Annotated in this window: 51 protein-coding genes (2 of these 51 only partly in view); 38 read left to right on the forward strand and 13 right to left on the reverse strand. The window is 65.3% G+C overall.

Going from position 1 to position 57671, the window contains the following annotated elements:
* From IHE49_RS15725 to IHE49_RS15745, 5 genes are all read left to right on the forward strand, one after another.
* Window positions 1-79: the 3' end of a flagellar motor protein gene (locus tag IHE49_RS15725; RefSeq protein WP_192159630.1), read on the forward strand. Its footprint begins 662 nt before the window's first position; the window shows 79 of its 741 coding nt (coding positions 663-741); its start codon lies beyond the left edge, outside the window; it ends in the stop codon at window positions 77-79.
* On the forward strand, window positions 76-1158 hold the full coding sequence (gene motD / locus IHE49_RS15730; protein WP_192159632.1) for a flagellar motor protein MotD: 1083 nt from the start codon (window positions 76-78) through the stop codon (window positions 1156-1158). The genes IHE49_RS15725 and motD overlap by 4 nt, the downstream gene beginning before the upstream one ends.
* A gap of 28 nt (window positions 1159-1186) precedes the next feature.
* Window positions 1187-1666: a chemotaxis protein CheW gene (locus IHE49_RS15735; RefSeq protein ID WP_192159634.1), complete on the forward strand. Its 480-nt coding sequence runs from the start codon at window positions 1187-1189 to the stop codon at window positions 1664-1666.
* On the forward strand, window positions 1656-2006 hold the full coding sequence (locus IHE49_RS15740) for a DUF2802 domain-containing protein (protein ID WP_192159637.1): 351 nt from the start codon (window positions 1656-1658) through the stop codon (window positions 2004-2006). Before IHE49_RS15735 ends, IHE49_RS15740 begins: the two co-directional genes overlap by 11 nt.
* 307 nt (window positions 2007-2313) lie before the next feature.
* Window positions 2314-3855 (forward strand): methyl-accepting chemotaxis protein, encoded by a 1542-nt coding sequence (locus IHE49_RS15745; RefSeq protein ID WP_225578491.1) that lies wholly within the window; start codon window positions 2314-2316, stop codon window positions 3853-3855.
* Window positions 3856-3961: 106 nt separating this feature from the next.
* Here the strand turns inward: IHE49_RS15745 and IHE49_RS15750 are convergent, their stop codons facing one another.
* Genes IHE49_RS15750 through IHE49_RS15760 form a run of 3 tightly spaced genes read right to left on the reverse strand, consistent with a single transcriptional unit; the run spans window position 3962 to window position 6312 of the window.
* Window positions 3962-4777 carry a hypothetical protein gene (locus IHE49_RS15750; protein ID WP_192159641.1) on the reverse strand — a complete coding sequence of 272 codons (816 nt, stop codon included), beginning with the start codon at window positions 4775-4777 and terminating at the stop codon, window positions 3962-3964.
* 36 nt (window positions 4778-4813) lie between these two features.
* The gene (locus tag IHE49_RS15755) at window positions 4814-5086 is read right to left on the reverse strand and encodes a flagellar biosynthesis protein (protein WP_192159643.1); all 273 of its coding nucleotides are present in this window, start codon (window positions 5084-5086) and stop codon (window positions 4814-4816) included.
* On the reverse strand, window positions 5083-6312 hold the full coding sequence (locus IHE49_RS15760) for a flagellar hook-length control protein FliK (protein ID WP_192159645.1): 1230 nt from the start codon (window positions 6310-6312) through the stop codon (window positions 5083-5085). Before IHE49_RS15760 ends, IHE49_RS15755 begins: the two co-directional genes overlap by 4 nt.
* A 360-nt stretch (window positions 6313-6672) precedes the next feature.
* Here IHE49_RS15760 and IHE49_RS15765 point away from each other — a divergent pair, with 360 nt between their 5' ends.
* From IHE49_RS15765 to glpK, 14 genes are all read left to right on the forward strand, one after another.
* Window positions 6673-7002, forward strand: coding sequence for an STAS domain-containing protein (locus IHE49_RS15765; RefSeq protein WP_192159647.1), 330 nt, complete (start codon window positions 6673-6675; stop codon window positions 7000-7002).
* 12 nt (window positions 7003-7014) lie between these two features.
* Window positions 7015-7377 (forward strand): response regulator, encoded by a 363-nt coding sequence (locus IHE49_RS15770; protein WP_192159649.1) that lies wholly within the window; start codon window positions 7015-7017, stop codon window positions 7375-7377.
* A gap of 10 nt (window positions 7378-7387) precedes the next feature.
* Complete coding sequence (locus IHE49_RS15775) at window positions 7388-9397, forward strand: chemotaxis protein CheA (RefSeq protein WP_192159651.1); 2010 nt, start codon at window positions 7388-7390, stop codon at window positions 9395-9397.
* Between the two features lie 34 nt (window positions 9398-9431).
* Window positions 9432-11168: a methyl-accepting chemotaxis protein gene (locus IHE49_RS15780; RefSeq protein WP_225578492.1), complete on the forward strand. Its 1737-nt coding sequence runs from the start codon at window positions 9432-9434 to the stop codon at window positions 11166-11168.
* 67 nt (window positions 11169-11235) lie between these two features.
* Complete coding sequence (locus IHE49_RS15785) at window positions 11236-12963, forward strand: methyl-accepting chemotaxis protein (RefSeq protein WP_225578493.1); 1728 nt, start codon at window positions 11236-11238, stop codon at window positions 12961-12963.
* 100 nt (window positions 12964-13063) lie between these two features.
* Window positions 13064-13570 carry a chemotaxis protein CheW gene (locus tag IHE49_RS15790; protein WP_192159653.1) on the forward strand — a complete coding sequence of 169 codons (507 nt, stop codon included), beginning with the start codon at window positions 13064-13066 and terminating at the stop codon, window positions 13568-13570.
* Window positions 13571-13583: 13 nt separating this feature from the next.
* A complete protein-coding gene (locus IHE49_RS15795) occupies window positions 13584-15329 on the forward strand; it encodes a methyl-accepting chemotaxis protein (RefSeq protein ID WP_192159655.1) in 1746 nt (581 codons plus the stop codon).
* A 2-nt stretch (window positions 15330-15331) separates the two neighbouring features.
* Window positions 15332-16216: a CheR family methyltransferase gene (locus tag IHE49_RS15800; protein ID WP_192159658.1), complete on the forward strand. Its 885-nt coding sequence runs from the start codon at window positions 15332-15334 to the stop codon at window positions 16214-16216.
* Window positions 16216-16878: a chemoreceptor glutamine deamidase CheD gene (gene cheD / locus IHE49_RS15805; RefSeq protein WP_192159660.1), complete on the forward strand. Its 663-nt coding sequence runs from the start codon at window positions 16216-16218 to the stop codon at window positions 16876-16878. The genes IHE49_RS15800 and cheD overlap by 1 nt, the downstream gene beginning before the upstream one ends.
* Before the next feature lie 44 nt (window positions 16879-16922).
* Window positions 16923-18014: a chemotaxis response regulator protein-glutamate methylesterase gene (locus IHE49_RS15810; protein WP_192159662.1), complete on the forward strand. Its 1092-nt coding sequence runs from the start codon at window positions 16923-16925 to the stop codon at window positions 18012-18014.
* Between the two features lie 15 nt (window positions 18015-18029).
* The gene (locus IHE49_RS15815; protein WP_192159664.1) at window positions 18030-19226 is read left to right on the forward strand and encodes a methyl-accepting chemotaxis protein; all 1197 of its coding nucleotides are present in this window, start codon (window positions 18030-18032) and stop codon (window positions 19224-19226) included.
* Window positions 19227-19236: 10 nt separating this feature from the next.
* Window positions 19237-19536, forward strand: a complete 300-nt coding sequence (locus IHE49_RS15820) for an STAS domain-containing protein (RefSeq protein ID WP_192159666.1) — start codon at window positions 19237-19239, stop codon at window positions 19534-19536.
* Between the two features lie 118 nt (window positions 19537-19654).
* The gene (locus IHE49_RS15825; RefSeq protein WP_192159668.1) at window positions 19655-20005 is read left to right on the forward strand and encodes a hypothetical protein; all 351 of its coding nucleotides are present in this window, start codon (window positions 19655-19657) and stop codon (window positions 20003-20005) included.
* A 590-nt stretch (window positions 20006-20595) separates the two neighbouring features.
* A complete protein-coding gene (gene glpK, locus IHE49_RS15830; protein WP_192159675.1) occupies window positions 20596-22107 on the forward strand; it encodes a glycerol kinase GlpK in 1512 nt (503 codons plus the stop codon).
* A 37-nt stretch (window positions 22108-22144) separates the two neighbouring features.
* Here glpK and IHE49_RS15835 read toward each other — a convergent pair whose 3' ends face one another.
* A complete protein-coding gene (locus tag IHE49_RS15835; RefSeq protein WP_192159677.1) occupies window positions 22145-23080 on the reverse strand; it encodes a carbohydrate kinase family protein in 936 nt (311 codons plus the stop codon).
* A gap of 261 nt (window positions 23081-23341) precedes the next feature.
* Between IHE49_RS15835 and IHE49_RS15840 the strand changes: the two genes are divergently transcribed.
* From IHE49_RS15840 to IHE49_RS15900, 13 genes are all read left to right on the forward strand, one after another.
* A complete protein-coding gene (locus tag IHE49_RS15840; RefSeq protein WP_192103429.1) occupies window positions 23342-24388 on the forward strand; it encodes a rod shape-determining protein in 1047 nt (348 codons plus the stop codon).
* 12 nt (window positions 24389-24400) lie between these two features.
* Window positions 24401-25438, forward strand: a complete 1038-nt coding sequence (mreC, locus tag IHE49_RS15845) for a rod shape-determining protein MreC (RefSeq protein ID WP_192159679.1) — start codon at window positions 24401-24403, stop codon at window positions 25436-25438.
* Window positions 25435-25920, forward strand: a complete 486-nt coding sequence (gene mreD, locus IHE49_RS15850; RefSeq protein WP_192159681.1) for a rod shape-determining protein MreD — start codon at window positions 25435-25437, stop codon at window positions 25918-25920. Before mreC ends, mreD begins: the two co-directional genes overlap by 4 nt.
* A gap of 7 nt (window positions 25921-25927) precedes the next feature.
* Entirely contained in the window at window positions 25928-27961 is a 2034-nt protein-coding gene (gene mrdA / locus IHE49_RS15855; protein WP_192159683.1) for a penicillin-binding protein 2, read from the forward strand.
* Window positions 27958-29085: a rod shape-determining protein RodA gene (gene rodA, locus IHE49_RS15860; protein ID WP_192159685.1), complete on the forward strand. Its 1128-nt coding sequence runs from the start codon at window positions 27958-27960 to the stop codon at window positions 29083-29085. The genes mrdA and rodA overlap by 4 nt, the downstream gene beginning before the upstream one ends.
* 118 nt (window positions 29086-29203) lie before the next feature.
* The gene (gene mltB / locus IHE49_RS15865; protein ID WP_192159687.1) at window positions 29204-30223 is read left to right on the forward strand and encodes a lytic murein transglycosylase B; all 1020 of its coding nucleotides are present in this window, start codon (window positions 29204-29206) and stop codon (window positions 30221-30223) included.
* Window positions 30220-31140: a septal ring lytic transglycosylase RlpA family protein gene (locus IHE49_RS15870; RefSeq protein ID WP_192159689.1), complete on the forward strand. Its 921-nt coding sequence runs from the start codon at window positions 30220-30222 to the stop codon at window positions 31138-31140. Before mltB ends, IHE49_RS15870 begins: the two co-directional genes overlap by 4 nt.
* A gap of 61 nt (window positions 31141-31201) precedes the next feature.
* Window positions 31202-32485, forward strand: coding sequence for a D-alanyl-D-alanine carboxypeptidase family protein (locus IHE49_RS15875; RefSeq protein ID WP_192159691.1), 1284 nt, complete (start codon window positions 31202-31204; stop codon window positions 32483-32485).
* The gene (locus tag IHE49_RS15880; protein ID WP_192159693.1) at window positions 32485-32775 is read left to right on the forward strand and encodes a DUF493 family protein; all 291 of its coding nucleotides are present in this window, start codon (window positions 32485-32487) and stop codon (window positions 32773-32775) included. The genes IHE49_RS15875 and IHE49_RS15880 overlap by 1 nt, the downstream gene beginning before the upstream one ends.
* 86 nt (window positions 32776-32861) lie before the next feature.
* The gene (gene lipB / locus IHE49_RS15885) at window positions 32862-33530 is read left to right on the forward strand and encodes a lipoyl(octanoyl) transferase LipB (RefSeq protein WP_192159695.1); all 669 of its coding nucleotides are present in this window, start codon (window positions 32862-32864) and stop codon (window positions 33528-33530) included.
* Entirely contained in the window at window positions 33527-34534 is a 1008-nt protein-coding gene (gene lipA, locus IHE49_RS15890) for a lipoyl synthase (protein WP_192159697.1), read from the forward strand. The genes lipB and lipA overlap by 4 nt, the downstream gene beginning before the upstream one ends.
* 321 nt (window positions 34535-34855) lie before the next feature.
* A complete protein-coding gene (locus tag IHE49_RS15895; RefSeq protein WP_192159698.1) occupies window positions 34856-37135 on the forward strand; it encodes a carboxy terminal-processing peptidase in 2280 nt (759 codons plus the stop codon).
* A gap of 121 nt (window positions 37136-37256) precedes the next feature.
* Window positions 37257-37865 carry a DUF4126 domain-containing protein gene (locus tag IHE49_RS15900; RefSeq protein ID WP_192159699.1) on the forward strand — a complete coding sequence of 203 codons (609 nt, stop codon included), beginning with the start codon at window positions 37257-37259 and terminating at the stop codon, window positions 37863-37865.
* A gap of 118 nt (window positions 37866-37983) precedes the next feature.
* Here IHE49_RS15900 and IHE49_RS15905 read toward each other — a convergent pair whose 3' ends face one another.
* From IHE49_RS15905 to IHE49_RS15925, 5 genes are all read right to left on the reverse strand, one after another.
* Window positions 37984-39714 (reverse strand): M1 family metallopeptidase, encoded by a 1731-nt coding sequence (locus IHE49_RS15905; protein WP_192159700.1) that lies wholly within the window; start codon window positions 39712-39714, stop codon window positions 37984-37986.
* A gap of 188 nt (window positions 39715-39902) precedes the next feature.
* Window positions 39903-41288: a leucyl aminopeptidase family protein gene (locus tag IHE49_RS15910; RefSeq protein WP_192159702.1), complete on the reverse strand. Its 1386-nt coding sequence runs from the start codon at window positions 41286-41288 to the stop codon at window positions 39903-39905.
* Between the two features lie 61 nt (window positions 41289-41349).
* The gene (locus IHE49_RS15915) at window positions 41350-42048 is read right to left on the reverse strand and encodes an HAD family hydrolase (RefSeq protein WP_192159704.1); all 699 of its coding nucleotides are present in this window, start codon (window positions 42046-42048) and stop codon (window positions 41350-41352) included.
* A 4-nt stretch (window positions 42049-42052) separates the two neighbouring features.
* Window positions 42053-43312 (reverse strand): substrate-binding domain-containing protein, encoded by a 1260-nt coding sequence (locus IHE49_RS15920; protein WP_192159706.1) that lies wholly within the window; start codon window positions 43310-43312, stop codon window positions 42053-42055.
* 215 nt (window positions 43313-43527) lie between these two features.
* Window positions 43528-44910: a DegQ family serine endoprotease gene (locus tag IHE49_RS15925; protein WP_192159708.1), complete on the reverse strand. Its 1383-nt coding sequence runs from the start codon at window positions 44908-44910 to the stop codon at window positions 43528-43530.
* A gap of 336 nt (window positions 44911-45246) precedes the next feature.
* Here IHE49_RS15925 and IHE49_RS15930 point away from each other — a divergent pair, with 336 nt between their 5' ends.
* The 6 genes from IHE49_RS15930 (at window position 45247) to IHE49_RS15955 (ending at window position 53658) form a co-directional block, all read left to right on the forward strand.
* Window positions 45247-47409: an adenosylcobalamin-dependent ribonucleoside-diphosphate reductase gene (locus IHE49_RS15930; protein WP_192159712.1), complete on the forward strand. Its 2163-nt coding sequence runs from the start codon at window positions 45247-45249 to the stop codon at window positions 47407-47409.
* Between the two features lie 41 nt (window positions 47410-47450).
* Complete coding sequence (locus IHE49_RS15935) at window positions 47451-48041, forward strand: hypothetical protein (RefSeq protein ID WP_192159714.1); 591 nt, start codon at window positions 47451-47453, stop codon at window positions 48039-48041.
* Between the two features lie 162 nt (window positions 48042-48203).
* Window positions 48204-48950 (forward strand): NrdJb, encoded by a 747-nt coding sequence (locus IHE49_RS15940; RefSeq protein WP_192159716.1) that lies wholly within the window; start codon window positions 48204-48206, stop codon window positions 48948-48950.
* Window positions 48951-49105: 155 nt separating this feature from the next.
* Window positions 49106-50047: a hypothetical protein gene (locus tag IHE49_RS15945; protein WP_192159718.1), complete on the forward strand. Its 942-nt coding sequence runs from the start codon at window positions 49106-49108 to the stop codon at window positions 50045-50047.
* 348 nt (window positions 50048-50395) lie between these two features.
* Window positions 50396-51271, forward strand: a complete 876-nt coding sequence (locus IHE49_RS15950; RefSeq protein ID WP_225578494.1) for a LytTR family DNA-binding domain-containing protein — start codon at window positions 50396-50398, stop codon at window positions 51269-51271.
* A 149-nt stretch (window positions 51272-51420) separates the two neighbouring features.
* Window positions 51421-53658, forward strand: a complete 2238-nt coding sequence (locus tag IHE49_RS15955) for a CocE/NonD family hydrolase (RefSeq protein ID WP_192159720.1) — start codon at window positions 51421-51423, stop codon at window positions 53656-53658.
* A gap of 160 nt (window positions 53659-53818) precedes the next feature.
* Here IHE49_RS15955 and IHE49_RS15960 read toward each other — a convergent pair whose 3' ends face one another.
* The 4 genes from IHE49_RS15960 to IHE49_RS15975 form a co-directional block, all read right to left on the reverse strand.
* Window positions 53819-54070, reverse strand: coding sequence for a hypothetical protein (locus IHE49_RS15960; RefSeq protein WP_192159722.1), 252 nt, complete (start codon window positions 54068-54070; stop codon window positions 53819-53821).
* 111 nt (window positions 54071-54181) lie between these two features.
* Window positions 54182-55468, reverse strand: coding sequence for a VCBS repeat-containing protein (locus IHE49_RS15965; RefSeq protein WP_192159724.1), 1287 nt, complete (start codon window positions 55466-55468; stop codon window positions 54182-54184).
* Between the two features lie 621 nt (window positions 55469-56089).
* The gene (locus IHE49_RS15970; RefSeq protein WP_192159726.1) at window positions 56090-56980 is read right to left on the reverse strand and encodes a hypothetical protein; all 891 of its coding nucleotides are present in this window, start codon (window positions 56978-56980) and stop codon (window positions 56090-56092) included.
* Between the two features lie 453 nt (window positions 56981-57433).
* Window positions 57434-57671, reverse strand: partial view of a DoxX family membrane protein gene (locus tag IHE49_RS15975; protein WP_192159729.1) — the final stretch only. Its footprint extends 548 nt past the window's final position; only the last 238 of its 786 coding nucleotides appear in the window; the start codon falls outside the window, past its right edge — the gene reads right to left on this strand; its stop codon occupies window positions 57434-57436.

Here is a 57671-nt window from a genome sequence, read left to right on the forward strand (position 1 = left end):
GATCGAGGGTCTGGTGTCGATCGCCGAAGGCGACAACCCGCGCCTGATCGAGGCGCGCCTGCAGGGTTACGTGTCGTGAGCCGGAGGCACAAGCACGAAGAACACGTCAATCACGAGGCGTGGGCGATTCCGTACGCCGACCTGATGACCCTGCTGCTGGCGTTCTTCGTGGTGATGTACGCCGTCTCGGTAGTCAACCAGGGCAAGTTCCGCGTGCTGTCCGAGGCGATGATCGAGGCATTCAACGGTTCCAGCCACGTCATCGCGCCGATGCCGCCCACCAGGGTGCCGCCGCACAACGTCGACCCGTCCATCGCCACGCCGGAAGGCCAGGCGGGCGCGATGGTGCCGATCGCCGTGCCGATTCCGCCGCACCCGGTAGCGGAGCAGGGTGGCAACGGACGCAACATCGGCAAAGGGGCCGAAGCAGCGACCCTAGGGCGCATCGAGTCCGAGGTGCGCAAGGCGCTGCAGCCGCTGATCGACAGCAAGCAGGTGGTGGTGCGCAACAATGGGCGTTGGCTGGAAATAGAGATCCGTACCGACATCCTGTTTCCCAGTGGCGTGGCGCAGTTGTCCATGCCGGCGCAGGGCGTGCTGCGCAACCTGGCTACGGTGCTGGCCGGCTTCACCAATTCGCTGCGCGTCGAGGGCTTCACCGACAACATGCCGATCAGCACCACGCTGTTCCCATCGAACTGGGAGCTTTCGGCGGCGCGCGCCGGCAGCGTCGCGCGGCTGTTCGTGGACTCAGGCATCACTCCGGACCGGCTGGGCATCGTCGGTTGGGGTGAGACGCACTCGGTGGGCGACAACAGCACCGCGGACGGCCGCAACGCAAACCGCCGCGTGCTGGTGGTGGTCATGGGCGAGGATTCGACCCCGCAACGCGAACGCAGCGACCTGGGCGGGCTCGACCGGCAGCCCGGCATCGCCGAAGCGCCATCGTCAGGCAGCTTGCCCACCGTGAAGGTCGTCGAACCGATGCAAGCGGCGCCGTCCGCGCCAACGGGAGAAGCCTCGCGGCAGGGTGCGGCCAAAGGCGATGCGCAACCCGCCAAGGATGCGCCCACGCCATCGGGAGTGCCTGCGCCTCATGCCGGCTCCCCTGCGGGCAATGTGCCCGCGCCAGCTCCGTCGACTGGAGCCGTGTCATGATCCGTTGCATGGCACACGGAGATATCGCATGAATGCCTTGGCCACAGGCCCGGCGTCGGAGGACAGCCACTGGCTGTCCTTCCGCATCGGCACACAGATCTACGCGGCGCGGTTGACCGAAGTCAGCGAGGTGATCCGCGACGACGAACTGACGCCGGTGCCGGGTTCCGCCACCGACCTGCTTGGCGTGCGCCATCTGCGCGGGCATATCGTGCCGGTAATGGACGGGCGTCGCCGGCTCGGCCTGCCGGAGCAGCCCGAGGCCGACCCGCAGGCGGTGCGCATCGTGATGATGTCGTATGCCGGCCAGTTGCTCGGCCTCAAGGTCGATGCGGTGGGCGAGTTGCTGAACAGCGAAGGGTTGGACATTGCACCGCCGCCTCCTGGGCGGGCCAGCCGCGACGACGACCCGGTTTGTGGCGTGATGTCGTGGCAGGACGGCTTCGTGGCACTGCTCGATGCGCGCCGCCTGTACCGGCTGGACAAAGGCGACGGCGATGTTGCTTGAATCCGGCGTGCTCGCCCTGTTACTGCTGGCGGTGGGTCAGATGGCCCTGCTGGTGAAGTTGTGGCGGCAGTCGCACCGCCTGCAGCAGCGTGTCGATGCGCTGTGGCGGAACGCAGCCGACGCCGGCACCGATGTGCCGACCTCGATGTTGGTGACGGCGTTGGACCGGGTAGAGCGCAAGCTCGGCCAGGTGGAACGTCCCGTGTTGCCTGAGCGCTCCTGGGAATTGGCCAAGCAACTCGCGCGCGAAGGCGCCGACGTGGAGCAACTGGTCGCATGCTGCGGGCTGTCGCGTGACGAAGCGCAACTGATCCTCGCCATGCGCACTTCGATGGTGTGAGGCAGGCAACATCCGCGTGGTTTTTCCGTGGGTTCGCGGTGGGCGTCCATAGGATGAGTGCAGGATCGCCGTGCATGCGAGGCGTGCCGGCGCAGCGACTGCGTGGGTGTCCCGTCTTCGCGATAAATTGCGCAATAGCGCAAATTGTTGCTTGAAAAATCAATAGCTTGATGCCTCAAGCCGCCCATTTCCCCGCCGATACCGCCTCTACCGTGATGGGGGCGCGCGATGTCGCGATTGCCTGACGGGTGCTGCTTCAGGAGCGTGCCGCAGCCTGCACAATCACTCAGGGAATCCCATGGGCAGCATGCTGCAAACGGTTCGGTTCAAGATCATCCTGGCATTGGGTCTCTGCGTCGTGCTGATGGCGGTCATCGGCACGTTCGGCGCCGTGGGCCTGCATGAAGTCGACGGCCTTGCCACGGACATGTATCAAAGCAACACCGTGATCATCATCGATCTCGGCGAAGTGCGTTCCGCGCAGAGCGACATGCGCCTGCAGTACCGCTTGGCGCAGGCGAAGCCGGACGACGCCACCATCGCCTCCGCTACCGCTGCCATCGGAAAAGACGAGGCGCGTATCCAGAAGGCCTGGAATCACTACTACCCGGCCTGGGTGACCCGCAGCGACGAGCGGGTCATTGCCGATAAGATCAATGCCGCGCTGCCGGTGTTCACGGGGGCCGCGGATCAGACCATGGCGGCCTTCAAGGCCGGCAAGCATGACGATGCGGTTCGGCTCATCGACCAGAGCCTCGATGGCGCCGAGGCGCTGAGCGCGGCCCTCGACGAGGATGTGGCGAACAATCGGGCACAGGCCGCGGACGCGATGATGCAGGTCGGTTCGACGTACCACACGATCCTCACCGTTGCGATCATCCTCGTCGTCGTCGGCCTGCTCATCGCCATCGTCGCCAGCATATGGCTGCTGCGCGCGGTGTTGCGCCCGCTGGAGCGCGCCATCGGCGTGGCCGGCGAGATCGCCGGCGGCCGGCTGGACAACCGCCTGAAAGTCGATGTCGGCGGCGAATTCGGCCAGTTGCTGACGGCGCTGAAAACGATGGACGAGCAATTGTCCTCGACTGTGCGCCGTATCCAGGCCTCATCCAGTGCGGTGGCGCAGGCCTCGGACGAAATCGCCACCGGCAACCTGGATCTCTCCTCGCGCACCGAGGAGCAGGCTGCGTCGCTGGAAGAAACCGCGGCCAGCATGACCGAGCTGACCGAGACGGTGAAGCACAATGCGCACAACGCCAAGCAGGCCAACAACCTGGCGAACGGCGCCAGCCGTTTGGCGGACAGCGGCAACGACGCGGTGCAGGCCATGGTCACCACCATCGGCGAAATCAGCGGCAACTCGTCCAAGATTTCCGAGATCACCGCCGTGATCGAAGGCATCGCGTTCCAGACCAACATCCTCGCGCTCAACGCGGCGGTGGAGGCGGCGCGCGCAGGCGAGCAGGGCCGCGGCTTCGCAGTGGTGGCGAGCGAGGTGCGCAGCCTCGCGCAACGTTCGGCGGTTTCGGCGAAGGAGATCAAGGAGCTGATCGGTGCGTCGGTGTCGATGGTCGAAGGCGGCGCGAAGCAGGCAGCGGAAGCCGGCGAGGCCATGGGGCAGGTCAGGCAGGCGATCCGCCGCGTGTCCGACATCGTCGCCGAAATCGCTGCGGCGTCCGAGGAGCAGAGTCGCGGCATCGAGCAAGTCGACCAGGCCGTGACGCAGATGGACCGCATGACGCAGCAGAACGCGGCATTGGTGGAAGAAGCCGCCGCGGCTGCGCAGTCGCTCAATGAGCAGGCGCGCGAATTGAGCAGCGCGGTGTCCACGTTCCAACTGTCGGAAGCTTGATGCCGGACGAGCGGTGGCGGAAGCGCACCGCTTGGATACCCATCGATGCTCTCCAGTCCGCCTTTGCCAATTTGCAGCGTGCATGTGGCTTAGTTTTTGATGGAACTCAACGCCTCTGTCCCTTAATCGTCGACCGACTCTTTTTTTCGGGAACGATGACCATCCAATCAGTACGTCCCTTTTGAGAGGGAAGTATAGACTCCACTCGAAAACGACCGACGTGAGGGAGGTCTATAATTTTACCTAAATGAACCGTCGCCTGAAACCAGTCGGAAGACCAGTACATGTCATGATTTTGCGCGAGCATACTAAAATTAGATAATTCAGTACGACGTCTCCATGAAATTATTCCATAATACTTTCCTGATGAATCAATTCCAAAAGAATCAAATTTTACATGTAACTCGCTTGAATTATTCATGTCGGGCGAATAATCATAAAATGTCACGTCATATCCCTTTTCAAGGACGATGGTTTCATTTTTAGATGTCGATATGTCGGATCCTTCGCTTGTTATTCCGACAAAATCATCGCAATGTTGATTGCAGCCACCTAACAGTTCGGCCCCTAGGCCTAGGGGTAATTCTTTTTTCATTTCTCCTGAAGAAGATGAATGATTGTAATTTATGCTGTCCACCAGATATTTTTTACCCATAAGCGCTATCTCGCTTCCAGCGAGTAAATTGTGGAAAGAATAAACCCACCTTAGATTGCTATCATTCGCAGCATAGTATTCGTAAATTTCAACAACAACGCGCCCTCTATTTTGATCTGAATTCAAGTCGTCCAAGCGTGTGCCAATGTACGTTGTCGGCCCAACTTTCAGCGGGGGAACGTTAATTAATCTAATGTCGTAATCTGAGGCTATAACCAAGCTGTTCAAATTAAAAAAAAGAAAAAACGACAAGATGGTTTTGTTCATAACAACAAACCCTCGCCAAGAATTTTGAACAGGCTCTCAGCCCTGCGGCTCTTCCGCCGCGTCGTAGACCGCGGCCAGCACGGAGGCCGCCGCGGCGTAAAGCAGCACCGGTACGTCGTCGCGCAGGCGCAGGCCGGCCAGCAGGGCGGCGATCTGCGGGTCAGGGTGCAGCGGCAGGCCGAGGGCCTGTGCCCGTGCGCGCATGGCTTCCAGCGATTCGGGCGGTATCGCGCGGGATTCGCTGCTGCTGCCGCCCGACAGGCGCAGGGTGACCTTGCGTGGGGGCGCGGTGAAGGTTGGCGTGTTCATGCGGTGGCCTGCAGCAGCACGGCGCTGTAGCGGTTCGGCGGCTCGGGCAAGCCAAGCTGGCAGCTCAATTGGTCGAGCAGCAGGCCGCAGGCGGCCAGCCGATGGCGCAGGGCGGTGAACTGGCGTTCCAATCGCTGCACGGTATCGGACTGGGCGGCCCACAGACGCACCGAAAGGCGCGGTTCGCGCAATTGCAGTTCGCCTTGCACCGCGCCCAGCGCGGGCAGGTCGAGTGCGAAGCCGAGGTTCCAGCCGCGGCTGCCGTCGTTGGCGTCGGCGGTGTATTCCAACCGCAACTGCAGCACGTCGCGGCCATGCTCGCCCTGCAACGGGATCTCGATCATCCATGCCGGCAGCGGCCCGTTGCCGGACTCCAGTTGCGCCACCTCGATCCGCGCCAGTGCGCCGCGCACGTCGCCTTGCAGGCGATCCAGCAGGGGTTGCACGTTGTCGTCCAGCAGCGCCGGCGGCAGCTCCGCGCGCGGCTGTGCCTGCAGGCCCCGCTGCAGCAGCGGAGGCGGGGTATCGCTGCGGCTGTCCGGTGCCGCCGCGGCTGTACGCGGGGTGCTGGCATATGCCCCCTCGTATTCAACCTGGGTGTCGCCTGGGTTGTTCGGAGTCTCCGGGGCAGTATCGACCCGGTCGAGCAGTACGCTGGCCAGGCGCAGCAGCGCCGCCTTCCAGTCGTCCTGCATGGGTGCCGCGGTATAGCTTTGCGGATTGGCGAGCAGGGATTCGAGGAACACGCCGCTGCGTTCGATAGCCATACGCAGGCCTTCGCCGCTGGCGATTTCCGCCGGGCTGTGCATGGCCTGTTCCAGCATGGCTAGCGCGCCGCGCAGGTCGGGTGGCAGCAGGCGCAGCACGGGTCGCTCCGCCAATGCATCGAGCGTGGCCAGCAAGGGCGCGTAACCATTCTGCTGCGGCAGGCTTTCGCGCAGGGCGCGCTGCAGGACGGGATCGAAGGACTGCTGCCCGACCACCTCCATTTGCGGCAGGGGGCCAAGGCTCAATACGCGCACCTGGAACTGCGCCGGCAGTTGGCCGCCCGCCACGTCCGTTTCCACCGCGATGTTGCCGATCTGCACCACCTGCAAGCCCTGCGGGCTCAGGCCCAGCGGTCGCGCCAGCAGCACACTGCCAATGCGCCAACTCTGCGCCGCGCTGCCTGCGGCAGCGCCGGCCCAGGTCAGGGCGGCAACACTGGTGATCGGCTGGATGTTCAAAGTGGTTCCTGCAAGTGGATTGCGGACACGGCTAGGGTTGTCCCGTTGGAAATCGGCCAATTGCGCAGAAACTTGAGGCGATTCTACAAGCCGGAGCTGTCCCCAACCGCCAAGCGCCCCGCGGATTGCCTTCCGATCGCAAACAGTCGGCGTCCGCTCGTCTGGTCAGTGCCGTTCAGAGACGGATCCGGGAGATCGGGCGGATCCAGGCGCGCCTGCGCCATCGCCGCATATGGTCCGTATGCCCGTGCGCTCCGGATGCGTGGTGCCTGGGAAACGGGCTCCTGTCCCTAAAGCATGCCCCGTGGCGGTCGATAAGCCCATTTGTCAGCGCCATCGGGCGCGAACGGAGCGCAAGGCATGGCCGGCAAACGGGCAGCAAAGCGGGATGGCGAGCAGCACGACGAAGTGGCGACGGTGGTACTGCCGGCGGACTGCCGCATAGGTGCCCAGGCCGTGCTGCAAGCCGAATTGTCGGAGGCGCTGCGCGGTGGCGCGATCGAGTTCGACGGCAGCCAGGTGGAGCGCGTGGACACGGCCGCGCTGCAATTGCTGGTGCTGTTTCGACGCGCGCTTGACGCGCGCGGCGGCACGCTGTCCTGGCGCTCCGTCAGCACGGCTTTGAACGATGCAGCCAGCCTGTTGGGGCTGGCGCGGATTCTGGAACTGCCGGCCGTCGGGCCGGCCTAACGAGGTGGGAGCATGGCAAAGATCCTGGCGGTAGACGATTCGGCTTCGATGCGCGGCATGGTGGCCTTCACCCTGCGTGGCGCGGGCCACGAGGTGACCGAGGCCGAGAATGGCCAGCTGGCGCTGGACGCGGCCGGCGCGGGTGCGTTCGACCTGGTGCTGGCCGACGTCAACATGCCCGTGATGGACGGCATCAGCATGGTGCGCGCGTTGCGCGCCAAGCCCGAGTACCAGGGCGTCCCCATCCTGATGCTCACCACCGAATCGAACACCGAGAAGAAGATGGAAGGCAAGGCCGCCGGCGCCACCGGCTGGCTGGTCAAGCCGTTCGATCCCGAACAATTGCTGGCGACCGTCAAGCGCGTGCTGGGCTGAGGAAGAACACATGGGCGCGGTCGACCTGTCACAGTTCCACAAGACCTTCTTCGAAGAAAGCCTGGAAGGCCTCGACGCGATGGAGGCGGCATTGCTGGCACTGGACTCGGGTTCGACCGACCACGAGTTGGTGCACACCATCTTCCGTGCGGCGCACTCCATCAAGGGCGGCGCGGCAACGTTCGGCTTCGCCGACGTGGCCGCGTTCACCCACGTGGCCGAATCGCTGCTGGAAGAGGTGCGCAGCGAGCGTCGCGCAGTGGACACCGGCCTGACCGATCTCCTGCTGCGCTCGGTCGATTGCCTGCGTGCCATGCTCGACCGCACCGCCAAGCACCAGCCCGCGGCCGATGCGACCAGCGAGGCATTGCGCGCTGAATTGACGGAGCTGGTGGAAGGCAAGATCGCGGCCGCGCCTGCGGCCGCAAAGGCCACTGCCGCGCCGGTAGCCGGCTGGGACATCCGTTTCGTCGCGATGCCCCACCTGCTGCAGACCGGCAACGAGCCGTTGCGCCTGTTCCGGGAGTTGCAACAGCTCGGAACGCTTGAAGTGGTGCGCGCCTTCGTCAGCGACGCTGCTCCTGCGGATTTCGCGGCGCTAGACCCAAGCCAGTGCTACATGGGCTGGGAATTGCGCCTGCACGGCGCGGTGGCGCGCGGCGATCTCGATGCGGTGTTCGAATGGCTGGACGGCGATTGCGAGCTCGCCATCGAACCGCTGGCCGCGTCGCCGGCAGAACAGGCCGCACCAGCCGCAGCCCCCGTCTCTTCCGCCCCTTCCGCCGTGGTTCCCGCGGCTGCGCCCGCCCGCGAAGCGGCCGCGGCCGGCGGTGGCGGTGGCGAGGGAGGATCGATCCGCGTGGGTATCGACAAGGTCGATGCCTTGATCGACATGATGGGCGAGCTGGTCATCACGCAGTCCATGCTCAACAACATTGGCGAGAACTTCGACCTGTCGCAGCTGGAGCGGTTGCGCGAAGGCCTGGCCCAGCTCGAACGCAACACGCGCGAATTGCAGGAAAGCGTGATGCGCATCCGCATGCTGCCGATCGGCTCCGTGTTCAACCGCTTCCCGCGGCTGGTGCGCGACCTCGAACGCAAGCTGGGCAAGCAGGTGAGGCTGGAACTGCAAGGCGAGCAAACCGAGCTGGACAAGACGGTACTGGAGAAGATCGGCGATCCGTTGGTGCACCTGGTGCGCAATGCCATCGACCACGGTCTGGAGATGCCCGCGCAGCGGCGTGCCGCGGGCAAGCCCGAGGCCGGCACGCTCACGCTGGATGCGCATCACGAAGGCGGCAACATCGTGGTACGCATCAGCGACGACGGTGCCGGACTCAACCACGAGCGCATCCTTGCCAAGGGCATCGAGCGCGGCCTGGTCAAGCCAGGCCACCAGCTCAGCGACGACGAAGTGGCCGAACTGATCTTCCAGCCCGGCTTCTCCACCGCAGCGCAGGCCACCGACCTTTCCGGTCGCGGCGTAGGCATGGATGTCGTGCGCCGCAACGTGCGCGACCTCGGCGGCAGCGTGAGCGTGAAGAGCGTGGCAGGCAAGGGCAGCACCTTCACCATCGCCTTGCCGTTGACGCTGGCCATCATCGATGGCCTGGTCACCGAGGTGGGCGAGGAACGCTACATCGTGCCGCTGATCTCCATCGTCGAATCGCTGCGCCTGCCGGCCGATGCCGTGCGCAAGATTGCCGGCGGCGGCGAAGTATTCCAGTTCCGCGGGGAGTACCTGCCGGTCATCCGGCTGCACCGCGCCTTCGGTTGCGCCAATGCCATCGCGGAGGTCGAGCGCGGCATCGTGGTGGTGGTGGAGGACGAGGGTCAGCGTGTTGGTTTGCTGGTCGATGAACTGGTCGGTCAACAGCAGGCGGTCATCAAGTCGCTGGAAAAGCATTACGAGCGGGTGCAAGGCGTATCGGGCGCCACCATCGTCAGTGACGGTTCGGTGGCGCTGATTGTCGACGTGGGGGGGGTGGCGCGCCTCGGGCGACGCAGCAAGGCAGCCTGATCGCCGATTGGTGCGCGAAACAGGGGGAAGGCAGATGTCGTCCGCGAACTGGTCGTTCCATCGCCTGAGCGTCAACGCGCGGACGGTGCTGGTGGTCGTGGTGGTGGTGGCCGGCCTGTTCGGCCTCACCTTGATGAACGCCCTGCAAAGCCGCACCAAGCAGATGGATGGATTGCAGAACCTGTTGCGCGGCCATATCGAGTCCGCGGTGTCGGTGGCGCAAGGTTTCCATGACCGCGCGCAGAAAGGCGAGTTCAGCGAGGCGGAAGCCGAGAAGCAGGCATTGGCGCAGCTCCGCGCAATGCGCTGGAACAACGGGGCCGGATACATCTTCGTGTTCGGCGACGACTACACCTTGCTGATGCACCCGGTGTTGCTGAAAAGCGAAGGCAGCAACGTGCGCGACACGGCCGACCAGAACGGCGTGTTGCTCTATCAGGCCATCCACGACGTCGATGCGAAGGATGGCGGTGGCATCACCTATTACGACTGGCCGAAGCCGCCCAGCATGAAAGTCGTGGGCAAGATGGCGTATTCGCAACCGTTCAAGCCGTGGAACGTGCACATCGGCACGGGCGCCTATTTCGACGACATCGACGCGCAGTTCCATCGCGAACTGACCCTGGATTTGCTGTGGGCCAGCGCGGTGGGCGCGCTGGTGATCGCGCTGGTGTGGCTGTCGATGAGCAGCATCCGGCGAAGCATCGGAGGCGAGCCGTCGTTCGCAGTGGAGATGACCGGGCGGATGGCGGACGGCGACCTGTCGCTGGGCGGGGCGGAGAAGCTCGAGCTCCCGCCGGGCAGCATGATGCACGCGATGCAGCGGCTGCACGTGAAGCTGGTGGAGGTGATCGGGCAGGTGCAGCAGGGCTCGCAGGTGGTGAGCGGCGCAGCGCTGGAGATCGCGCGCGGCAACGACGACCTGAGCCAGCGTACCCAGGAGCAGGCATCGAGCCTGGAAGAGACCGCGGCCTCGATGGAGGAGATGACCGCGACGGTGAAGCAGAACGCGGAAAACGCGAGCCATGCCAACCAGTTGGCGGGCGGCGCGCGGGAGCAGGCCGAGCGCGGCGGCAAGGTGGCGTCGCAGGCGGTATCGGCGATGGCGGAGATCACGGCCTCGAGCCGGAAGATCAGCGACATCGTGGGCCTGATCGACGAGATCGCGTTCCAGACCAACCTGCTCTCGCTGAATGCGGCGGTGGAAGCGGCGCGTGCAGGGGAACAGGGCCGTGGCTTTGCGGTAGTGGCGAGCGAGGTGCGCAGCCTGTCGCAGCGCAGCGCGGCGGCGGCGAAAGAGATCAAGGCGCTGATCGGCGAGAGCGTGGAGCGGGTGGAAGCCGGCGGCGCGTTGGTGGGGCAGACCGGCACGGCGCTGTCGGAAATCGTGGAGAGCGTGCGCAAGGTCACCGACATCGTGGCGGAGATCGCGGCGGCGAGCCAGGAGCAATCGTCGGGCATCGACCAGGTGAACCGGGCGGTGATGCAGATGGATGAAGTGACGCAGCAGAACGCGGCGCTGGTGGAACAGGCGGCCGCGGCGGCGCAGGCGATGCAGGAGCAGGCGGCGGCGCTGCGGCGGCAGACGGCGTTCTTCCGGCTGGACGGCATGGCCAAGGCCGAGGCGGTGCAGGAGGTGCAGGAGGTGCAGGCGATCAAGCCGGTGCCGGTGGCGGCACGCAAGGTGTCGGCGTCGCGCGAGCTGGCGCGCCCGGCGCGGCCGCCTGCAGCTGCGGCTGCGCGTGCCGATAGCGGTTGGACAGAGTTCTGATTCTGGGTTTCCGGCGCGCCCGATGCCGAGGCATCGCGGCCGGCATCCATGATGTGAGGTTGGTGCGATGGAAAGAAAGAAGTGGTCGCTCGGCAGTTTGAGCCTGCATGCCCGCGTGGTCGTCGTGATCGTGGTAGTGCTGGCCGGCCTGACCGCGCTTACCGTGATGAACGCATGGCAGAGCCGGTCGGTGCAGATGGTGGACCTGGAGCATCGGCTGCAAGGCGAGATCGAATCGGCGGCGGAAATCGCGCAGGGCTACCACGTACGCGCCGGGAAAGGCGAGTTCAGCGAGGCTGAAGCCCGGCGGCGGGCACTGGCGCAGATCGGCAACATCCGCTGGGACAAGGGCAGCGGCTACGTCTTCGTGTTCGGCACGGACCTGGTGATGCGCATGCATCCGTTGCGGCCCGACTGGACCGGCAAGGACATCAGCGCCGAGACCGATGCGAAGGGCATGCCGCACTACCGGATGATGTCGGAGGCCGACGTCAAGGATGGCCAGGACCTGATCCGCTATACGCAGAAAATGCCCGACGGCAGCAGCAAGGACAAAATCACCTATTCGCAGCTGTTCAAGCCGTGGGGTCTCAACTTCGCGGCAGGCGCCTATTTCGACGACATCGATGCGAAATTTCGCCACGACCTGTTGGTGAACCTGGCGTGGGCCGGCCTGCTGGGTGCGCTGGTGATCGCGCTGGTCTGGCTGTCGATGAGCAGCATCCGGCGAAGCATTGGAGGCGAGCCGTCGTTCGCGGTGGAGATGACCGGGCGGATGGCGGACGGAGACCTGTCGCTGGGCGGGGCGGAGAAGCTCGAGCTCCCGCCGGGCAGCATGATGCACGCGATGCAGCGGCTGCACGTGAAGCTGGTGGAGGTGATCGGACAGGTGCAGCAGGGCTCGCAGGTGGTGAGCGGCGCAGCGCTGGAGATCGCGCGCGGCAACGACGACCTGAGCCAGCGTACCCAGGAGCAGGCATCGAGCCTGGAAGAGACCGCGGCCTCGATGGAAGAGATGACCGCGACGGTGAAGCAGAACGCGGAAAACGCGAGCCATGCCAACCAGTTGGCGGGCGGCGCGCGGGAGCAGGCCGAGCGCGGCGGCAAGGTGGCGTCGCAGGCGGTATCGGCGATGGCGGAGATCACGGCCTCGAGCCGGAAGATCAGCGACATCGTGGGCCTGATCGACGAGATCGCGTTCCAGACCAACCTGCTCTCGCTGAATGCGGCGGTGGAAGCGGCGCGCGCAGGGGAACAGGGCCGTGGCTTTGCGGTGGTGGCGAGCGAGGTGCGCAGCCTGTCGCAGCGCAGCGCGGCGGCGGCGAAAGAGATCAAGGCGCTGATCGGCGAGAGCGTGGAGCGGGTGGAAGCCGGCGGCGCGTTGGTGGGGCAGACCGGCACGGCGCTGTCGGAAATCGTGGAGAGCGTGCGCAAGGTCACCGACATCGTGGCGGAGATCGCGGCGGCGAGCCAGGAGCAATCGTCGGGCATCGACCAGGTGAACCGGGCGGTGATGCAGATGGATGAAGTGACGCAGCAGAACGCGGCGCTGGTGGAACAGGCGGCTGCGGCGGCGCAGGCGATGCAGGAGCAGGCGGCGGGGCTGCGGCGGCAGACGGCGTTCTTCCGGCTGGACGGCGCCATGGCCAAGGCCGAGGCGGTGCAGGAGGTGCAGGCGATCAAGCCGGTGCCGGTGGCGGCACGCAAGGTGTCGACGTCGCGCGAGCTGGCGCGCCCGGCGCGGCCGCCTGCAGCCGCGGCTGCGCGTGCCGATGGCGGTTGGACCGAGTTCTGAGACGGGGCGCCGTCGCAAGGGCGCTCAAGAGTTCGCCGGGCAAGCCGATACCGTTTACGCATCCGGTGTCCCGGGATGACTATCACGAGGTAGATGATCCATGTACGAAGACAAGGCGGACACGGCGCCGACCGTGCAGCAGCTGACCTTCAGCCTGGCGGGTGAGGAGTACGGCGTCGAGATCCTGTCGGTGCGCGAAATCCGCGGCTGGTCGCGCGTCACCCGCATCCCGCAAGCCCCCGATTACCTGCTCGGCGTATTGAACCTGCGTGGCGCAGTGGTGCCGGTGATGGATCTGCGCCTGCGTTTCGGGCTCGAGCGCGAAAGCTACGGCGACAGCACGGTGATGATCGTGGTGGCCGTGGCCGAGCGTCTGTTCGGCATCGTGGTCGATGCGGTGTCCGACGTGGTGGACGTGGACCCGGCCTCGATCAGGCCGGTGCCGGACATGGGCGCCATCGTCGATACCCGCTACCTGAAGGGGCTCGCCACCCATGCGGAGCGCATGGTGATGCTGCTTGACGTGGAAAAGCTGATGCGCCCCGAAGACGTTGAGACGCTGAACACCGTACTGCCGGGAGTTCGCGATGTCGAAGTTGCCGCCTGACACTGGAATGCTGATGAATATCAAGAAATTCGTTTTGGGTCTCCGTTTTTCGAAGCTGCAGAACCTTTCCGTCAAGGGACGCCTGATCGGCATGGTCGGCCTGCTGTCGGGCATGCTGGTGGTGGGTGCGGTCGCGGGTTTGAGCGTCATGGCCTGGCAGAAAGAAGGCATGCGCATGAGCTACGACAACGGCATGGTGCCGGTGAGCCTGATGGCCGAGCTGCGCGTCAAGTCGCTGATGAACTTCATCGTGCTCGGCGAAGCGGCTTCCGTGGTCGGCAAACCCGACCAGGTGAAGCAGAAGCTCGCCGAGTTCGACAAGAACCAGGCGGACTTCCCGGGATTGGCCAAGCAGTTGGCCGCGGTGCAGATGAGTCCGGAAGTCGCCAAGCAGTACAAGGCGTTGACTGCCACTGAAGGCGACTATGTCAGCAGCTTGAACGATGTCCGCAGCGCCTTGGCGCAGGGCGATGACGGTGCACACGACCTCTTGGAAATGGAAGTGCGTCCGGCCCTGATGATGCGTATAGACCAGCTCAACAAGCTGATCCAGGTGCAACGCGACGAGGTGAAGCAGACGTACGACAACCAGTCGGACCGCTACAACAAGGTGCGCGCGCTGGTGCTGTTCGGCATGGTCGGCGGCCTGCTCCTCGCGGCACTGGTGGCGGTCCTGCTGATCCGCTCGATCACCGGCGCGTTGAAGCGCCTGATGGAGGTGGCCAGTGCCATCGCCGAGGGGCGGCTGGGCCACGACATCAAGGTGGTAAGGCACGACGAGCTGGGCAGCCTGCTTGCAGCCTTCCGCACAATGGACGAACGCCTCAGCGCCATCGTGGGCGAGGTACGCCAGGGCTCCGACGCGGTCAACAGCGCGGCGCAGGAGATCGCACGCGGCAACGACGACCTCAGCCAGCGCACGCAGGAACAGGCCTCCAGCCTCGAGGAAACCGCTTCGTCGATGGAGGAGATGACCTCCACCGTGAAGCAGAACGCAGAGAACGCCAGCCATGCCAACCAGCTGGCGCGCGGTGCACGCGAGCAGGCCGAGCAGGGTGGCGAAGTGGCCGGCCGGGCCGTCGCCGCGATGGGTGAAATCGATGCCTCCAGCCGCAAGATCGGCGAGATCGTGGGGCTGATCCAGGACATCGCCTTCCAGACCAACCTGCTGGCGCTGAACGCGGCGGTCGAAGCCGCACGGGCTGGCGAGCAGGGCCGCGGCTTCGCCGTGGTGGCCAGCGAGGTGCGCAACCTGGCCCAGCGCAGCGCCGGCGCGGCGAAGGAGATCAAGACCCTGATCGCCGAGAGCGCGGAGAAGGTGCGCAGCGGCTCGGAGCTGGTCAACCAGTCCGGCAAGGCGTTGGCCGACATCGTCGAAAGCGTGAAGAAGGTCACCGACATCGTGGCCGAGATTGCTGCGGCCAGCAACGAGCAGTCCGCTGGCATCGACCAGGTCAACAACGCCGTGATGCAGATGGACGAGATGACCCAGCAGAACGCCGCCCTGGTCGAGCAGGCCTCGGCCGCCGCCCGTGCTATGCAGGAGCAGGCCGAGGATCTGACGGCCCAGGTCGGCTTCTTCCGGCTGGCCGGACGCGCCGCGGCGGCGAAGCCGGGTGCGCCGGCGAATGCGAAGCCGGCACCCGCGAAGGCGGAAGTGGCCAAGGCCACCGAGGCGGTGTTCGCCGCCGTGCGCAAGGCGCCGCCGCCGCGTGCCATCGCCGCCGAGGCTGATTCCGGCGCCTGGAAGGAGTTCTGAGCATGGCTGTCGCCACCGCCAGTGCGTCCAGCAGCAAGGCGCCGTCCGGTGACGACGCGATCCTGCTGGGCGATGCCGAGTTTCGCTTCCTGCGCGATTTCGTGTACGAGCACCTGGGCATCTCGCTGGGCGAGCACAAGCGCCAGCTGGTGCAGGGGCGGCTGGCGCGGCGCCTGCGTGCGCTGCGTCTGCCCGACTACGCCGCTTATTGCGAATTCCTGCGCAGCGACCCGGCCGGCGAGTTGGGCGAGCTGGCCAGCGTCATCAGCACCAACGTCACCTCGTTCTTCCGCGAGCCGCACCATTACGAGCTGATGGAAAAGCAGCTGCTGCCGCAGTGGATCAAGAAGAAGCGGAGCGAGGGTGGCCGGCTGCGCATATGGTCGGCCGGTTGTTCCACCGGCGAAGAGCCCTACGCCATGGCGATGGTGCTGGCCGAGGTGCTGGAGCAATGCGGCGCCAGCGGCATGGATGCAAAGATCCTCGCCACCGACCTGTCGCCGCAAGCGCTGGACCAGGCGCGGAACGGCGTGTACGCGCTGGACAAACTCGGCGGCATCAGCGAAGAACGGCGCCGCCGATGGATGATGCGCGGCGCCGGGGAGTACGAAGGCTACGCCTGCGTGCATCCGCGCCTGCGCGAGCTGGTGACGGTGCAGCCGCTCAACCTGCTGCACGAGTGGCCGATGCGCGGGCCGTTCGACGCGATCTTCTGCCGCAACGTGGTGATCTATTTCGATCAGCCGACCAAGCAGAGGCTGTTCAGCCGCTACGCCGCGCTGCTGCCGGCGGGCGGCTATCTGTTCCTTGGCCACTCCGAGTCGTTGCACGGCATCAACGAGGACTTCGAGCTGGTTGGGCGTACCGCCTACAGGAAGCGCGGATGATGAACACGCAGCGCATCGAGCGCCGGATCGACCGGCGCACCGTACCGACAGTGACCGAGGCGCCGCCCGGTTATGAACATCTGCGGCGGTTCTGGGATCCGGTGCAGGGCTGCATGACCGTCAAGGTGCTGCCGGGCGAGTTCTACGTGAGTTCGCAGGAGGAAATGGTGAGCACCGTGCTCGGCTCCTGCGTGTCCGCCTGCATCCACGATCCGGTGCGCGGCATCGGCGGCATGAATCACTTCATGCTGCCCGAATCCAAGGGCGGCAGCGACAGCTGGGCCTCCACCGTGGGTCGTGCAGCGCGCTACGGCTCGGATGCGATGGAACACCTCATCAACGATCTGCTGAAGGCGGGCGCGCAGCGCGCCGACCTCAGCGTCAAGCTCTTCGGCGGCGGCCGCGTGCTGGCCCAGATGAGCGATGTGGGCCAGCGCAACATCGAGTTCGTGCGCCGCTACATCTCCACCGAGAAACTCAAGGTGGTGGCCGAAGACCTGGGCGACATCTATCCGCGCCAGGTGCAGTTTTTCCCGCAGAGTGGCAAGGCGCGCGTGCGTCAGCTGCGCCGCAGCGACGACGTGAAGCTGGTGGCCGGCGAGCGCACCTACCTCAAGCAGTTGGCGAACGATCCGATAAAGGGCGAGGTCGAGCTGTTCTGACGCCGGTGTCTCCGGTGCGGCAGCCCGCATAGCCAGGGTGAGCAATGGAAAGAGTGCGCGTACTTGTAGTCGACGATTCCGCATTGGTGCGCAAGCTGATGTCGACCATGCTTACCTGTGATCCGGAGATCGAGGTGGTGGGCACGGCGCCGGATCCCTTCATCGCCCGCGAGAAAATCAAGCAATTGAATCCCGACGTGCTCACGCTGGACGTCGAGATGCCGCGCATGGACGGCCTTACCTTCCTGGAAAACCTGATGCGGCTGCGGCCGATGCCGGTGGTGATGGTGTCCACGCTCACCACCGCCGGCGCGGACGTCACCCTGCGCGCACTCGAGTTGGGCGCGGTGGACTTCTACGCCAAGCCGAACGCCGATCTCGCCGCCAGTTTCGGCGACAGCGCGCAGGAGCTGTGCGCCAAGGTCAAGCACGCGGCGCTGACCAGGCCCAAGGCGCGCACCACCGTCCGCCCGCTGGAGGTGGCTCCACGCCTGACGGCCGATGCGGTGCTGCCTCGCTCGCAGGCCCCCGGCAGCCGCGGCGGCAGCCCGATCATCGCCATTGGCGCTTCCACCGGCGGTACCGAAGCGGTGCGCGTGGTGCTGGAAATGATGCCGCCGGATGCGCCGCCGATCCTGGTGACTCAGCACATTCCGGCCGCCTTCAGCGGTCCATTCGCTGCGCGCATGGACCGCTGCTCGGCGATGCGCGTGTGCGAGGCGAGCGACGGTCAGCCGATCCAGCAGGGCACGGCCTACATCGCACCCGGCAGCCACCATCTGCTGGCGATGTGGGACGGTGCCAAGTTCGTGTGCCGCCTGCACGATGGCCCGCCGGTGAATCGGCACCGCCCCAGCGTGGACGTATTGTTCCGCTCGCTGGCGGCCACCGCCGGCGCCTCCACCATCGGTGCCCTGCTCACCGGCATGGGCGACGACGGCGCGCGCGGCCTGCTCGAGCTACGCCAGGCCGGCGCCCCCACCCTGGTTCAGGACGAAGCCAGTTCGGTGGTATGGGGCATGCCCGGTGCTGCCTGGAAGCTCGGCGCCGCGCCGGAAATGCTGCCGATCGACCACATCGCGGATCGCCTGCTCGCGCTGGCGCACCACCCCCACCACGGCGCCAAGCGCGCCTGACCCGGATCACGGATCATGCCATTCACTCTCGCGCAACTTTTCCGACGCCCGCAGGCCGGCTGGATCGCCAGCGTCGTCGTCCTGCTGCTGACCTTGCTGTGGCACCCGGCGTGGCTGGCGCCGTTGGCGGTGCTGGCCGTCACCGCGGCCTGGTTCATTGCGACGCGCAGCGAACAGTCGCTGGCCGCGCCGGTCGCCGCTCCGGTCGTGGCAGCGTCCAGCGCAAGCGTGGAGCCGGTGCGCGCGGCGATGGAGGACGTGCGCAGCGCGCTGGTCGATGAACTCGGCCACGCCACCCGCGAACTGCACCAAGGCCTGGATTTGCTGCGCGACGCCGTCTCCGAGTTGGGCGGCGGCTTCGACGGCTTGTCCACCAAGACCGCGCTGCAGCAGTCGCTGCTCAAGCAGATCATCGACGTGCAGGACGGTGGCGTGTCAGTGCAGGACTTTGCCGCCCGCACCGGCGATCTGCTGGAACACTTCGTGGGCATGATCGTGCAGATGTCACGCGAAAGCCTGCGCATCGTCTACCGCATCGACGGCATGGCGAAGGAGATGGATGCGGTGTTCGGCCTGCTCAAGAACGTCAACACCATCGCCGAGGAAACCAACCTGCTGGCGCTGAACGCAGCGATCGAGGCGGCACGTGCCGGCGAATCCGGCCGCGGCTTCGCGGTGGTGGCCGGCGAGATCCGCAACCTGGCCAGCAATTCCAACCAGCTCAACGAGCGCATCGGCGGCCACGTCGAGCGCGCGCGCACCGCCATGGAGCAGCTGCGCGGGCTGATCGGCGCGATGGCTTCGCAGGATCTCAACGTGGCGCTGTCGGCCAAGGGCGGCATCGACGCCATGACGGCGCATGTCACCGAGAGCGACGCGCGCACCAACAAGGTGGCCGACCAGGTGGTCGAGATCAGCCGCGGCCTCACCAGCGACGTCTCCACCACCGTACGCTCGCTGCAGTTCGAAGACATCCTGCGCCAGCTGATCGGTCAGACCCGCGAGCGCCTGGTGGACCTGCAGGAAATCACCAGCGAGTGCACGCGCGACATCGAGGACCTGGCCTGCACTCCGCTCGAAGCGGAGGCGCTGGAAGAGCGTGCCCAGCGCGTGCGCAGCCGGCTGGCGATCCAGCGCGAGAAAGCGCGCCTGCGCTCGCGCGGCCCGGCGTTGCAGAACTCGATGGACGCCGGCGAGATCGAACTTTTCTGAGGGCTACACCATGATCGTCCAACACGACGCCGAGCTCGATTGCCTCACCCTGCAACTGGGCGAGCGCTTCGACTTCAGCATTCACCGCGATTTCCACGATGCCTGCCTTGGCGAAGGCAAGCGTGCGCGCAGCTACGTGATCGACCTGGGTGAGGTCACCGGAATGGACAGCTCCGCGCTCGGCATGCTGCTGTTGCTGCGCGAACACGCCGGCGCGGACCGCGCCGACATCCGCATCGTCAATGCCTCGGGCGAGTTGCGCAGCACCCTGCGCGTCGCCGGCTTCGACAAGCTGTTCGTGCTGCACTGACCCGGCGAGCGCCCGTGCGTACGAGGCGCGTCCCCCGGTGCGGTCGCTAAAGTTTTCTGCAGCGCGACCGAAAAAAGATGCATCGCGGTTTCCCCTTAGTCCCCCTTTGGAGTCCTTCATGAAAGCTTTTGTTGCCGCCGTCGCCCTGTTGCTGGCCCCGCTGGCTGCCCATGCTGCCTGCTCGGCCACTGACTTCGCGATCAAGGATTTCAAGCCCGTGCCTGCGGGCGCGCGCATGAGCCTGAAGGGCACGCTGGTCAACAATTGCGCCTCGGCCGCGGCCGCGCAGATCCGCATCGACGGCAAGGACGACTCGGGCAAGGTGCTGCAGAGCAAGCAGGTGTGGCCGGCTGGCACCTCCAACATCGCCCCCGGCGATTCGGTGAACTTCGACCTGGGCCGCATGTTTCATCCCGATCCCGGCATGACCACGTTCACGGTCAGCGTGGCCGACGTGCGCGCCTGGTAAATCGCGGCAACCTTCCGTGAAGAGCGGCGGCGCGGCGGGAACGCCACGCCGCCGTTTTGTTGTTGCCGCAAGGCGGACGGCGAGAGCCAGTTCGGGCTCTGCGGCTAGCCGTTTCCAGCTTGCGGCGCGGATGTTTCGCGTTATCGCGAGTAACAAGGCGTTTTCGGTCGCCTGCCGATGCCCGAGTCCTCTCTCTTTGCCGCCTGATTCAATCCATCGGGCCTGCGAGCAGGTTGTGCTGAGTACGCCGAAACCATTCCCGCCCATGCGATGGGCGGTGCGGTCACGCTGCATCGTGTCTGGAAACTGACGGCTTTGCTATTCGTCATTCCAGTGAAGACCGGACAAGCGCGGCACTCAGAATGCCGCGGCCGGCCTGCGAGGGGCGGGTGCGGTGAGCCATCCAGCAGCGGTCATGTTTGTTCAAGCCATACGGTCATGGATCATCGGCTTCGCTGGCGTGAGCCTCTTCTGGCCTGGGCTGGAATGACAGGCAGGGCCTTTGGGTGCAATCGAATCCCGGCACGGATCGCATGGAGGCTTTGAACAGGCTCTAAGCTGCGTGCGGCTTCCCATGCATGAGGCGCCCCATGGCAAAGCGATACATCCTGGCACTGGACCAGGGCACCACCAGCACGCGGGCGATGCTGGTCGACGCGGACGGGCGGGTGGCGGGCATCGCGCAGCGCGAGTTCACCCAGATCTATCCGCAGCCTGGCTGGGTGGAGCACGATCCACGCGAGGTTCTCGCCAGCGTCCAGGCCACGGTGGCCGAACTGCTCACGCGCATGCAGGTCGAGCCGGGTGATCTGGCGGGCATAGGCATCGCCAACCAGCGCGAAACCACGGTGGTGTGGGATCGTCGCAGCGGCCAGCCGATCCATAACGCCATCGTGTGGCAGTCGCGGCAGAGCGTGGCCATCTGCGAACGGCTGCAGGCGGATGGCTGCACGCCCATGGTGCGGGCAAAGACCGGCCTGCTGATCGACGCGTATTTCTCGGCCAGCAAGATCCGCTGGCTGCTCGACCACGTCGAAGGGGCGCAATCGCGCGCCGAACGCGGCGAGCTGCTGTTCGGCACGATGGAAAGCTGGCTGGTCTGGAACCTCACCGGCGGGCGCCAGCATGTCAGCGATGCCAGCAACGCCGCGCGCACCCTGCTGTACGACATCCATCGCCGCGAATGGGACGACGAGCTGCTGCGCCTGTTCAACGTACCGCGCGCGATGCTGCCGCGGGTCTGTCCGTGCAGCGGGCATGTCGGCGATACCGATCCGGCGCGCTTCTTCGGCGCGGCAGTGCCCATCGGCGGCCTCGCCGGCGACCAGCAGGCGGCCTTGTTCGGCCAGGCTTGCTTCGAGCCCGGCATGGCGAAGAATACCTACGGCACCGGCTGTTTCATGCTGATGCACACGGGCAGGCAGGCGGTGCCGTCGCGCCACGGCCTGCTGACCACCATCGCCTGGGAGATCGGCGGCGAGGTCGAATACGCGCTTGAGGGCAGCATCTTCGTCGCCGGCGCGGTGGTGCAGTGGCTGCGCGACGGCCTGCGCATGCTCGAACGCGCCGCGGATTCGCAGGCGCTGGCCGAAAGCGTGGCTTCCAGCGACGGCGTCTATCTGGTCCCGGCCTTCGTGGGCCTGGGCGCGCCGTACTGGCGCAGCGAGGTGCGTGGCGCGATGTTCGGCATCACGCGCGGCACGCGCCGCGAACACGTCGTGCGCGCGGCGCTGGAATCCATGGCTTACCAGTCGCGCGACGTGCTCGCGGCGATGGAGGCGGACGCGGGCATTCCGCTGAAGGAACTGCGCGCCGACGGCGGCGCCATCGCCAACGATTTCCTGGCGCAGTTCCAGAGCGACATGCTGGATGTGCCGCTGCTGCGGCCCAAGGTGCAGGAAACCACGGCGCTGGGCGCGGCCTATCTCGCCGGATTGGCGCTGGGCTTCTGGGAAAGCCGCGCGCAGGTCGCACGATTGTGGCAAGTGGAACGCCGCTTCGAGCCGGGCATGGCCGAGGCGGAGCGCGGGCGGCGCTATCGCGGCTGGCAGGCGGCGGTGCAGGCGGCCTGCGTCTTCACGCCGGATAGAACGCCGATGTAGGAGCGCACTGAGTGCGTTCCTACGCGGCGCGCTTCGGTCAGTCCAGCGCCTGGCCGAACTGGTCCTTGAACTCCGCGGCGAACTCGGCCCAGCTGAAGTGCTGGTTCTGCGTCCCCGGGTGTTCCACCTTGAGCGCGCCCATCAGCGAGGCCATCCGGCCGATGGTGGGCCAATCCTTGCCGCGCATGATGCCGAAGATCAGGCCGGCGCGGTACGCATCGCCACAGCCGGTGGGATCGACCACGCGGCGCTCGCGTGCCGGCGGGATCTCGTGCGTGATGCCGCCGGCGTGGATCAGGGAGCCGCGCGGCCCCAGCGTGACGATGTAGGCCTGCACGCGGCTGGCGATCTCTTCCGCGCTCCAGCCGGTGCGCGTCTGCAGCAGCTGCGACTCGTAATCGTTGACGATCACGTAGGTCGCCTTTTCGATCATCGCGCGGAACTCGTCGCCGCTGAACAGCGGCATCGCCTGGCCCGGGTCGAAGATGAAGGGCACGCCGCGCGCCGCGAATTCCTCGACGTGCTGCAGCATCGCCTCACGGCCGTCGGGCGCGACGATGCCGAATTCGATGTCGGGGATCTCGCGCACGTGATTGTCGTGCGCGCTGGACATCGCGCCGGGATGGAAGGCGGTGATCTGGTTGTTGTCCAGGTCGGTGGTGATGAAGCACTGCGGGGTGAACTGGTCGTCGAACACGCGCACGCGGTCCAGCGCGATGCCGCACTTCTCCATGTGTGCGCGGTAGGGCGCGAAATCCTGGCCCACCGCGGCCACCGGCAACGGATCGCCGCCCAGCAGCTTGAGGTTGTAGGCGATGTTGCCCGCGCAGCCGCCGAACTCGCGGCGCATCCGCGGCACCAGGAAGGACACATTCAGGATGTGCATCTGGTCGGGCAGGATGTGGTTCTTGAATTGGTCCTGGAACACCATGATGGTGTCGTAGGCCAGCGATCCGCAGATGACGGCAGACATGGTTGCGTGATTGCCCCAAGCGTGGTGGGGGCCGCGCTGGGCGCGGCCGACAAACCCGGATCCGTGGATCCGGCCAAAGGGTCGCATCGTATCGTGAACGGGCGTTCATGGCGACTCCGCAAACTTGACACGGAATCTCAGGAATGTGCGGAAAGCAGCGATGCGGAAGGCTTTTTTAACGTCTTTTCAGTTGCGCGCCTGGGTAACGCTGACTAGACTGGTGAGCTTATTTTTTACTCAGGCCGGCGCGCGGCGGACCTCATGTTCAAGAAGTTTCGCGGAATCTTTTCCAACGACGTTTCGATCGACCTCGGCACCGCCAACACGCTGATCTACGTGCGCGGCCAGGGCATCGTGCTGAACGAGCCCTCGGTGGTGGCGGTGCGTCAGGACCGTGGCCCGGGCGGACCGCGCGCGATCGCCGCGGTGGGCGGCGAAGCCAAGCGCATGCTCGGTCGCACGCCCGGCAACATCGCCACCGTGCGCCCGATGAAGGACGGCGTGATCGCCGACTTCACCATGACCGAGGCGATGCTGCAGTACTTCATCAAGCGCGTGCACAAGTCGCGCCTGCTGCGTCCCAGCCCGCGCGTGCTGGTGTGCGTGCCCTGCGGCTCCACCCAGGTGGAGCGCCGCGCCATCAAGGAATCGGCCGAAGGCGCCGGCGCCCGCGACGTGTTCCTGATCGAGGAGCCGATGGCCGCCGCGATCGGCGCCGGCATCCCGGTGCACGAGGCGCGTGGCGCCATGGTGCTGGACATTGGCGGCGGCACCTCGGAAGTGGCCGTGATCTCGCTCAACGGCATCGTCTACTCGCAGTCCGTGCGCGTGGGCGGCGACCGCTTCGACGAGGCCATCATCAACTACGTGCGTCGCAACCACGGCACCCTGATCGGCGAATCCACCGCCGAGCGGATCAAGCTGGAGATCGGCTGCGCCTTCCCGCAGACGAACGTCAAGGAGATCGAGATCTCCGGCCGCAACCTCGCCGAGGGCGTGCCGCGCATGTTCACGATCAACTCCAACGAGATCCTCGAGGCGCTGCACGAGCCGCTGGCCGGCATCGTGGCCGCGGTGAAGTCGGCGCTGGAGCAGACTCCGCCCGAGCTGTGCTCCGACGTGGCCGAGCGCGGCATCGTGCTCACCGGCGGCGGCGCGCTGCTGCGCGACCTGGACCGCCTGATCTCCGAAGAGACCGGCCTGCACGTGCAGGTGGCGGACGATCCGCTCACCTGCGTGGCGCGTGGCGGCGGCAAGGCGCTGGAGCTGATCGACCAGCACGGCAGCGATTTCTTCGCTCCCGAGTAAGCCGCGCGCAACATGGCGCGGCCGCGCGACGAATCCTCGCCCCTGTTCGCCGGCAATGCCGCGGGCACGCTGCGGCTGATCGTCTATTTGGCCCTGGCCCTGGTGTTGATGGTGCTCGACCATCGCAACGGCTGGCTGTGGCGCGTGCGCTACGCGGCTTCGATGGTGGTGGAACCGGTGTACCGCCTGGCCAACCTGCCCAGTGCCGGCATGCGCACGCTCAGCGTGGCGTTCGCCGACCGCAAACTGCTCACCGAACAGAACCAGCGGCTGCGCGAAGACCTGCTGCTGGCCAATGCGCGGCTCAATCGCATGGCCGGTGTGGCCGAGCAGAACCAGCATCTCAAGGAGCTGCTGGACACCCAGCGCAGCCTCAACATCAACGTGCAGCTGGCGCGCGTCGTCGGCGTGGACCTGGGTGCCTACCAGCAGCGGCTGGTACTGAACCTCGGCACGCGCGACGGCGTGAAGCAGGGCCAGCCGGTGATCGATGCGCATGGCGTGATGGGGCAGGTCGTCGAGGTGCTGCCGAAGACCTCGGTGGTGATGCTGGTGACCGATCCGGCGCACGCGATTCCGGTGGTGGTGGAACGCTCCGGCCTGCGCACGGTGGCCTACGGCGCGCGCGACGGCAGCGGCTTGGTACTGCCGAACATTCCGCTGGCTGCCGACGTGCAGCCGGGCGACAAGTTGCTCACTTCCGGCCTCGGCGGGCGTTTCCCGCCGGGCTTCCCGGTGGGCAAGGTGGTGGCGGTGGCGCCAGGCGTTTCCGGCATGTTCCGGGTGGCGGAGGTGCAGCCGGCGGCCGATATCGATCGCAGCGAAGACGTGCTGCTGCTGCATGACCAGGCCGAACCCGAAGGTCCGCCCGCTCCGCTGATTCCGGCCGGGCCGCCCGCCGCGTTGGCGCCTGCGCAGGCTGCGGCGGCCGGCAACACGCCGGCGGCGGCATCGACCGGCGCCGTGCGGACCACCTTGCCGCGTGCCACCGCCAACCTGCCCGCTGCGACCTCTGCCGCAACGCCCGCGGCGGCCGGGAGCGCGCGATGAATCGCCAGCGCCTGTCCTCCTGGTGGTTCGCCGGTACGCTGCTGTTCGCGTTGCTGTCGATGCTGGTGCCGTTGCCGGCGGTGCTGGAGCCGTTCAAGCCGTACTGGCCGGCGCTGGTGCTGCTGTACTGGACGCTGGAGTCGGAGGATCGCGTCAGCCTGGGCCTCGCCTTCCTGCTTGGCCTGGGTGCCGACCTGTTCGACGGCGTGCTGCTGGGCGAACAGGCCCTGCGCCTTTGTGCGCTGGTGTTCATCGTGCTGCGCTTCCGTTCGCGGCTGCGCTTCTTCCCGATGTGGCAGCAGGCGCTGGCGGTGCTGGCGCTGCTGCTGAACGACCGCATTCTGCTGCTGATGGTGCGGCTGCTGTCCGGCGCGACGATGCCCCCGGCCAGCTGGTGGATCGCCCCGTTCGTGGGCGCCGCGCTTTGGCCGTTCCTGTTCCTGCTGCTGGACGACCTGCGCATGCGTTTGCGCCTGCAGTGAGCATGCGATGAAGCTGCGGCGCGCGATCAAGGACTCACGCAGCGAACTCGAGCTGTTCCGCCGCCGTGCGCTGGCGGGCTTCGCGCTGATCGTGCTGGCCCTCATCGGCCTGGTGGTCCGTTATGCGACCCTGCAGGTGTCGCGCTACGACGAATTCGCCGCGCGCTCGGAGAACAACCGCGTCAAGCCCATTGCGATACCGCCGGCCCGCGGCCTGATCTTCGACCGCAATGGCGTGTTGCTGGCCGACAACGTGCCTGCGTTCCGGCTCGAAGTGGTGCCCGAGCAGGTGACCGACATGAAGGCTCTGCTGGAGCAGCTTGGTCAGGTCATTCCGCTCAGCCAGGACGACCTAGACGCTTTCCATAAGCTGCTCAAGCAAAGCCACCGCTTCGAGAGCGTGCCGCTGAAGATGCGCCTGACCGAGGACGAGATCGACCGCTTCGCGGTGAACCGCTGGCGCTTCCCCGGCGTGGACGTGGTGCCCTACCAGAACCGGCGCTATCCGCTGGGCGAACTGTTCGCGCACGTGATCGGCTACGTGGCGCGCATCGACGCGGACGACCTCGACCGGCTCGATCCCGGAAGCTACAAGGGCACCACCCATGTGGGCCGCATCGGCGTCGAGCGTTCCTACGAGGACATGCTGCACGGCACCCCGGGTTACGAACTGGTGGAAGTGAACGCGGACGGCCGCACGCAACGCGTGTTGCAGACGCATCCGGCCATTGCCGGCAAGAACATCTACCTCAGCATCGACGCGCGCATCCAGAAGGCCGCCGAGCAGGCGCTGGCGGGTCAGGTCGGTTCGGCGGTGGCGATCGATCCGCGCAACGGACAGGTGCTGGCGATGGTCAGCGTGCCGAGCTTCGATCCCAACCTGTTCGTCGATGGCATCAGCCATATCGATTACGGCACCCTGAACACCGCGCCGGACAAGCCGCTGCTCAACCGCGCCCTGCGCGGCGTGTATCCGCCCGGCTCCACGGTGAAGCCCTTCCTGGCGCTGGGCGGCTTGGAACTGGGCCTGCGCACGCCGTCGGACAGCGTGCTTTCCACGGGCACGTTCTGCGTCCCCGGCACCACCTTCTGCCGCCGCGACGACCGCCGTGGCGGCTTTGGCACGGTGAACCTGCGCATGGCCATCATGTGGTCGGTGAACACCTACTTCTACAAGCTCGCGCTGGACATGGGCATCGACCGCTACGACGACTGGATGAGCCGCTTCGGCTTCGGCCAGCCCACCGGCATCGACCTCAATGGCGAATCCAGCGGCATCCTGCCCTCGCGCGAATGGAAGGCCAAGCGCTACAAGACGTCGTGGTTCCCCGGCGAAACTATCATCGCAGGCATCGGGCAGGGCTACTGGACGGTGACGCCGATGCAAATGGCGCACGCGTTGTCCATCCTCGCCGGGCACGGCGTGCCGTACGCGCCGCGGCTGGTGATGGCTACGCAGACCGACGTGGATGCGCCGAAGCAGCCGCTGCCCAATCCGCCCAGTGGCCCATCGGTCATCAACAATCCGGCCGACTGGCAAGCCGTGGTGGATGGCATGCAGATGGTGGTGAACGACCCGCGCGGCACCGGCTACGGGCTGGGCAAGGGCTTCCCGTACACCATCGCCGGCAAGAGCGGCACCGCCGAAATCTACTCGCGCCACACCGACGCGTACAACGAGAACACCAGCCTCGCCTACCTCGCCAGCCGCCATCGGGCGTGGTTCGAGATGTTCGCGCCGGCGGAGGAGCCGCGCATCGCGGTGGTGGTGTCGCTGGAAAACGGTGCATGGGGCGCGTCGTCGGCCGGCCCCATCGCGCGCAAGATCCTCGACGCGTGGCTGGCCACTCAGTCGGACGCGCCGCCGGATACGCCGCTGCAACCAGGCAGCCTGTCTTCTCCCGATGTCGTGTCGGGTGCGCCGGCGCCGCCGAACGCGCCGGCATCGAGTGCGTCGACGCCTGGCGCGGCGACGGATGCATCGCAGGACACGCCCCAGGACGAGCCCGCGAACACGTCGTCGCAGGAGAACCCGCCATGATCGAGATGCTGCATGTGCGGATGAAGCGCCTGCTGCGCCGCGTGCTGACGCGGCCGCGCATCGACCTGCCGCTGGCGGGGGCCTTGCTGCTGCTGGCGGTGGCGGGACTTTGCACGCTCTATAGCGCTGCCGCTGGCGATGGCGGCCCAACGAGCGGTCAGGTGGTCGGGCAGGCCCTGCGCTTCGTGCTGGGCTTCGTGCTGATGCTGCTGATCTCGCGCATCCCGCCATCGGTCCTGCGCAACTGGACGCCGTGGCTCTACGCCGGCAGCACCTTGTTGCTGGTGGTGGTGTCGGTGCTGGGCGAGGGGCGCGGCGCCGACCGCTGGTTGAACCTGGGCGTGATGCGCTTCCAGCCCTCCGAACTGGCCAAGCTCACCATGCCGATGATGGTGGCGTGGTACCTGCATCCGCGCCAATTGCCGCCGCGCTGGAAGGACATCGCGATGGTGGGCGTGCTGATTGCCATTCCCGCCTATCTGATCGGCAAGCAACCGGACCTGGGAACGGCACTGCTGGTGGCGGCGGCCGGCAGCTTCGCGCTGTTCCTCTCGGGCATGGCGTGGTGGCGCATCGGCCTGCTGCTGGTCGGAGCGGCCGGCATGGCGCCGATCGCCTGGCATTTCATGCATGGGTATCAACGCGGCCGCATCCTTACCATGCTCAATCCGGAGTCCGACCCGCTGGGCAACGGCTGGCACATCATCCAGTCGCAGATCGCGGTGGGTTCCGGCGGGGCGTTTGGCAAGGGCTGGATGCACAGCTCGCAGGCGCAACTGGACTTCCTTCCCGAGCACACCACCGACTTCATCTTCGCGGTGTTCTCCGAGGAGTTCGGCCTGGTCGGCGTGTGCCTGATGATGGTGCTGTACGCCTTCATCATCGGACGCTGCCTGTGGATCGCGATGGAAGCGCGCGAGACCTACTCGCGCCTGCTCGCCGGCGCGATCGGCATGAGCCTGTTCGTCTACGTGTTCGTCAACGGCGGCATGGTCTCCGGCATGCTGCCGGTGGTGGGCGTGCCGATGCCGATGGTGAGCTACGGTGGCACCTCGGCGGTGACCTTGCTGGTGGGCTTCGGCATGCTGATGTCGATCCACGCGCACCGCAAGCGGCACGACTGAATTGAAGAGTGCGGCAATGGATGGACGCCCATGTGATCTTCGCGATCAAGGACGATCGCAAAAGCCATGCGAAGTGCGTGTTACGCTTCGGCGCAGCCGTTGCCGAAGTCGACAAGCCATGCCCGTAAATGCCACGCCGCACCGTATCTGCAGCCTGTTTTCGCTTGCCCTGCTGTTGATCGTCGCGTCGTTGCCGGTGTTGGCGGACACCCATCCCGGCCAGTCCGCGCTGGTGCAGGAGGTGGCGCGCGACACCGGCAAGGACCCTGCCGCGCTGAATGCGCTGCTCGACCAGGCGCAGATGCAGCAAAGCATCCTCGATGCGATGAACCGCCCGGCGGAATCCAAGCCGTGGAGCGCGTACCGGCCGATCTTCCTCACCCAGAAACGCATCGACGACGGCGTGGCGTTCTATCGCGCGAACCGCGCGTTGCTGGAGCGCATCGGTCAGCAGTACGGCGTGGACCCGCAATACATCGTGGCGATCATCGGCGTGGAGACGTCCTACGGGCGCGTCACCGGCAAGTACAAGGTGCTCGATGCGCTGGTGACGCTGGGCTTCTACTACCCGAAGCGCGCGCCCTATTTCCGCCAGCAGTTGAAGACCTTGCTGGAATTGCCCGACAGCCAACTCGCCGGTCCGCTGTCCACCCTCACCGGTTCCTATGCCGGCGCGCAGGGCTGGGGCCAGTTCATGCCCGACAGCATCCGCGACTTCGCGGTGGACGAGGATGGCGATGGCCGCATCGATCTGATGAACTCGCTGCCCGACATCCTTGCCAGCGTGGCGAACTACTTCGCCAAACACGGCTGGGTCGCCGGCGGCCCCGTCGCGGCGCGCGCGCAGGCGGACGGCGCGGCCAAGCCGCTGGGCGACTGGCAGTCGAAGCCGCAATGGCCGCTGGAACAGCTGGAGGCCTGGGGGTATGCGCCGTTCCAGCACCTGAATCCCGGCGAGCCGACCAGTCTGCTGACATTGGCCGGCATGAGCGGATCGGAGCAGTGGTTCACCTTCAACAATTTCCAGGTGATCACCACCTACAACCGCAGCCCGATGTACGCGATGGCGGTGCACCAGCTGGCGCAGGCCATCATGGATGGCGTACACGACGCGGACAACGGGGGCGGCGCCCAATGAGGTCGTGGCGCGGCCTGCCGTTGCTGGTGCTGGCGTTCCTGCTGGCTGCCTGCGGCGGCCGACCGGCCACGCGACCTGCGACGCCGACGGCCGGTGCCGCTGCGCCGTCGGAAAGCGCTCATCACGGCTGGTTCCATCGTGGCGACGACACCAGCCTGCCGCAGGACAAGCGCTACGGGGACAGCAGCGACAGCTCGCCCACGGGTGCGCCGCCGGCCTTCATCTACAGCCTGCCCGAACCGGTGCCGCAGGCGGAACCGCATTCGCTGTACGGCAACAAGTCGCCCTACACCGTGCTGGGCCAGAGCTACCGCGTGCTGGCCAGTGCGCGCGGCTACGACGAACGCGGCATCGCGTCCTTCTACGGCAACAAGTTCCATGGCTACAAGACATCCAGCCTTGAGGACTATGACATGTACAAGTTCACCGCCGCGAGCAAGGTGTTGCCGCTGCCCAGCTACGCGCGGGTGACCAACCTCTCGAACGGCAAGAGCGTGATCGTACGCATCAACGACCGCGGGCCGTTCCATGAGAACCGCATCATCGACCTGTCGTATGCCGCCGCCGTGCGCATCGGCGTCTGGCCCAAGGGGACCGGGCTGGTCGAAGTGCAGGGCATCGATCCGGGTGCGCCGGAACAGGAACCACCGCCACCCGCGCCGGTCACAAGCCAAGGCGGGTCACTAGGCATCTACCTGCAGGTGGGCGCCTTTTCCGATCCGGCCAATGCCGAGCGGGTGGCCGCGCAGTTGCGCCAAGCCAATTTCGCGCCGGTACAGCTTGAACAGGTTCAGATCAACGACCGCACCATCCACCGCGTGCGCGTTGGGCCGCTGGACAGCGTGGATCGCGCTGACGAAGTGACCAACCGCATCGAGGGCATGGGGCTGCCGCGGCCGAAGGTCGCGGTAAACTGACGCACTTTTCCATCGACGGCATCCATGGGTGCCGTCCAGCAGATACCGGAACACGATCACGATGAGTTTTATCCGCCGCATCCTGACCCCGCTTGCCGCCGCCGCGCTGGTGGCCGGCGTCGCCGTTGCCCAGACGCCGCCGCACCCGACGACCCCGCCGCATCCCAGCGGAGTGCCGAACCCGGTGGTGGCGCCGATGCCGGTGCCGCCGCCGCCGGACGTGGATGCGCAGAGCTGGGTGCTGATGGACTACGCCACCGGCCAGATCCTCGCCTCGAAGGCTCCGGACGACCGGCGGCCGCCGGCCTCGCTGACCAAGGTGATGACCGACTACGTGGTGTCCGCCGAGATCGCCAACGGCCGCCTCCACAACAACGACCAGGTCACCATCAGCGAGCACGCGTGGCGCAGCGGCGGCGGCGGCACCGACGGCTCCACCAGCTTCCTCAAGCTGGGGAGCCAGGTGGAGCTGGACGATCTGCTGAAGGGCATGATCATCCAGTCCGGCAACGACGCGGCGATCGCGCTGGCCGAGCACGCCGCCGGCTCCGAGGACGCGTTCGCCAACCTGATGAACGCCTATGCCAAGCAGCTCGGCATGGTGAATTCGCATTTCGTCAATGCATCGGGCTATCCGGTGGACGACCACTACTCCACCGCGCACGACATCGCGATCCTGTCGCGCGCGCTGATCCATGACTTCCCCGAGGACTATGCGATCTCCAAGATCAAGGAGTTCGAGTGGAACGGCATCAAGCAGCAGAACCGCAATGCGCTGCTGTGGCGCGACCCTTCCGTGGACGGCATCAAGACCGGCCACACCGCCGCTGCCGGTTTCTGCCTCGACGCTTCGGCCAAGCATGGCGACGAGCGCATGATCGCCGTGGTGATGGGCGCCAGCACCGACAAGGCCCGTGCCGATGCGGCGATGGCGTTGCTCAACTACGGCTTCCGCTTCTACGAAACCCACAAGCTGTATGACGCCAGCAAGCCGCTGGCTACCCCGCGTTTGTGGAAGGGCGAGGCGAACGCCTTGCCGATCGGGGTGGCCGAGGATGTCCTGGTGACGGTGAAGACCGGCCAGTACGACCAGCTCAAGGCTGCGATGGACATCCCCGCCACCCTGATCGCGCCGTTCAAGAAGGGCCAGCAGGTAGGTACGCTGCATATCACGCTGGACGGCCAACCGATCAAGGACGTGCCGCTGGTTGCGTTGAACGAAGCGCCGCAGGGCGGCTTCTTCTCGCGCCTGTGGGACTCGATCCTGCTCTGGTTCCACGGCAACAAGAAGGCCGACGCGGATGCGCCCGCACCTGCACCGGCCGCCCCGGCGAGCGCGAAGTGATGCAAGAGATCGATTTCAGCCAGGCGAAGCGGGAAGGCAAGGGCTTTCGCTTTCCCGGCGAATTCGAGATCACCGCGGTGGGCAAGGCCGACGCCGACCTGCCCGCGCGCGTGCCGCAGCTGCTGGAACGCAGCGGCCTGCACGTGCTGCACGAAACCGTGCGGCATCGCCACTCCGGCGGCGGCAACTACGTTTCCGTCACCGTGAGTTTCCGTTGCGACAGCCGGGAGCAGTACGACAGTGCGCATGCCGCGCTGCGTGCCGACCCGGATATCCGCTACACGCTGTAACCGGCCGAGGACGGCCACCACTGCGCCCTTGGCTTTGCGGTGGCTGACCGCATCTTCTGTTCCTTCCTGCTCTGCCTGGTCCTGCCATGTCACTGCCGCTCAAGATCCGTCGCCTAGGCCGTCAACCCTATGCGACGACATGGAAGGCGATGAGCGCGTTCACCGACAACCGCACCGCCGACACGGTGGACGAGTTCTGGCTGCTGGAGCACGACCCGGTGTTCACCCTGGGCCAGGCCGGCAAGATGGAGCACGTGCTGGCGCCCGGCGAGATCCCGGTGGTTCCGGTGGACCGCGGCGGGCAGGTGACGTATCACGGCCCCGGCCAGATCGTGGGTTATCCGCTGATCGACCTGCGCCGTGCCGGGGTGGGCGTGCGCGAACTGGTCAACAGGATCGAGCAGGCCATCATCGAAACGCTGGCGCACTGGAACATCGTCGCCGAGCGCCGCGAGGGCGCGCCCGGTGTCTACGTGGCCGAGGCCAAGGTGGCCGCCTTGGGCCTGCGTGTGCGCCGCGGCTGCAGCTTCCATGGCCTCGCCTTCAACGTGAACATGAACCTCGAACCCTTCCATCGCATCAATCCTTGCGGCTACAAGGGTTTGGCGGTGACGCAGGTGCTAGACTTGGGCGGCCCGTCGCGTTTGGCGGACGTGGAAGATGTGCTGGCGGAAGAGTTCTGCCGCCAGTTCGGTTTCCGCGCCGAACCGGCCACCCCCGTCATCCCCGAACTCCCCGCACGCGAATCCGCATGAGCGAAGTCTCCGCTTCACCCGCCAAGTCCATCCCGATCAGCGTCGTCAGCGGCGCGCCCGCGGGCGAAAAGCAACTCGGCAACGACAAGATCGCGCTGAACCGCGCCGGCTTCGACACCGGCACGCCGGTGCTGCGCAAGCCGAGCTGGATCCGCGTACGCCTGCCGCCAGGCAATGCCGTACAACAGCTGAAGTCGCGCCTGCGCGAGAACTCGCTGGTGACGGTGTGCGAGGAAGCCTCGTGCCCGAACATCCACGAGTGCTTCAGCAAGGGCACCGCCACCTTCATGATCCTCGGCGAGGTGTGCACGCGCCGCTGCTCGTTCTGCGACGTGGCGCATGGCCGCCCGGCCGCGCCCGATCCGCTGGAGCCGGCGCGCCTGGCCGAGACCATCCGCGACATGCGCCTGAAGTACGTGGTGATCACCTCGGTGGACCGCGACGACCTGCGCGACGGCGGCGCTGAGCATTTCGCGGCGTGCATCCGCGCCACGCGCCACGCCAGCCCCAACATCCGCATCGAGATCCTCACGCCCGACTTCCGCGGCAAGGGCCGCATGGAGCGCGCGCTGGAAGTGCTGAAGGACTTCCCGCCGGACGTGTTCAACCACAATCTGGAAACCGTGCCGCACCTGTACCGAGAAGTGCGTCCGGGCGCCGACTACCAGTGGTCGCTGGACCTGCTCAAGCGCTTCAAGGCGCAGCATCCCGACGTACCCACCAAGTCCGGCATCATGCTGGGCCTGGGCGAGACGCGCGAGCAGGTGCTCGAAACCATGCGCGACCTGCGTGCGCACGACGTCGAGATGATCACCATCGGCCAGTACCTTCAGCCCACGCCGCACCATCATCCGGTGGTGCGCTACTGGACGCCCGAGGAATTCGACGAACTGCGCGAGGAAGGCGAGGCGATGGGCTTCCATCACGTCGCCTCCGGCCCGCTGGTGCGCTCTTCCTACCACGCCGACCTGCAGGCCCATGCGGCCGGTGTCGCCGACCTTTGAGATGAGAGCCTATCGCATGCCTTCCCATGGCTCGCGTAGCGTTGTCGTAGCCGCCGGTTGGTGGCGCGCGGCGCGGCGCTTGCGTGGTTGGCAGGCCGGGCCGCGCGCGGTCGCATGGCAGCTACGGCAGGGCGGCTCTTCCCCGCTCCTCAAAGCCGAGTCCATCCGTGGACTCTCCCCGTGTGTGGACCGGATCTGTTTGCCCGCATCCCTGCGTCATCACTTAGTCGTGGACGGACGTCCACCCTCCCGCTCTTCCTTGGTCTGCGCGCAAACGGTTTCCGGCGCGGGCGATGCGAAGGCATTGAACAGGCTCCAACCATGACCTTTCGTCCCGCGCTGGCCCTGCTGCTGGGCTTGACCGTCACCTGTGCCTTTGCGCAATCCGCCGCCGACCTCGGCGCAGGCAGCCAACGCAAGGCGGCCACGTGGCCACTCAAACCCGATGCGACGCAGGCGCAGGCGGCGCAGCTTTCCGCGCGCTTCCTCACCCGCTTCCACTACGACGCGCAGCCGCTGGACGATGCGATGTCGCAGAAGATCTACAAGGCTTACATCAAGCTGCTGGATCCGGACAAGGTGTTCTTCACCCAGCAGGACATGGACCAGTTCGCGCCGGACCAGACTCAGCTGGACGACGCGATCTGGAACCAGGACCTCACGGTCCCGTTCGGCATCTACAACAAGTTCCTGCAGCGCGCCGTGCAGCGCATGAGCTATGCGCGCGACCTGCTCAAGGGCGGCTTCGATTTCAACGGCGACGAGAGCTACCAGTACGACCGCAAGGACGCCACCTGGGCGAAGGACGACGCGGCGCTGAACGATCTGTGGCGCAAGCGCACCATGAACGACTGGTTGCGCCTCAAGCTCGCCGGCAAGGGCGACGACGACATCCGCAAGACGCTCACCAAGCGCTACAGCAACTACATCGAGCGTGTGAAGCAGCTGGACGGCGAAGACGCCTTCCAGACCTTCATGACCGCTTACGCCAACACCACCGACCCGCACACCGACTACCTCAGCCCGCGCGCGGCCGAGGACTTCGCGATCCAGATGAAGCTGTCGCTGGAAGGCATCGGCGCGCAGCTGCAGTCGCGCGACGACTACACCATCGTCTTCAGCCTGGTGCCCGGCGGCCCGGCGGAGAAGTCCGGCAAGCTCAAGCCCGGCGACCGCATCCTGGGTGTGGGCCAGGGCGACAGCGGCCCGTTCACCGACGTGATCGGCTGGCGCATCGACGACGTGGTGAACCTGATCCGCGGCAAGAAGGACACCACGGTGCGGCTGGAGATCCTGCCCGCCGACGCCGGTCCCGACGGCAAGCACGAGGTCATCAGCCTCGTGCGCAAGAAGGTCAACATCGAAGAGAGCGCGGCCAAGAAGAAGATCATCGAGATCAAGGACGGCAATGGCGTCCGCAAGATCGGTGTGATCGACCTGCCGAGCTTCTACTCCGATTTCGGTGCACGCAGCGAAGGCGACAAGGACTTCCGCAGCGCCACCCGCGACGTGGCGAAGCTGATCGGCGAGCTGAAGGCAGCCGGCGTGCAGGGCATCATCGTGGACCTGCGCGGCAATGGCGGCGGTTCGCTGGCCGAGGCCGATTCGATGACCGGGCTGTTCACCGGCAAGGGCCCCGTGGTGCAGGTGCGCGATGCGCGCGGCCAGGTGGACGTGCAGGGCGCGGACAACACCACGCCGCTGTGGGACGGTCCGCTGGCAGTGATGGTGAACCGCGGCACGGCCTCGGCTTCGGAGATCTTCTCCGCGGCGATCCAGGACTACGGCCGCGGCATCATCATCGGCACGCCCACCTTCGGCAAGGGCACGGTGCAGACCCTGATCGACCTCGACCACTACAGCCAGAACCCCGACGGCAAGCCGCAGTACGGCGAGCTGAAGATGACGGTGCAGGAGTTCTTCCGCATCAATGGCGGTTCCACCCAGATCAAGGGCGTGACGCCGGACATCGCCTTCCCGAGCAATGGCGACGCCAAGGACTTCGGCGAATCCACCTACGACAACGCCTTGCCGTGGACACATATCGCGCCGGCCGACTACAAGGTCGAGGGCGACGTGAAGGCCTACGTGCAGCAGCTGGATGGCGAGCACGATGCGCGCGTCGCGAGCTCGCCTGCGTGGAAGCTGATGCTGGACCAGCTGGCGCAGTACAAGACCATGCGCGACCAGACCTCGGTGTCGCTGAACTTCGCCAAGCGCGAGGCCGAGCGCAAGCAGCAGGATGCGCTGCAGGCCAGTTTCCGCGATCGCCAGAAGGCGATCGACGGCAGCGATGCCTATCTCAAGGACCAGGACGGTGCGCTCGACGACGGCCTCGACCCCGGCGAACGCAGCCTCAAGACCGAACTGCAGCAGCAGAAGGACGCCAAGGATGCACCCGACGCCCAACTGCGCGAGGCCGCGCACATCGTGTCCGACGAAGTCGACATGCTGAAGACCGATCCCAAGGCTGCCACCGTGATCCTGCCTCCCGGCAGCGATTACCTTGCCCAACTGGTTGCGGCCGCTGCGCAGAAGCCGGCCGCCGCAGTCACGTCGGCCAAGCCCGCCGCAGCGGCATCCGCCACCGCGGCGCACTGAGGCCACCTGCAATACGGAAACGACCAGGGGCGCTGCGGCGCCCCTGGTCGTTTCCGTGCCGCTGACTTGACCTCGCGGCGGTGCTGCGCGAGCGTGTCGCCATCCGCGCCGGGAGGTTGCCATGGATCCGCTGTCGAACATCGCGCTGGCCGGCGGCCTGGCATGGGCCAGCGGGTTCCGCCTCTACGCCACCGTGTTCGTCGCCGGCATGCTCGGACGGCTGGGCTGGGTACACCTGCCGCCAGGACTGGCGATGCTCACCGACGCCTGGGTGCTGGCGGTTTCCGGAGTGCTCGCTTTGGGCGAATTCCTTGCCGACAAGGTCCCCGCATTCGACAGCGTCTGGGACGCGATCCACACCTTCGTCCGCATCCCGGTGGGCATGCTGCTGGCATGGGGCGTGTTCAAGGACTCGGGTGCGGGCACGCAGGTGGCTGCTGCACTGCTGGGCGGGGCGCTCACCGCCGGCACGCACCTGGCCAAGACTGGCGGCCGCGCGCTGATCAACACCTCGCCCGAACCGTTGAGCAACTGGACGGCCAGTGCCGGCGAGGACCTCACCTGGGTGGGCGGCCTCTACCTGATGTGGCGCCACCCGTTGGCCTTGCTGGTGTTGCTGGCGCTGTTTGTATTGCTGCTGTGCTGGTTGCTGCCCAGGCTGCTGCGCGGCTTGCGCACATTGGGGCAGCGGCTGCGCCGGATCGGCGGCTTCCTCTCCGGCGCGGGTTGACCGTCCCGCCACCGGCGATCACTTCGGTAGAAGTGCACCCTGTGCGCGATTGCCTTGCGCTTCGATCAAGGCACAAGGCAATTCGCGCCCAGGGTGCGCTCCTACACGAGTTCCGGCGTCAGGGTTTCGCGCTCTTGCGCTGCTGTTTCATCCACTGCACGAACTCGGTGAGGCGCGGCTCGTCGCGCAGCAGTTTTGAATGCGGGTCTATCGTCACCAGCGCGCCGGCCGGCACCGCAAGGCTGCCGTGGCCGTCGGTCATCGGCACGCTTTGCACGGTGTCGTCCACCTGCACGTCCACCGGCATCGGGAAGGGCAGGTTGTTCGGTGCCTGCCAGGCGAGATCCAGCGTGTCGCCATGGCGCTTTGCATCCAGCTTGGGGAGCGCGGCCTGGTACAGGTAGACCTTGAAGAACCAGTCGTAGTCCTTGCCGGTGACCTGGTTCACGATGCGCATGAAGTCGGCGCTGGTGCGGTACTGCGGCGCGAAGTTGCCCGGCTTGGGATCGGGACGGCCGTACACCAGCAGGCGGATGCTGTCGTAGAACGCTCGCTCGCCGATCAGGCGATGCAGCGACTCGAGCATCAAGGCGCCCTTGTTGTAGATGTCCTGCCCGGGGCCGCCACGCGCGTCTTCGTACACGGCCTCCTCGGTGCGCGGCGTGCCGGACACCACCGGGTGGTGATTCTCGACCATGATGCGCAGACGGTTGAGCCAGCCGTAGTACGTGGAGTCGCCGTCGAGGTACTGCGCATACAGCGGCTGCATCAGGGTCGCGAAACCTTCGTGCAGCCACATGTCATCCCAATTCGCGTTGGTCATCTGGTTGCCGAACCATTCGTGCGCGAACTCGTGCTGCAGCAGGTCGTCGAAGCCGCCGCCGTTTTTCGCGTACTGGTTGCCGTAGGCGTTGATGGTCTGGTGCTCCATGCCCTTGTACGGGGTTTCCACCACGCCCATCTTCTCGTCGCCCCATGGGTAGGGGCCGATCTTCGCCTCGAAGAAATCCAGCATGCGCGGGAACTCGGCGAACAGCGCCTTCGCCTGTGCGTCCTCGCCGGCCAGGTACCAGTACTGCAACGGAATCGTGTTGCCGTAGCGGCTCTTGTATTCGCCGGCGAGCTCCTTGTACGGGCCCACGTTGATCGAGATGGCGTAGGTGGTGGGATGCTTGGCGCGCCAGTGGTAGGTCCGCGTCTTGCCCTCGTCGCTGACGCCGACCAGCACGCCGTTGCCGGGCGCCACCAGCGGCTTGGGCACGTTCACATAGAGATCGACGAGATCGGGCTTGCCGTCGGGCTGGTCGATGCAGGGCCAGAACAGGTCGCAGCCTTCGCCTTCCACCGCGCTGCCCACCCAGGGCTGGCCGTCCTTGGTGTGGCTCCAGACGAAGCCGCCGTCCCACGGCGCCATCTTCGCCACGTGCGGTTTGCCGCCGTAGGCGATGGTGACGCTGACCTTGCCGCCCTTGGCCACAACGTGCGGCAACTGGATACGCAGACGACCTTCCGGATTGCTCCATGCACTGGCGGGCAGCGGTTGGCCGTCCACGCTGATCGCACTCACCGGCAGGTTGCGATCCAGATCCACCATCAGGACATCGGTGGCTTCCAGTGCGCCGAAGGTGAGCGTGGCACTGGCGGCTATGCTCCGCGTATCCGGTGTCACCGCGATGTGCAGTTCGGCGTGGTCGAAGTGCACGCGCTTCTGCTCGGCCGGCATCGGTGTGCCGGAATCCTTGGTCAACGCGGTGAGCGGTGGCTGGCTGGGCGCAGCGGTCTGGGCCAGCGTGGGACCAGCGATGCCCAGACCGAGGGCCAGGCTGAGTGTGAGCAGGGTGGGGCGCATGGGCGATCTCTCTGCGGGAGTCCAATCCCGCACCATGCCACTTTGCCGGGTGGTGTGACATCGCCGAAAGTCATGTATGGCGCCGTCTCGCGGTTGCCGCGATTAACAGAGCGGTTTCGACCACCTGCCGCAGGCGACCGAAACCGATCGGTTACTTGTCCAGGCAATGGACAAAGGGGGGAGAGAGCTCACCCCTTCTTGCCATAGCGTTGCTGCAACAGTGCGAAGACTGCGCGCAACCCCATTGCCTCACCCCCACGGGGCCTGCCAGGCCGATCCCCATCGTTCCACGCATACGTGTCGAGGTGCAGCCAAGGCAATCCCGCCGGTACAAAGCGTTCGAGATAGAGCGCCGCGGTGATCGCACCGGCATGTCGCGAAGGCCCTGCATTGGCGAAGTCGGCGAGGTAGGAATCCAGCATCCTGCGATACGGGCGCCACAGCGGCAGCCGCCACAGCGGATCGTCCACCGCGCGACCGGCCGCCAGCGCGGCATCGGCCAGCGCATCGTCGTTGCCGAACAACGCGGGGAGATCCGGACCCAGCGCCACGCGGGCGGCGCCGGTGAGGGTGGCGAAGTCGATCAGCAGCTCGGGCTGCTGCTCGGCGCCGTAGGCCATCGCGTCGCACAGCACCAGACGGCCTTCGGCGTCGGTATTGTCGATCTCCACGCTGTGGCCGGCGCGGGTGACGACGACCTCGCCGGGACGCAGCGCATTGCCGCTCACCGCGTTTTCGACCGCAGGCACCAGCAGGGTGAGGCGCACCGGCAGCTTCGCCTGCATCACCAGTTGCGCCAGTGCGATGGCATGCGCGGCGCCACCCATGTCCTTCTTCATCCAGCGCATGCCGTCGGAGGGCTTGAGGTCGAGGCCGCCGGTGTCGAAGCACACGCCCTTGCCCACGATCACCAGCTTCGGGTGTTGTTCCTTGCCCCAGGTGAGTTCCACCAGTCGCGGCGCGCGATGGCTGGCGCGGCCCACGGCGTGGATGGTGGGGAAATTCGCTTTCAGGAGTTCGTCGCCGATCCAGTCGCGCACCTTGGCCTTGTACGTCTTGCCGAGGCGCTCGATGGCCTCGCCCAGTTGCTTGGGCCCCATGTCCTCTGTCGGCGTGTTGACGAGATCGCGCACCAGCGTCGTGGCTTCGGCCAGCGGTTGCACGGCGGCGAGCGTGGCAGTGTCCACCGCGAGGGTGGCCGGCGCGCGTTTCGCTTTGCGGTAGCGCGTGAACTGGTAGGCACCCAACGCCCAGCCCAGCGCGGCTTGCACGGGAGCCAGCGCAACGCCTTCGGCTGCGAGCCGATAGACGCCCTCCGGCAACGTCATCGGCAACGCGGCGAGTGCGGCCAGCGGGTCGCTCGCGTCCACGCCTACCAGCACGCGCGCGAGCTTGCCGTGCGTGTCGGCAAGCAGGATCGAACTGCCTGGCTTCGCGTCGAAACCGCTCGTGTCCAGCCAGCGGCGCTGCGCGGCATCCAGCCGTTTTTTCGCGGCGGCGAGATGGCGCACATCGGTGGCTTCGATGGCGATGCAATGGCGGGGGGCGGTGGAATGGTCGAGCAGGGCGGACATGGATGGCCTCGTGGCGTGCGTGTTTCGCAACCGCGGATGATGCGCCGATGTCGTCGCGCGGTCACGCCGTGGCGTGGGTTTCCAGCCAGTCGGCGAGTTCGCGCAGATCGGCGAAGCTGAGCTCCGGCGCCTCGCCCAGTTCGGCGGGCCATGTTTCGCCGTGGCGGTTGATCCATGCGGCGCGCAAGCCGGCCCGGCGCGCGCCGACCACGTCGAGTTCGGGATCGTCGCCGACATGCAGCACCTCGTGCGAGGCCACGCCGAAGCGCGAGGCGGCGGCAAGGAAGATGCGCGGGTCGGGCTTGGCCGCACCAACGTCGCGCGAGCAGACATGGTGGGCGAAATGTGCCTGCACACCGGTACGCACGAGATCGGCGTTGCCGTTGGTAAGGCTGGCCAGTGGCCAGCGCGCCGCCAGGTACTGCAGCGCCGGCAGGCTGTCGGGCCACAGCTGCACCGTGTTGCGGGCGGCGTAGTAGACCTCCCATAGCGCGTCCAGCGGTGCGTCGGCGATGCCGCAGGAGGCGAAGACGTGCTGTTGGGTGAGCTTGCGCTGGGTGGTGAAATCGTGGGCGAGGTCGGGCCGCGCCTCGGCCATCCGGGCACGCAGCTCGCGCATGGCCGGGATGGGCCATGCGCGGGCCACGTCGGGCCAGTGTTCGCGCAGGTAGTCGTCCACCGCCCGGTCTGCGAGTTCGAGGGCCGGCATCACCGGCCACAGGGTGTCGTCGAGATCGAGCGTGATGGCGCGAATCGGCACGACGTCAGTTGCGGCTGAGCTGCAGCGACTGGCCGAGCTTGATGTTGTCGCTCTTGAGATGGTTCCAGTCGCGCAGGTCGGCCACGGTCACGCCGGTCTTCTGGGCGATGCCGGACAGGGTGTCGCCCTTGACCACGGTATAGGTCTTGTCGGTGCCGCCCGTGGACTTGCTGGCGTTGCCGGCGGAAGTGCCAGCGGTGCTTGCCGTCTTCGTGGCATCGGCGTTCGGCGGCGACACCGGCGCTTGCGCCGCGTCAGGCGCGAGCGCCGGAACCACGGCGTAGCTGGGCACCGGTGCCTTGGCATGGCTCGCGGTGGATTCGGCGTAGACCTTGTCGCGGCGATCTTGGTCTTTCGCCACCAGCGCGGCGCCGTCCTGGTAAGGCAGCACCGCGTGGCTGCGCAGCACGGCCTTGGCCTTGTCGCCCTGCAGGAAGTCGATGAACTCCTTCACGGCAGCGGCCTTGGTGCTGTTCGGATTGGTCACCAGGTACAGCGGGGTGTACAGCGGATAGCTGCCGTCGACGACGTTCGCCTCGGTCGGCGCAACGCCGTCGATCGGGATGGTGCGCAGCTTGGGGTTGCTGCTGACGTTGGCCAGCGTGGAAAGACCCAGTCCGTTCGGGTTGAGCGCGATGCCGTCTTCCAGCGCCTTGGTGTTGAGGTACAGGCGCGGTGCGGAGATCTGCTGGTCGCCGTGGCCGAACAGCAGGGTGCGCAGGCTGTATTCCACGCCGTCGTTGGGGCTGATCACCGCGTACAGGTCGATGGGTGCGTCCTTGCCGCCCACGTCCTTCCAGTTGGTGATCTTGCCGAAATAGATGTCGTGCAGCTGGCGCACGGTGAGGTTGCGCACGGGATTGGACGGATTGGCGATCATCACCAGCGCATCCCAGGCCACCGGCGTGAAGGTGAGGTGGCCGTCCTCGGGGGTGCCGTCGCTGTTGCGTGCGCTACCGGCGAGATCGGCCGTGCCGGCCGCCACCGCATCGATGCCCGAGGCGGTGTTGAACGGCTCCAGCTTGATCGGCGTATGGCCGGTGCGCTGCCATTCCTTCGCCATGTCGATCACCACGGCGCGCGCGGTGGTGACGTCGCCGCGCCAGATCAACGCGGGTGCCTTGCTGCTCTTGCTTTTGCTGCTGCTGGTCTTGTGGTGGACGGTGGTGGATTTCGTCGTTGCCGTCGTGGCGGCGAAAGCGGGGGCGGCGAGGCAGGCGCCGAGCAGGAGGACGGGTAACAGGCGGACAGCACGAACGGTCATGTGACGGAATACCCCGACAGGAATGGAAGGCGAAGGAGGCGGAGGGTGGCGGCGCGTGATCCCGGCCGGCGCACAGAGTGGACGAACACCGGATATTTCAACGGCCTGGGCCAAAAACATCAAGCATGCAGCCGCGCTTGTGCGACGCAGGCACGTCTGTCGGCATGCTCCCGTTCACGCATGTGTGCCATGCGTCAGCGCATGGCACACCGCCATTACTGAACGATCACATAGTGCGTGCCATCGTCGTCGGCCACCACCAGCGCGAGTTGCCGCGGCCGCACGCCGGCGAGTTCGCGCAGCATGCGCAGGCCGGTGATGCGCACATTGCCCACGCCGATCACCACGTCGCCTGCTTGCAGGCCTGCGGCGGCGGCGCGGCTGTTCGGCTGCACCGCGCCCACCGCGACGCCGTACATGCCCTGGCCGCGCTGGTTCTGGTCGAGATCGGTGAAGGTGACGCCGGCGAGGCGCGGGTCGAGCTTGGCGCCGTCGATGCTGGCGAGTTGCTCCGGACGCAGCGTGGCGCTGACTTCGCGCACCTTGCCGTTGTGCAGCACGCTCAGCTTCACCGTGCTGCCCACCGGCAGCAGGCCTTCGGCGTTGCGCAGGTCGTTCACGCTGCGCAGCGGCTTGTCGTCGAGCGAGGTCAGCACGTCGCCGGGTTGCAGGCCGGCCTGCTCCGCGGGCGAGCCCGCATCGACACCGGTGACCACCACGCCCTTGTCCTGTGCGACGCCGAGCAGTTGCGCGATGCGCGGAGTGATGTCCTGCGACTGCACGCCCAGCGTGCCGCGCGCCACCTTGCCGTGCGCGATCAGCTGCCGCATCACCTCGGCGGCGAGGTTGCTGGGGATGGCGAAGCCGATGCCCACGTTGCCGCCGGAGGGCGAGAAGATCATGGTGTTGATGCCGACCAGTTCGCCGCGCAGGTTCACCAGGGCGCCCCCGGAGTTGCCGGGATTGATCGAGGCATCGGTCTGGATGAAGTTCTGGTAGCCCGACTTGCTCAACCCCGAGCGCCCCAGCGCGGAGACGATGCCCGACGTCACCGTTTCGCTGAGCCCGAACGGCTCGCCGACCGCCACCACGAAGTCGCCCACGCGCAGGCCCGAGGAGTCGGCCAGCGGCAGCGCCTGCAGGTTCGGTGCATTGATGCGGATCACCGCCACGTCGGTGTCGGGGTCGGTGCCGACCAGGGTGGCCTTGTACGTGTGGCCGCCCTGCAGGGTCACGGTGATGTCGTCGGCGCCGCCCACCACGTGGTTGTTGGTGAGGATGTAGCCCTTGGCTGCGTCCACGATCACGCCCGAGCCCAGGCTCTGTTCCACACGCTCGCGCGGCGTGGCCGGCAGGCCGAAGAACTGGCGGAACACCGGATCGTCGAAATACGGATTGCGCACCTGCACGTGTGTCGTGGTGGAAATGTTCACCACCGCCGGCGTCACCTTTTCCAGCATCGGGGCCAGCGAAGGCATGGGTTGGCCGTCTACCGCGGGCGGCATCGTGGCATGGCTGGTGCCGGGCACGGTGGCGCCGAGCAGCAATGCGCAGGCGCCGGCAAACCAGAGCAGGAAATGCGGGTGACGGGATGACATGCGGACTCCTCGTGCGGGATGCGGAAGCGGCGCGCCTTCGACTGCTGACGATGGGCCATGGTTCCCCGTGTCGATGCGCTTACGGGGGCCAAAACCACTTTACATCGGCCGCTCTCAGCAGTACCTTGCGAAGAGTTCGCAATCACAACATCTTGTGCCTCCCTGCGATCGAGCGGACAAGCACTGGTGTGGTTATCGCTTCATGGGGGGGGCTGGTCCGGCATCCGGACGGCAAGGCGGCGCAGCGGCATCAGGACGCCGCAGGCGATGTGATCGACAGCGACGACGGCAATCAAAACAACAAGGCCGCAAGGCCGCAGAGAGGTCAGGGAGCCGATGAGCACAGCGCGCGCGCCAGTCACGGGTTCAGAATTGCAACGCGACGCCGCCGCGGCCATTCCGCTGCAGCCTGCTTCCCAGGACATCTGGGACAAGAAGTACCGTCTGCGCAGCAAGGCCGGCGTGCCGGTGGACGCCGATGTCGATGGCACCTGGCAGCGCGTCGCGCGCGCATTGTCCGAGGTGGAAGCCACGCCCGAGCTGCGCGAGCACTGGAACGAACGGTTCCTGTGGGCGCTGCGCCGTGGCGCGATCCCGGCCGGCCGCATCACCTCCAATGCCGGCGCGCTGGAGCACAAGCCCGCCACGTCCACCATCAACTGCACCGTGTCCGGCACCGTGCGCGATTCGATGGACGACATCCTGGAGAAGGTGCACGAGGCGGGCCTCACGCTGAAGGCCGGCTGCGGCATCGGCTACGAGTTCTCGACGCTGCGTCCGCGCGGCGCCTACGTGTCGGGTGCGGGCGCCTACACCAGCGGCCCGCTGTCCTTCATGGATATCTACGACAAGATGTGTTTCACCGTGTCGTCCGCCGGCGGCCGCCGCGGCGCGCAGATGGGCACGTTCGACGTCAGCCATCCCGACGTCAAGGAATTCATCCGCGCCAAGCGCGAAGACGGCCGCCTGCGCCAGTTCAACCTCAGCCTGCTGGTGACCGACGGTTTCATGCAGGCGGTGGAGCATGACCAGGACTGGCCGCTGGTGTTCCCCATCCACGTGAAGGAGCGCGACGAGCTCGACCTCGACGACGCCACCACGGTGGTGTGGCGCGAATGGCCCACGCACGAGAACTACGTCGACCGCGAGGACGGCCTGGTCGCTTGCAAGATCTACGGCCACATCCGCGCGCGGCACCTGTGGGACATGATCATGGTCTCCACGTACGACTACGCGGAGCCCGGTTTCATCCTGATCGACAAGGTCAACGAGATGAACAACAACTGGTGGTGCGAGCACATCCGCGCCACCAATCCCTGCGGCGAGCAGCCGCTGCCGCCGTACGGCTCCTGCCTGCTCGGCTCGATCAACCTCACGACCTTCGTGCGCGATCCGTTCGGGCCCAAGGCACGCTTCGACTGGGACGAATACCGCGAAGTGGTGAAGGTGTTCACCCGCATGCTCGACAACGTGGTGGAGATCAACGGCCTGCCGCTGCAGCAGCAGCGCGACGAGATCACCAGCAAGCGCCGCCACGGCATGGGCTACCTCGGCCTCGGCTCCACCATCGCCATGCTCAAGATGCGCTACGGCAGCGCCGAGGCGGTGTCCTTCACCGAGGACGTCTCGCGCGAAATGGCCGTGGCCGGCTGGGAAGTGGCGCTGGACCTGGCGAAGGAAAAGGGCACCGCGCCCGTGCTCGCCAAGGACTACACCGTCACCGGCGACATGCTGCGCCGCCGTCCGGAAATGCTGCGCGACGGCTGGAAGATCGGCCAGAGCATCCCCGGCCGCGTGCTGCACGCCAAGTACAGCCGCTACATGCAGCGCATTGCCGAAGTGGCGCCCAACCTGGTCGAGCAGCTGGCCGAAACCGGCGCGCGCTTCACCCACCACAGCTCCATCGCGCCCACCGGCACCATCTCGCTGTCGCTGGCCAACAACGCCAGCAACGGCATCGAGCCCAGCTTCGCCCACCACTACTCGCGCAACGTGATCCGCGAGGGCAAGAAGTCGAAGGAAAAGGTCGAGGTCTACAGCTACGAGCTGCTGGCCTACCGCGCGCTGATCAACGCCAACGCCATGCCGTTCAGCGACGACCCGCAGGCCAAGCTGCCCGACTACTTCGTGGCCGCCGACGACATCAGCCCGAAGCAGCACGTGGACATCCAGGCCGCCGCGCAGAAGTGGGTCGATTCGTCGATCTCCAAGACCGCGAACGTACCCACGGACTACCCGTACGAAGACTTCAAGGACATCTACTTCTACGCCTACAAGCAGGGGCTGAAAGGGTGCACCACCTTCCGCTTCAATCCCGCCGCTTTCCAGGGCGTGCTGGTGAAGGAAGCCGACCTTGCCAGCACCCTCTACCACTTCGAGCTGGAGGACGGTAGTGTTGTCGAACTTCGCGGCAACGAAGAAGTGGAATACGACGGCGAGATGCATACCGCCGCCAACCTGTTCGATGCCTTGAAGGAAGGCTATTACGGCAAGTTCTGACACGCAGTCCACGACGCAACGATCACCGAGGGGTACACCGCATGTCCAACGATCCTGAAATCGAAGTGCAAGACAGTGTGACGCCGGCTGCTCCCGTGGAGCCGGTGATCGAAGCTCCGGCCGCCGCCGTGCCTGCGCCGGCCGCTCCGGCTGCGGCACCGAAGAAGGCGGCAGCCAGGAAGAAGGCTGCGCCAAAGAAGGCTGCTGCGAAGAAGGCTGCGCCGAAGAAGGCGGCAAAGAAGAAAGCCGCGCCGAAAAAGGCGGCTGCGAAGAAGGCTCCGGCCAAGAAGGCTGCCGCGAAGAAGGCAGTCAAGAAGGCCGTGAAGAAGGCGGCGGCGAAGAAGGCCGCCCCCAAGAAAGCCGCCAAGAAGAAAGTCGCGAAGAAGGCCGCCGCCAAGAAAGCGGTGAAGAAGGTCGCGAAGAAGGTTGCCGGCAAGGCGAAGAAGCCCGCCAAGGCCGCAAAGAAGGTCAGCAGCAAGAAGACGGCGAAGAAAGCCGCTCCGAAGAAGACAGCCAAGAAGGCTGCCGTGAAGAAGGCCGCCAAGGCGGTCAAGAGGTCCACTGCCAGCAAGAAGGCGAGCGTCAAGTCGGCGAAGAAACCCGCCGCCAAGAAGGCCGCCCGCAAGAAGTAAGTCCCGAAACGGCCGGCCCGGCCTTGCGCCGGGCCGGCCGTTTTTCTCTTGGAGGCGATGCGCTTTTGCCCGCCATCCCTCCAGCCTGCATCGGAACGACGAGTTCCGCAAAACCCGCAAGTCCGTTTCCCCGCGCCGCCGTCCACTCAGGTAAAGAACATCATGGCGATCAAGATCGAAAAGAAGATCAAGGGCTACAACGTCGTCAAGCCCGAGGACAAGGCCGCGCCCGCCGCAGCATCCGCCTCCGATACGGCCAAGGCCGAGCCGCGCCAGGCCGAAGTCATCCAGATGCACGAGAGCCTGGAGCGTCCCGAGACGCTGATCGGCTCCACCTTCAAGATCAAGTCGCCGCTGTTCGAGCACGCGCTGTACGTCACCATCAACGACATCGTGCTCAACGCCGGCACCAAGCACGAGCAGCGCCGCCCCTTCGAGATCTTCATCAACTCGAAGAACATGGACCACTTCCAGTGGATCGTGGCGCTCACCCGCATCCTCTCCGCCGTGTTCCGCAAGGGCGGCGACGTCACCTTCCTGGTGGAGGAGATGAAGGCCGTGTTCGACCCGCGCGGCGGCTACTTCAAGGCCGGCGGCGTCTACATGCCCAGCATCGTCGCCGAGATCGGCGCGGTGATCGAACAGCACATGAAGAACATCGGGCTCATCCACGACCCCGAGATGAGCGACAGCCAGCGTGCGCTGATCGCGGAGAAGCGCGCTGCCTACGAGGCGGCCAGCGCAAAAAAAAACTCTGACGTGAGCGCAGCTGCGGCTGCTGAAAGCACCGAATCCAACGGCAGCTTCCCGCCCGGCGCCACGTTGTGCCAGAAGTGCAACACGCAGGCGCTGGTACTGATGGATGGGTGCCAGACTTGCTTGAATTGCGGGTATTCGAAGTGTGGTTGATTGGCAGCAATAATTGATTGAAATGAAAAGGAGTGGCGTGATGCCGCTCCTTTTTCGTTATAGCGCCGAGAAATCACACCTCATGATTGATGTTATTAGTTCGATTGCCGGCGGAATTAGAATTTGACCGTTCAACGGTATGCGCTGGAGGGTTGATGTATCGATGGTTCAAGGAGTTCTGGGTTGGTTCGGAACCTGTCGAGTTCGTGAGCTCGTATGGCCTGTTGGAATCTGTGGCGCGGCTGAAGGCTGCCACGAAAAGGTGGTCGCTCTTCAACGTTTCCGAACAAGCTGCGGTTGGGCGAGTGAGTGAAGCGCACGTTTCGTTGCAACGAGTGATCCCGATGGTGGCGAACTCGTTCAAGCCAGTATTCGTAGGTCGGTTTGAGCAAGTACAGGGCAAGGTGCTGCTGACGGGGCGGTTCAGGCTCAGCTGGTTTGTGCGACTTTTCATGGCGTATTGGTTCGGATTTTGTGCGCTGTCCGTCGTGCTGTCGCTGGCGACAACCGTTCTCAAACCTACGGCGGCACTCATGCCGTTGGCGGGTGTTGGCATGTTTGCGCTGGGGCTTGGCATGACACGTCTATTCGCCTGGTTTTCTCGCAATGACCCCGCGTGGCTTTCCGGTGTGATCCGCTCGGCGCTGCATGCGCCGATATCTGTGGAAGCGGGCCTGGCATCGCCGACAACGAGCACGTCCAGTACGCGTCCGACGTTTATCTTGATCGTCACTGGGGTCTTCTGCCTGTTCGGCGTTATGTCTTTCGTTGGGGCGCTGCAGAGTGTGACGCTAAACGGTATCCACGCAGGTGGTTTGTTGGCGACGCGCTTTCCAGGCGCTGTGCGTATTGCTGCAACTGTTCAAGGCGCACTACTGCTGGCGTGCGCCTATGGCATCTATCGCCGCTATCTATTCGCATGGTGGAGCGGATTCGCGGTGCTGTTGCTGGGCCAGACCTACTCGCTGGTCGAACTCCTGACTCGCGAGGATCTCGGCAATGCGCGCATGCCAAGCTTGTTGTTTGGTCTCGTGTCGATCGTCATCGCGAGCATTTGGGGGCGTTGGTGGTACGCGCAGAGAGTTCACTTTTCTTGAAAATTGCAGTGATCCCTGTGGCTAAAAGAGGGTTGGGGGATTGTGTTGGGAACACGACCCGCGTAGCGGTTGGCGATATCGCCGACCACGCGCCGGTTCTCAAGCAAGCTGGCAGTGTTTACCGTCAGTTCGTGCCAGTGCTCGATGGCGTGCGGTCGCTCGTGAAAATGCCGGATGACGTTGATGGCAAGGACGCGGGCAAGTTCGCCAGCGGATGCTCTAGAGCTACGGCCACAAAGGGATGGAGGCGAAACAGGGGTGCGAAACAGGGGTCAGTGTGCACCTTTAGAAGGTCGATCCTGATCCTGGTTTCTATGTAATGGGACTGGGACAAAGGCTGGGAGGCAAATGAGGCAGCGTACTTTCGATGTCCTCGCGGTCGTTGGCGTCTTCGTGGCCTATACCGCCACGATCCGGCTGGCCATGGGCCTCGACCTTGCGGGCTGCCTGCTGGGCGGAGCGGCCAATACGATTCCCGTGGTCATCTTCGGGGTGGCGGTGCGCCGCATCGTCGCGCAGCGCCTGGTCGGGCGTGCTGCCGGAATCCAGCTCGTCGCCCACTTGTTGCTCTGCGCGGCGTTCACGGCACTCTCGTATCTGTTGTTGATCGTGCTGCTCGGCCTGTTCAACGGCGCCGGTCCCGACGGTTTTGTAGTGCGTCCTTTCTCGCTCAGCGGAGCCGCCTGGCAGTCGCTGGAGAACGTGACGACCTACGCCTTGATCGCAGCGGTGTCCTACCTGCAGGTCCCGGACCGGGCTCAACTTGCGTTGCACCGTGAGTCAACTGGAGACGATGCGGCCGTCGCAATCGCTGTGCTCCCGGCCAGCGCCGCGGAGGCGGGGCGCCCCGCGGTGCCGGATGCTCCCGCAGCAGAGTCCGAAGCGCGCGCCGACGGCGGCCTCTCCCGTTATTTCGTCCGGATAGGCGACGAGCTCAGGCCGCTCGACATGGATACGGTGGTGAGCATCGGCGGTGCGGACGACTACGCCGAAGTGCGTACGCAGAGCGGCAAGCACCTGGTCCGCGTGACGCTGGCGGAATTCGCCAAGTCGCTCGATCCGGCGAAATATGTCCGCGTGCATCGCTCATGGATCGTGAACACCCATCGCATCGCCCGCGCCGAGCCGGCCGGTGGCGGTCGCTTGCTGCTGCACATGGATAACGGCCAGACCATCTCGACCAGCCGCGACGGGGCGAAGCTGCTGCGCAACCGGGTCATCTGACCATCCCGCCGTTCCCGTTCGCCGCAGCGTAGTGTCCATTCGCCGATTTTCCGGCCTTTCCTTTCCGAATCCCGCGACCATCGCGCCGTCCTGGCCTTCTGGCCCGGGACGAACCGACCTTGGCTCGAATGATCCGGAGAAAGAACTGCATGAAAGTCTTCGTCCTGCCCATCCTGCTTGCCTGGGGCCTCGTCGCCGCCGGTGCCCATGCCAGCGTGGCCCCGGCCACCAAGGCCGCGTTGCCCGGCATCGCGGCGTCACTGATCGCAAGCCATGCCTCGGCCGCGGCACCGGCCGAGTTGATCGTGCTTTATCGGCTGCAGCTCGCCGCCGGACGCTATGCCGACGCCGAGGCGACCCTGGATCGCCTCGCCGCTGCCTATCGGTCCAGCGAGTCCAGGCTGGTTCCCTCGGTCGTGCCCTGGCAGACCTATGCGCGCGCGAAAGCCTACGAGGCGAACGGGAGCGAGGCTTCTGCCGCCTTGCGCCGCGCGTTTTCCGAACTCTACGGGTCCCTCCCGGACGACCAGGCCGTGGACGTCGGCCCCTGGTACGAAGTCGACCTGGATGCCGTGCGCGCCAAGGTGGCGGAGCAGGAGAAAGCCTGCGCCGGGATGCGGCTGGCGGATTGTCCTTCGGCCGCAAACCTGATTGCGGCTCGCCAGGGATTGGCCGCATGGACCTACCTGGTGCCCGCCTTGAAGCCGCTGCTTGAGGCTGACACGCAACGCCGCTTCCTGGTCGACGACCAGGTCCTGATCCCGACGCCGGATGGCGCGAAGATCGCGGCAATCCTCGTGCGTCCGCGTTCCGCCCAATCGACCAGGCTGACTGCTCTGCTGAATTTCACGATCTACGCCAACGATGACTGGAGCATGGACGACGCCAAGAAAATGGCTGCCCATGGCTACGCCGGCGTGGTCGCCTATACACGAGGCAAAGGCCGCAGTCCCGGCGCCGTGGTGCCCTATGTCCATGATGGCGACGACGCCGCAACGGTAATCGCATGGCTGGCGCGCCAGGCCTGGAGCGACGGTCGCGTCGGCATGTTCAGCGGCAGCTACAACGGCTTCACCCAGTGGGCCGCCGCCAAGCACCGTCCGCCGGCGCTGAAGGCGATCGCCACCCACGCCACCAATGCCCCGGGCATCGATACGCCGATGCAGGGCAACGTGTTCCAGAGCTTCATCTACTACTGGCCGTTCTACATCACGGACACCAAGGGCCTCGACGACAAGGCCTTCGACGACCGCGCCCATTGGACCGGACTCGAGCGCCAGTGGTACGTCAGCGGCAAGCCCTATCGCGACCTGGACAAGATCGACGGCAGGCCCAACCCGATCTTCGATACCTGGCTGAAGCATCCGTCCTACGACGCCTACTGGCGGCGCCTGATCCCCTATGGCCGCGAGTTCGCCGACATCGATATTCCAGTCTTCGTCGAAACGGGCTACTACGACGGCGGCATGGTGGGCGCGTTGTATTACTTCCAGCAACATCTCACGTATCGCCCGTCGGCCGACGACCGGATGCTGATCGGCCCTTACCACCACATCGCCATGCAGACCGGCGTGCTGCCCGAGATCGATGGCTATGTCGTCGACAAGGCGGCGCTGCTCGACCTTCAGGAGGTGCGGCTGAAGTGGTTCGAGCACGTGTTCCGCGGCGCACCGCTGCCCGACCTGCTCAGCGACCGGGTCAACTTCGAAGTGATGGGCGCGAACACCTGGCGGCACGTGTCCACGCTCGCCGACATGGCTGCGAGCTACCGACGCTTCTATCTCACCGGTCGTCACGAAGCCGACCGGTTGCTGTTCGATGGCGCTCCGGACAAGCAGTCCCTTCCGCCTGAGCTCGTGGTGAATTTCGCTGATCGCAGTGATGCGGATTTCAGTCCGCCAGCAGGCATGCCCGACACGCGCAACGCCCTCGTGTTCGAAACACAGAAGCTGACCAAAGCGCTGGAGATCGACGGCTTGTTTCAAGGGCGATTCGAGGTCGTCACCAACAAGCGCGACTTCGATCTGGCGGTCAACTTCTACGCGTTGACGCCTGATGGCAAGTATCTCGACCTGGCCTCTTATCTCGGCCGGGCGAGCTACATGCAGGACCGTACCCACCGGCATCTGCTGCAACCCGGCCAGCCGATCACCCTCGCATTCCAGAGCCAGATGGTGACCGCGCGCCTGCTCCCGGCAGGAAGCCGCATCGTGGCCGTGGTTGGCGTGCCCAAGACTCCCCAGATCCAGATCAATTACGGCACGGGCCGCGACGTGAGCACCGAATCGATGGCCGACGCAGGTGAGCCCCTGCGGATCCGCTGGCTGGCCGGCAGCTATCTCGAACTCGGTATGCGCGGAAGCCTCGAATTCGCGTGGAGCCGCTGACTTCCTTTCATCGCCTTGGACCGTTCAACGGTCCAAGGCGATGATGCTCGGGATGAGCTGTTTGCGATGTTCGTGATATCGCTACTTCCTGCCGCTGTCCGCTTTGGGTCGGAAGCGGACATGCGACTCGGCCTCACATCAGCTTCCGGTTCGATCACTTCTAGCCATTCGAGCGCCAATGCCCCACCGTTGACCCGAGCATCGCTAGGAGACAGACGAGCAATGCAAAGACGCTCGAAGGCAAATCTTTCAGTTGGCGGATTGCACCGGTCAGCCCAATCCCTGCGGCGATACCAATCGCAATGAAGGGCTTGATAGTGTGAAATCCAAGGAGCGTAAGGACGAACATCGGCAAAAGAACACCGACCAGTGCAGCCAGGAATGACGTGCCAAAAGATTTAAGCAACTTCAAGATCACCTGCCTGTACTTAGCTACCAGCACCCACGGAGCGAGTCACTCACCAGTAGGCAAGAAAAGGTCTGCTTCTGATCGGTAGATGGCACTCAGCCATCGCACCGGAAACTAATTTTGCAAGCCAGGCCTGACGACATGCCAACCGGCGCCGGCGGGAGCGTCAGGTAAGGTGTATCCCTCGCTTCCCAGGTAGCTGTCGATCACCGGTTCAGCTTGCGGATTGGTAGTGTCTATGGTCCACACAACGAGCTTGCCGGCGCTGTTTGCCCAAAGTATTTCTTGGTTATTCGGCACGCAATAGCACGCGGAGGAGGTGAAATGACCGGCAGCGACCACCTGATAACCGGGCATCAAGAATTGCTGGCCTGCACCCCCAGCAACGATCCAGTTATTCGTCCACCACAATGTGTTACTGGTGTCAGGGGCGACGGTGTCAAACATAGTAAGCGGCGCCATTTCACCAAGGTTGTTTCGCTGCAGCAGCCCGGCAACAAATGCCCAGTTTCCGGGGAGATATCCAAAAAATGATGCATTCAGCATCTTGCCCTGAGGTAACCACAGATAGGTAGGTGCCGTGCCGCTCTGACTGATTTGTCCTTGCCAGTAGATCGCCGGTGTTGTGCCATTGGGTGAGTCGAATGCAGTCTCGATGAAAGCGATGTGGTAGCCACAGGTCACGGAGATTGTCGTACGACTGACCACCTGGGTTCCTTTCATCAGCCAGTAGCCGAATTCGCAGGCACTTTGGTTTTCCCAGATCAGATCGTCGTAACCGTCACCGTCGATGTCGGCGGCGCCGACCAAGGTCCAGCCCGCAGGGTAAGTGCCAATGTATGCGGCATCGAACCCAGAACCATGGCTGGTCCAGAGGTAGAGGTCGCGACTGTTGCTGGTCCAGACCAGATCGGCCAGGCCGTCATTGTTGAAATCACCCGTAGCAGCAATCCAGTAACCGGGCGTTACAGAAATGATCTGTGAAGCTTGCGTCGTAATCGTTCCCTTGGGATATGGCACTGGATAGAGCAACCACCAACCAAATTGATGCGTCTCATCGTTCATCCACAACAGATCCGATGTGCAATCCCCGTTGATGTCGTAAGGCACCGCAGCATGTAGTCCGCTGCTATTGATACAAGTCGCCGCCGATGGCCGCGCGCTACCCGCCAGGGCTGGTGGGATTGAAGCCGTGGCTATCGATGGGCCACTGCATGCCTCGCCGAGGCAAAGCGATGTTTGGGTCGCAGGGAAGGCGCGTTCCGCCTCAGTCGTCGTTTCGGCGTGCGGATGCATGTCGATGTACTTAGTTACGGCAGCGCTGTCAGACGCACGCGCGACAGACGATAGCATCAGGTACACGGAAAGCAGCAGAGCTCTCTCAAGGGCTTCCTTGACCATCTTGTCCCCCTAAATTGACTGAAGCAAAGCGCAAACGCACGCAGTTGGTCAGACCCTCGCGCCTTTGCCGGAGTGAATGCCCCTTTAGCTGATGCCGCCCGCCGCATCATGGTGCCGGCCGGAATCTACGTGTATTCCCAGGAAGCTGCAAACAGGCGGATACCTTACGATTCGCAAGTCTTCGCGCTTTGCCATCCATTGGATGCCGCGCGCACACGGGCGAACGACTGTGATGAGTAGGTGGCCCGAGGCATATCACCGATCGGTGACGCAGAGTTTGGCGGCCTTATGCCAGTGGCTACTGAATTGTGTTTCGGCGACGCCCGAACCAGGCGCTGAAATTGAGTTCGCGGGCCATCAGTCATATCCGTTTTGGGTCGAAGCCGGACGTCCCGTAATTCTCGCTATTCTGCAGTGTTGTAACCCTCCGAAGGCATAACCTTGACGAGCGTTCGGTCCCAGTTCTCGGCCAGAAAAAAGCCCCTGATCCTCAGGAGTTTTTTTTTGACATGCTGATCAGCGGTTCTACTGGAAAGCGGTAATCACATCTGTGGTTCTGCTATCAGTCGGCGCATGGGTCTGCGGTGATCAGTCCACCATGCGCCATGGGCTATGAAAGCCTTACTGAACCAGGGCAGCTCCATTCGGTGCGCCAGGGGTGGTGTTGCCGGCCGAGAGATTGTTGGCGGCCGACTGAACACTACCGCCACCCGATCCGATGCCGATACCGTTGTTTAAGATGCTGACGTTTGACAGGGTAACCGCCCCTCCGGCCGACGTTTGTATTCCGGTGCCATTGAGAGCAACGGCGCTGTCGGCCAGGTCGATATATCCAACGGAAGCATAGACCCCGTAGGTCTTGTTGCTCTGGATGTTGGAATGGGTGATGTCGACCACGCCACGCTTGGTCTGTACGCCCACGTTAGCTCCCTGGATCGTTACGTTCTTCAGAAACGCGACGACGGGACCCGGGCCAGACGTGCTATCGATCGAAACACCTATGGCACCACCCGTCATGACCGAGTCCAGCACCGACACATAAGTCGGGGTCGTCACGTCTATTTCGACGTTATCCGTGGTGAATCCGTCGAAGGTGCAGTGATCGATGATCACTTTGCCAGCGCTCAAAATCATAACGCCGGAAATCCCGCTGCCAATGCCGCTGAACTCAAGATTGCGCAGAACCACGGTGTCGGTCGAACCGGCGTTGATGACAACGCCGTTGGTGCCGGAGACAAGGATGCTTGCCAGCTCACCGCCGCCGCTGAGCGTCATGGCTTTGGTAATGGTCACCCCGCCAAAGCCACCCGGATCAAGCACGGATATCTCGCCCGCCGCCACCGTTTTGGAAATGGCTCCTGCAAAGGTTTTGCACGGAGCGGTTCGGCTGCAGGGATTGGCGTCGTCGCCCACCCCCGATACCCAGGTACGCGTTGATTGTGCATGTGCCGTTGTCGCAAAACCGAACGCGACCAGGACAGACAGCTGGACTATCTTCAGAAAACGCTTCATTGAATTTCCCTGTAGGTAAAAACGTTAACGTCCATGTGTCCGGACTCTTACGACGCGTCGTACGGCCGGGCTCAGGGATGCACTAGCTTTGTCGGTCGCGGATACGTCGCGACGACGGGCTAGCATATAGCAACCGATAAAAAGTGCGACGAGCATCGCGATTCGATGATTCCATGCCAAGGCACGAGAAGCCTCCGGCAAACCATTTCAGCAGGGCCAGACATATCCTTCGCCGAGAGCAGGCGCGTCACCACCAACTGGGAAGCCAACCCAAGCATCGCCCATGTGTGTCCCATGGAGACAAAGGAACCGCAGCCATGGCGGCCCCTTATTTTCTCGGGCCTGGAGGGGGCACGTTCCAACTCCCTTTGCAGCGATACCTATTGCCAAAGCCTGGATCCGGCGCCCCATTTATCCGCTCCGGGTCGAAAGCGGACCTCAGGCAGACGAATGCTACTTGCCCGTCGGATCCAAATTTCGCACCCCGCGATACGAATCCGCCACCACCCATGCCGCCGCCGTCAGCACCCAGGTCGCATAGGTCTCGCCCCAGTTGAAAGCACTGATATGGCCGGCGGCAACCATGGGCAGCCAGATCAGCAGCAGGAACAGGCCCATCATCAAGGCCGAGAGGGTGGCGGCCAGCCGGGCGAGCACGTTTAAGAGAATTGCCACGCCGGCGGCGAGATAC

Source organism: Rhodanobacter sp. 7MK24, assembly GCF_014842995.1.
In the GTDB taxonomy this organism is placed as follows: Bacteria; Pseudomonadota; Gammaproteobacteria; order Xanthomonadales; family Rhodanobacteraceae; genus Rhodanobacter_A.

Coding starts and splice junctions, on each gene's coding strand:
- IHE49_RS15735 (WP_192159634.1), top strand. CDS start 1,187: ATGAATGCCTTGGCCACAGGCCCGGCGTCGGAGGACAGCCACTGGCTG.
- IHE49_RS15740 (WP_192159637.1), top strand. CDS start 1,656: ATGTTGCTTGAATCCGGCGTGCTCGCCCTGTTACTGCTGGCGGTGGGT.
- IHE49_RS15745 (WP_225578491.1), top strand. CDS start 2,314: ATGCTGCAAACGGTTCGGTTCAAGATCATCCTGGCATTGGGTCTCTGC.
- IHE49_RS15750 (WP_192159641.1), bottom strand. CDS start 4,777: ATGAACAAAACCATCTTGTCGTTTTTTCTTTTTTTTAATTTGAACAGC.
- IHE49_RS15755 (WP_192159643.1), bottom strand. CDS start 5,086: ATGAACACGCCAACCTTCACCGCGCCCCCACGCAAGGTCACCCTGCGC.
- IHE49_RS15765 (WP_192159647.1), top strand. CDS start 6,673: ATGGCCGGCAAACGGGCAGCAAAGCGGGATGGCGAGCAGCACGACGAA.
- IHE49_RS15770 (WP_192159649.1), top strand. CDS start 7,015: ATGGCAAAGATCCTGGCGGTAGACGATTCGGCTTCGATGCGCGGCATG.
- IHE49_RS15775 (WP_192159651.1), top strand. CDS start 7,388: ATGGGCGCGGTCGACCTGTCACAGTTCCACAAGACCTTCTTCGAAGAA.
- IHE49_RS15780 (WP_225578492.1), top strand. CDS start 9,432: ATGTCGTCCGCGAACTGGTCGTTCCATCGCCTGAGCGTCAACGCGCGG.
- IHE49_RS15785 (WP_225578493.1), top strand. CDS start 11,236: ATGGAAAGAAAGAAGTGGTCGCTCGGCAGTTTGAGCCTGCATGCCCGC.
- IHE49_RS15790 (WP_192159653.1), top strand. CDS start 13,064: ATGTACGAAGACAAGGCGGACACGGCGCCGACCGTGCAGCAGCTGACC.
- IHE49_RS15795 (WP_192159655.1), top strand. CDS start 13,584: ATGAATATCAAGAAATTCGTTTTGGGTCTCCGTTTTTCGAAGCTGCAG.
- IHE49_RS15800 (WP_192159658.1), top strand. CDS start 15,332: ATGGCTGTCGCCACCGCCAGTGCGTCCAGCAGCAAGGCGCCGTCCGGT.
- cheD (WP_192159660.1), top strand. CDS start 16,216: ATGAACACGCAGCGCATCGAGCGCCGGATCGACCGGCGCACCGTACCG.
- IHE49_RS15810 (WP_192159662.1), top strand. CDS start 16,923: ATGGAAAGAGTGCGCGTACTTGTAGTCGACGATTCCGCATTGGTGCGC.
- IHE49_RS15815 (WP_192159664.1), top strand. CDS start 18,030: ATGCCATTCACTCTCGCGCAACTTTTCCGACGCCCGCAGGCCGGCTGG.
- IHE49_RS15820 (WP_192159666.1), top strand. CDS start 19,237: ATGATCGTCCAACACGACGCCGAGCTCGATTGCCTCACCCTGCAACTG.
- IHE49_RS15825 (WP_192159668.1), top strand. CDS start 19,655: ATGAAAGCTTTTGTTGCCGCCGTCGCCCTGTTGCTGGCCCCGCTGGCT.
- glpK (WP_192159675.1), top strand. CDS start 20,596: ATGGCAAAGCGATACATCCTGGCACTGGACCAGGGCACCACCAGCACG.
- IHE49_RS15835 (WP_192159677.1), bottom strand. CDS start 23,080: ATGTCTGCCGTCATCTGCGGATCGCTGGCCTACGACACCATCATGGTG.
- IHE49_RS15840 (WP_192103429.1), top strand. CDS start 23,342: ATGTTCAAGAAGTTTCGCGGAATCTTTTCCAACGACGTTTCGATCGAC.
- mreC (WP_192159679.1), top strand. CDS start 24,401: ATGGCGCGGCCGCGCGACGAATCCTCGCCCCTGTTCGCCGGCAATGCC.
- mreD (WP_192159681.1), top strand. CDS start 25,435: ATGAATCGCCAGCGCCTGTCCTCCTGGTGGTTCGCCGGTACGCTGCTG.
- mrdA (WP_192159683.1), top strand. CDS start 25,928: ATGAAGCTGCGGCGCGCGATCAAGGACTCACGCAGCGAACTCGAGCTG.
- rodA (WP_192159685.1), top strand. CDS start 27,958: ATGATCGAGATGCTGCATGTGCGGATGAAGCGCCTGCTGCGCCGCGTG.
- mltB (WP_192159687.1), top strand. CDS start 29,204: ATGCCCGTAAATGCCACGCCGCACCGTATCTGCAGCCTGTTTTCGCTT.
- IHE49_RS15870 (WP_192159689.1), top strand. CDS start 30,220: ATGAGGTCGTGGCGCGGCCTGCCGTTGCTGGTGCTGGCGTTCCTGCTG.
- IHE49_RS15875 (WP_192159691.1), top strand. CDS start 31,202: ATGAGTTTTATCCGCCGCATCCTGACCCCGCTTGCCGCCGCCGCGCTG.
- IHE49_RS15880 (WP_192159693.1), top strand. CDS start 32,485: ATGCAAGAGATCGATTTCAGCCAGGCGAAGCGGGAAGGCAAGGGCTTT.
- lipB (WP_192159695.1), top strand. CDS start 32,862: ATGTCACTGCCGCTCAAGATCCGTCGCCTAGGCCGTCAACCCTATGCG.
- lipA (WP_192159697.1), top strand. CDS start 33,527: ATGAGCGAAGTCTCCGCTTCACCCGCCAAGTCCATCCCGATCAGCGTC.
- IHE49_RS15895 (WP_192159698.1), top strand. CDS start 34,856: ATGACCTTTCGTCCCGCGCTGGCCCTGCTGCTGGGCTTGACCGTCACC.
- IHE49_RS15900 (WP_192159699.1), top strand. CDS start 37,257: ATGGATCCGCTGTCGAACATCGCGCTGGCCGGCGGCCTGGCATGGGCC.
- IHE49_RS15905 (WP_192159700.1), bottom strand. CDS start 39,714: ATGCGCCCCACCCTGCTCACACTCAGCCTGGCCCTCGGTCTGGGCATC.
- IHE49_RS15910 (WP_192159702.1), bottom strand. CDS start 41,288: ATGTCCGCCCTGCTCGACCATTCCACCGCCCCCCGCCATTGCATCGCC.
- IHE49_RS15920 (WP_192159706.1), bottom strand. CDS start 43,312: ATGACCGTTCGTGCTGTCCGCCTGTTACCCGTCCTCCTGCTCGGCGCC.
- IHE49_RS15925 (WP_192159708.1), bottom strand. CDS start 44,910: ATGTCATCCCGTCACCCGCATTTCCTGCTCTGGTTTGCCGGCGCCTGC.
- IHE49_RS15930 (WP_192159712.1), top strand. CDS start 45,247: ATGAGCACAGCGCGCGCGCCAGTCACGGGTTCAGAATTGCAACGCGAC.
- IHE49_RS15935 (WP_192159714.1), top strand. CDS start 47,451: ATGTCCAACGATCCTGAAATCGAAGTGCAAGACAGTGTGACGCCGGCT.
- IHE49_RS15940 (WP_192159716.1), top strand. CDS start 48,204: ATGGCGATCAAGATCGAAAAGAAGATCAAGGGCTACAACGTCGTCAAG.
- IHE49_RS15945 (WP_192159718.1), top strand. CDS start 49,106: ATGTATCGATGGTTCAAGGAGTTCTGGGTTGGTTCGGAACCTGTCGAG.
- IHE49_RS15950 (WP_225578494.1), top strand. CDS start 50,396: ATGAGGCAGCGTACTTTCGATGTCCTCGCGGTCGTTGGCGTCTTCGTG.
- IHE49_RS15955 (WP_192159720.1), top strand. CDS start 51,421: ATGAAAGTCTTCGTCCTGCCCATCCTGCTTGCCTGGGGCCTCGTCGCC.
- IHE49_RS15965 (WP_192159724.1), bottom strand. CDS start 55,468: ATGGTCAAGGAAGCCCTTGAGAGAGCTCTGCTGCTTTCCGTGTACCTG.
- IHE49_RS15970 (WP_192159726.1), bottom strand. CDS start 56,980: ATGAAGCGTTTTCTGAAGATAGTCCAGCTGTCTGTCCTGGTCGCGTTC.